General features: G+C 38.0%; 57 protein-coding genes, 1 tRNA gene and 11 pseudogenes (1 of these 69 only partly in view). 45 read left to right on the top strand and 24 right to left on the bottom strand.

Annotated features, from left to right (window positions below; all coding sequences use genetic code 11):
• The 4 genes and pseudogenes from OWR28_RS27440 to OWR28_RS25715 all read left to right on the top strand — a co-directional run.
• Positions 1 to 1408 (top strand): annotated as a pseudogene (locus OWR28_RS27440) (cation:proton antiporter domain-containing protein); it begins 85 nt to the left of the window's first position.
• A gap of 26 nt (positions 1409 to 1434) precedes the next feature.
• Entirely contained in the window at positions 1435 to 2193 is a 759-nt protein-coding gene (locus tag OWR28_RS27435; RefSeq protein ID WP_494168539.1) for a hypothetical protein, read from the top strand.
• A gap of 336 nt (positions 2194 to 2529) precedes the next feature.
• On the top strand, positions 2530 to 2784 hold the full coding sequence (locus tag OWR28_RS25720) for a hypothetical protein (protein WP_332389073.1): 255 nt from the start codon (positions 2530 to 2532) through the stop codon (positions 2782 to 2784).
• A 20-nt stretch (positions 2785 to 2804) separates the two neighbouring features.
• Complete coding sequence (locus OWR28_RS25715; protein WP_332389072.1) at positions 2805 to 3344, top strand: hypothetical protein; 540 nt, start codon at positions 2805 to 2807, stop codon at positions 3342 to 3344.
• A gap of 10 nt (positions 3345 to 3354) precedes the next feature.
• Here the strand turns inward: OWR28_RS25715 and OWR28_RS25710 are convergent, their stop codons facing one another.
• On the bottom strand, positions 3355 to 3774 hold the full coding sequence (locus tag OWR28_RS25710) for a hypothetical protein (protein WP_332389071.1): 420 nt from the start codon (positions 3772 to 3774) through the stop codon (positions 3355 to 3357).
• 671 nt (positions 3775 to 4445) lie between these two features.
• Here OWR28_RS25710 and OWR28_RS25705 point away from each other — a divergent pair.
• The 7 genes and pseudogenes from OWR28_RS25705 (at position 4446) to OWR28_RS25675 (ending at position 11143) form a co-directional block, all read left to right on the top strand.
• Positions 4446 to 5468 carry a LysM peptidoglycan-binding domain-containing protein gene (locus tag OWR28_RS25705; RefSeq protein ID WP_332389070.1) on the top strand — a complete coding sequence of 341 codons (1023 nt, stop codon included), beginning with the start codon at positions 4446 to 4448 and terminating at the stop codon, positions 5466 to 5468.
• A gap of 1 nt (position 5469) precedes the next feature.
• Entirely contained in the window at positions 5470 to 6321 is an 852-nt protein-coding gene (locus tag OWR28_RS25700) for a DUF4280 domain-containing protein (protein WP_332389069.1), read from the top strand.
• A 3-nt stretch (positions 6322 to 6324) separates the two neighbouring features.
• Entirely contained in the window at positions 6325 to 8226 is a 1902-nt protein-coding gene (locus OWR28_RS25695; RefSeq protein ID WP_332389068.1) for a glycoside hydrolase family 19 protein, read from the top strand.
• The gene (locus OWR28_RS25690; protein ID WP_332389067.1) at positions 8187 to 8822 is read left to right on the top strand and encodes a DUF5675 family protein; all 636 of its coding nucleotides are present in this window, start codon (positions 8187 to 8189) and stop codon (positions 8820 to 8822) included. The genes OWR28_RS25695 and OWR28_RS25690 overlap by 40 nt, the downstream gene beginning before the upstream one ends.
• Positions 8815 to 9498, top strand: coding sequence for a hypothetical protein (locus OWR28_RS25685; RefSeq protein WP_332389066.1), 684 nt, complete (start codon positions 8815 to 8817; stop codon positions 9496 to 9498). Before OWR28_RS25690 ends, OWR28_RS25685 begins: the two co-directional genes overlap by 8 nt.
• Positions 9482 to 10036 (top strand): SH3 domain-containing protein, encoded by a 555-nt coding sequence (locus OWR28_RS25680; RefSeq protein ID WP_332389065.1) that lies wholly within the window; start codon positions 9482 to 9484, stop codon positions 10034 to 10036. The genes OWR28_RS25685 and OWR28_RS25680 overlap by 17 nt, the downstream gene beginning before the upstream one ends.
• Before the next feature lie 267 nt (positions 10037 to 10303).
• Positions 10304 to 11143: pseudogene (locus OWR28_RS25675) on the top strand (prephenate dehydrogenase).
• 109 nt (positions 11144 to 11252) lie between these two features.
• Here OWR28_RS25675 and OWR28_RS25670 read toward each other — a convergent pair.
• From OWR28_RS25670 to OWR28_RS25630, 9 genes and pseudogenes are all read right to left on the bottom strand, one after another.
• A pseudogene (locus OWR28_RS25670) lies at positions 11253 to 12666 on the bottom strand (L-serine ammonia-lyase).
• Positions 12667 to 12766: 100 nt separating this feature from the next.
• A pseudogene (locus tag OWR28_RS25665) lies at positions 12767 to 14107 on the bottom strand (ammonium transporter).
• Positions 14108 to 14209: 102 nt separating this feature from the next.
• A pseudogene (locus OWR28_RS25660) lies at positions 14210 to 14855 on the bottom strand (alpha/beta hydrolase).
• Positions 14856 to 14962: 107 nt separating this feature from the next.
• Positions 14963 to 15385: pseudogene (locus OWR28_RS25655) on the bottom strand (YceI family protein); the annotation flags it as partial.
• A 44-nt stretch (positions 15386 to 15429) separates the two neighbouring features.
• Positions 15430 to 15588, bottom strand: coding sequence for a hypothetical protein (locus OWR28_RS25650; protein WP_332389064.1), 159 nt, complete (start codon positions 15586 to 15588; stop codon positions 15430 to 15432).
• Positions 15589 to 15666: 78 nt separating this feature from the next.
• A pseudogene (locus OWR28_RS25645) lies at positions 15667 to 16244 on the bottom strand (YceI family protein).
• A gap of 130 nt (positions 16245 to 16374) precedes the next feature.
• Entirely contained in the window at positions 16375 to 16680 is a 306-nt protein-coding gene (locus OWR28_RS25640) for a glucokinase (protein WP_332389063.1), read from the bottom strand.
• Positions 16673 to 17422: a glucokinase gene (locus OWR28_RS25635; protein WP_332389062.1), complete on the bottom strand. Its 750-nt coding sequence runs from the start codon at positions 17420 to 17422 to the stop codon at positions 16673 to 16675. Before OWR28_RS25635 ends, OWR28_RS25640 begins: the two co-directional genes overlap by 8 nt.
• A 116-nt stretch (positions 17423 to 17538) precedes the next feature.
• The gene (locus OWR28_RS25630; RefSeq protein WP_332389061.1) at positions 17539 to 18102 is read right to left on the bottom strand and encodes a hypothetical protein; all 564 of its coding nucleotides are present in this window, start codon (positions 18100 to 18102) and stop codon (positions 17539 to 17541) included.
• A gap of 363 nt (positions 18103 to 18465) precedes the next feature.
• Here OWR28_RS25630 and OWR28_RS25625 point away from each other — a divergent pair, with 363 nt between their 5' ends.
• The 4 genes from OWR28_RS25625 to OWR28_RS25610 all read left to right on the top strand — a co-directional run bounded on the left by OWR28_RS25625 (position 18466) and on the right by OWR28_RS25610 (position 21194).
• On the top strand, positions 18466 to 18846 hold the full coding sequence (locus OWR28_RS25625; RefSeq protein ID WP_332389060.1) for a DUF1800 family protein: 381 nt from the start codon (positions 18466 to 18468) through the stop codon (positions 18844 to 18846).
• A gap of 20 nt (positions 18847 to 18866) precedes the next feature.
• Positions 18867 to 19847, top strand: coding sequence for a DUF1800 domain-containing protein (locus OWR28_RS25620; protein WP_332389059.1), 981 nt, complete (start codon positions 18867 to 18869; stop codon positions 19845 to 19847).
• Positions 19848 to 20011: 164 nt separating this feature from the next.
• Complete coding sequence (locus tag OWR28_RS25615) at positions 20012 to 20248, top strand: hypothetical protein (protein ID WP_332389058.1); 237 nt, start codon at positions 20012 to 20014, stop codon at positions 20246 to 20248.
• A gap of 70 nt (positions 20249 to 20318) precedes the next feature.
• The gene (locus OWR28_RS25610; RefSeq protein ID WP_332389057.1) at positions 20319 to 21194 is read left to right on the top strand and encodes a DUF1501 domain-containing protein; all 876 of its coding nucleotides are present in this window, start codon (positions 20319 to 20321) and stop codon (positions 21192 to 21194) included.
• Positions 21195 to 21591: 397 nt separating this feature from the next.
• Here OWR28_RS25610 and OWR28_RS25605 read toward each other — a convergent pair whose 3' ends face one another.
• From OWR28_RS25605 to OWR28_RS25595, 3 genes are all read right to left on the bottom strand, one after another.
• Positions 21592 to 21729, bottom strand: coding sequence for a hypothetical protein (locus tag OWR28_RS25605; RefSeq protein WP_002980888.1), 138 nt, complete (start codon positions 21727 to 21729; stop codon positions 21592 to 21594).
• Positions 21730 to 21832: 103 nt separating this feature from the next.
• Positions 21833 to 22852 carry a WYL domain-containing protein gene (locus OWR28_RS25600; RefSeq protein WP_332389056.1) on the bottom strand — a complete coding sequence of 340 codons (1020 nt, stop codon included), beginning with the start codon at positions 22850 to 22852 and terminating at the stop codon, positions 21833 to 21835.
• 63 nt (positions 22853 to 22915) lie between these two features.
• Positions 22916 to 23251 (bottom strand): HopJ type III effector protein, encoded by a 336-nt coding sequence (locus OWR28_RS25595; RefSeq protein ID WP_332389055.1) that lies wholly within the window; start codon positions 23249 to 23251, stop codon positions 22916 to 22918.
• A 737-nt stretch (positions 23252 to 23988) separates the two neighbouring features.
• On the opposite strand from OWR28_RS25595, the gene OWR28_RS27430 reads away from it, so the two are divergent.
• The 3 genes from OWR28_RS27430 (at position 23989) to OWR28_RS25580 (ending at position 26835) form a co-directional block, all read left to right on the top strand.
• Positions 23989 to 24789, top strand: a complete 801-nt coding sequence (locus tag OWR28_RS27430) for an RtcB family protein (protein WP_494168544.1) — start codon at positions 23989 to 23991, stop codon at positions 24787 to 24789.
• Positions 24790 to 25081: 292 nt separating this feature from the next.
• Positions 25082 to 26059, top strand: coding sequence for a hypothetical protein (locus OWR28_RS25585; RefSeq protein WP_332389053.1), 978 nt, complete (start codon positions 25082 to 25084; stop codon positions 26057 to 26059).
• The gene (locus OWR28_RS25580; RefSeq protein WP_332389052.1) at positions 26056 to 26835 is read left to right on the top strand and encodes a hypothetical protein; all 780 of its coding nucleotides are present in this window, start codon (positions 26056 to 26058) and stop codon (positions 26833 to 26835) included. The genes OWR28_RS25585 and OWR28_RS25580 overlap by 4 nt, the downstream gene beginning before the upstream one ends.
• A gap of 364 nt (positions 26836 to 27199) precedes the next feature.
• Here the strand turns inward: OWR28_RS25580 and cobC are convergent, their stop codons facing one another.
• Positions 27200 to 27772, bottom strand: a complete 573-nt coding sequence (cobC, locus tag OWR28_RS25575; protein ID WP_332389051.1) for an alpha-ribazole phosphatase family protein — start codon at positions 27770 to 27772, stop codon at positions 27200 to 27202.
• On the bottom strand, positions 27757 to 28542 hold the full coding sequence (locus OWR28_RS25570; protein WP_332389050.1) for an adenosylcobinamide-GDP ribazoletransferase: 786 nt from the start codon (positions 28540 to 28542) through the stop codon (positions 27757 to 27759). The genes cobC and OWR28_RS25570 overlap by 16 nt, the downstream gene beginning before the upstream one ends.
• A 162-nt stretch (positions 28543 to 28704) precedes the next feature.
• Here OWR28_RS25570 and OWR28_RS25565 point away from each other — a divergent pair, with 162 nt between their 5' ends.
• The gene (locus tag OWR28_RS25565) at positions 28705 to 29709 is read left to right on the top strand and encodes a hypothetical protein (protein WP_332389049.1); all 1005 of its coding nucleotides are present in this window, start codon (positions 28705 to 28707) and stop codon (positions 29707 to 29709) included.
• 56 nt (positions 29710 to 29765) lie between these two features.
• Here the strand turns inward: OWR28_RS25565 and cobT are convergent, their stop codons facing one another.
• Positions 29766 to 30773, bottom strand: coding sequence for a nicotinate-nucleotide--dimethylbenzimidazole phosphoribosyltransferase (gene cobT / locus OWR28_RS25560; RefSeq protein WP_332389048.1), 1008 nt, complete (start codon positions 30771 to 30773; stop codon positions 29766 to 29768).
• 290 nt (positions 30774 to 31063) lie between these two features.
• On the opposite strand from cobT, the gene OWR28_RS25555 reads away from it, so the two are divergent.
• The 3 genes from OWR28_RS25555 (at position 31064) to OWR28_RS25545 (ending at position 33451) form a co-directional block, all read left to right on the top strand.
• Entirely contained in the window at positions 31064 to 31813 is a 750-nt protein-coding gene (locus OWR28_RS25555; RefSeq protein ID WP_332389047.1) for a nucleotidyltransferase domain-containing protein, read from the top strand.
• An 11-nt stretch (positions 31814 to 31824) separates the two neighbouring features.
• Positions 31825 to 32139 (top strand): hypothetical protein, encoded by a 315-nt coding sequence (locus OWR28_RS25550; protein ID WP_332389046.1) that lies wholly within the window; start codon positions 31825 to 31827, stop codon positions 32137 to 32139.
• Positions 32140 to 32353: 214 nt separating this feature from the next.
• Complete coding sequence (locus tag OWR28_RS25545) at positions 32354 to 33451, top strand: nucleotidyltransferase domain-containing protein (protein WP_332389045.1); 1098 nt, start codon at positions 32354 to 32356, stop codon at positions 33449 to 33451.
• Between the two features lie 98 nt (positions 33452 to 33549).
• Here the strand turns inward: OWR28_RS25545 and OWR28_RS25540 are convergent, their stop codons facing one another.
• On the bottom strand, positions 33550 to 33891 hold the full coding sequence (locus tag OWR28_RS25540) for a TfoX/Sxy family protein (RefSeq protein ID WP_332389044.1): 342 nt from the start codon (positions 33889 to 33891) through the stop codon (positions 33550 to 33552).
• A gap of 161 nt (positions 33892 to 34052) precedes the next feature.
• Between OWR28_RS25540 and OWR28_RS25535 the strand changes: the two genes are divergently transcribed.
• The 8 genes and pseudogenes from OWR28_RS25535 to OWR28_RS25500 all read left to right on the top strand — a co-directional run bounded on the left by OWR28_RS25535 (position 34053) and on the right by OWR28_RS25500 (position 42029).
• Entirely contained in the window at positions 34053 to 34568 is a 516-nt protein-coding gene (locus OWR28_RS25535; protein WP_332389043.1) for a DUF2975 domain-containing protein, read from the top strand.
• A 1-nt stretch (position 34569) separates the two neighbouring features.
• Entirely contained in the window at positions 34570 to 34773 is a 204-nt protein-coding gene (locus OWR28_RS25530) for a helix-turn-helix domain-containing protein (RefSeq protein WP_002980904.1), read from the top strand.
• Between the two features lie 176 nt (positions 34774 to 34949).
• Positions 34950 to 35820, top strand: a pseudogene (locus OWR28_RS25525) (ABC transporter ATP-binding protein).
• A gap of 2 nt (positions 35821 to 35822) precedes the next feature.
• On the top strand, positions 35823 to 36155 hold the full coding sequence (locus OWR28_RS25520; RefSeq protein WP_332389042.1) for a hypothetical protein: 333 nt from the start codon (positions 35823 to 35825) through the stop codon (positions 36153 to 36155).
• A 14-nt stretch (positions 36156 to 36169) separates the two neighbouring features.
• Positions 36170 to 38209, top strand: a complete 2040-nt coding sequence (locus OWR28_RS25515; RefSeq protein ID WP_332389041.1) for a hypothetical protein — start codon at positions 36170 to 36172, stop codon at positions 38207 to 38209.
• The gene (locus OWR28_RS25510; RefSeq protein ID WP_332389040.1) at positions 38115 to 39062 is read left to right on the top strand and encodes a M1 family aminopeptidase; all 948 of its coding nucleotides are present in this window, start codon (positions 38115 to 38117) and stop codon (positions 39060 to 39062) included. The genes OWR28_RS25515 and OWR28_RS25510 overlap by 95 nt, the downstream gene beginning before the upstream one ends.
• 102 nt (positions 39063 to 39164) lie before the next feature.
• Positions 39165 to 39605, top strand: coding sequence for a MarR family winged helix-turn-helix transcriptional regulator (locus tag OWR28_RS25505; RefSeq protein ID WP_332389039.1), 441 nt, complete (start codon positions 39165 to 39167; stop codon positions 39603 to 39605).
• 6 nt (positions 39606 to 39611) lie between these two features.
• Positions 39612 to 42029 (top strand): TonB-dependent receptor domain-containing protein, encoded by a 2418-nt coding sequence (locus OWR28_RS25500; protein WP_332389038.1) that lies wholly within the window; start codon positions 39612 to 39614, stop codon positions 42027 to 42029.
• A gap of 135 nt (positions 42030 to 42164) precedes the next feature.
• Here the strand turns inward: OWR28_RS25500 and OWR28_RS25495 are convergent, their stop codons facing one another.
• Complete coding sequence (locus tag OWR28_RS25495) at positions 42165 to 44420, bottom strand: polyribonucleotide nucleotidyltransferase (RefSeq protein ID WP_332389037.1); 2256 nt, start codon at positions 44418 to 44420, stop codon at positions 42165 to 42167.
• Between the two features lie 437 nt (positions 44421 to 44857).
• On the opposite strand from OWR28_RS25495, the gene OWR28_RS25490 reads away from it, so the two are divergent.
• The 4 genes and pseudogenes from OWR28_RS25490 (at position 44858) to OWR28_RS25475 (ending at position 46755) form a co-directional block, all read left to right on the top strand.
• Positions 44858 to 45487, top strand: coding sequence for an MFS transporter (locus OWR28_RS25490; RefSeq protein ID WP_332389036.1), 630 nt, complete (start codon positions 44858 to 44860; stop codon positions 45485 to 45487).
• A complete protein-coding gene (locus OWR28_RS25485; RefSeq protein ID WP_332389035.1) occupies positions 45456 to 45821 on the top strand; it encodes a hypothetical protein in 366 nt (121 codons plus the stop codon). Before OWR28_RS25490 ends, OWR28_RS25485 begins: the two co-directional genes overlap by 32 nt.
• The gene (locus OWR28_RS25480) at positions 45773 to 46276 is read left to right on the top strand and encodes a hypothetical protein (protein ID WP_332389034.1); all 504 of its coding nucleotides are present in this window, start codon (positions 45773 to 45775) and stop codon (positions 46274 to 46276) included. Before OWR28_RS25485 ends, OWR28_RS25480 begins: the two co-directional genes overlap by 49 nt.
• Positions 46277 to 46396: 120 nt before the next feature.
• A pseudogene (locus OWR28_RS25475) lies at positions 46397 to 46755 on the top strand (DUF4260 domain-containing protein).
• A 305-nt stretch (positions 46756 to 47060) separates the two neighbouring features.
• On the opposite strand, the gene rpsO reads toward OWR28_RS25475, so the two are convergent.
• Positions 47061 to 47330: a 30S ribosomal protein S15 gene (gene rpsO / locus OWR28_RS25470; protein WP_002980912.1), complete on the bottom strand. Its 270-nt coding sequence runs from the start codon at positions 47328 to 47330 to the stop codon at positions 47061 to 47063.
• Positions 47331 to 47503: 173 nt separating this feature from the next.
• Between rpsO and OWR28_RS25465 the strand changes: the two genes are divergently transcribed.
• The 9 genes and pseudogenes from OWR28_RS25465 (at position 47504) to OWR28_RS25425 (ending at position 51928) form a co-directional block, all read left to right on the top strand.
• Entirely contained in the window at positions 47504 to 47626 is a 123-nt protein-coding gene (locus tag OWR28_RS25465; protein ID WP_332389033.1) for a hypothetical protein, read from the top strand.
• 86 nt (positions 47627 to 47712) lie between these two features.
• Positions 47713 to 48051, top strand: a complete 339-nt coding sequence (locus OWR28_RS25460; protein ID WP_332389032.1) for a hypothetical protein — start codon at positions 47713 to 47715, stop codon at positions 48049 to 48051.
• A gap of 311 nt (positions 48052 to 48362) precedes the next feature.
• Positions 48363 to 48503, top strand: coding sequence for a bacteriocin-like protein (locus OWR28_RS25455; RefSeq protein ID WP_332389031.1), 141 nt, complete (start codon positions 48363 to 48365; stop codon positions 48501 to 48503).
• A 36-nt stretch (positions 48504 to 48539) separates the two neighbouring features.
• Positions 48540 to 48686 (top strand): bacteriocin-like protein, encoded by a 147-nt coding sequence (locus OWR28_RS25450; protein WP_332389030.1) that lies wholly within the window; start codon positions 48540 to 48542, stop codon positions 48684 to 48686.
• Positions 48687 to 48836: 150 nt separating this feature from the next.
• Entirely contained in the window at positions 48837 to 48986 is a 150-nt protein-coding gene (locus OWR28_RS25445; protein WP_002980915.1) for a bacteriocin-like protein, read from the top strand.
• A gap of 17 nt (positions 48987 to 49003) precedes the next feature.
• Positions 49004 to 49165 (top strand): hypothetical protein, encoded by a 162-nt coding sequence (locus OWR28_RS25440; RefSeq protein ID WP_002980916.1) that lies wholly within the window; start codon positions 49004 to 49006, stop codon positions 49163 to 49165.
• A 161-nt stretch (positions 49166 to 49326) separates the two neighbouring features.
• Positions 49327 to 50648: pseudogene (gene mgtE / locus OWR28_RS25435) on the top strand (magnesium transporter).
• Between the two features lie 26 nt (positions 50649 to 50674).
• Entirely contained in the window at positions 50675 to 51415 is a 741-nt protein-coding gene (locus OWR28_RS25430) for an ABC transporter substrate-binding protein (RefSeq protein WP_332389029.1), read from the top strand.
• A 45-nt stretch (positions 51416 to 51460) separates the two neighbouring features.
• A complete protein-coding gene (locus OWR28_RS25425; protein WP_332389028.1) occupies positions 51461 to 51928 on the top strand; it encodes a cupin domain-containing protein in 468 nt (155 codons plus the stop codon).
• Between the two features lie 51 nt (positions 51929 to 51979).
• Here the strand turns inward: OWR28_RS25425 and OWR28_RS25420 are convergent, their stop codons facing one another.
• Both OWR28_RS25420 and OWR28_RS25415 read right to left on the bottom strand, forming a co-directional pair.
• Positions 51980 to 52429, bottom strand: coding sequence for a GAF domain-containing protein (locus OWR28_RS25420; protein ID WP_002980921.1), 450 nt, complete (start codon positions 52427 to 52429; stop codon positions 51980 to 51982).
• Positions 52430 to 52441: 12 nt separating this feature from the next.
• Positions 52442 to 53869, bottom strand: a complete 1428-nt coding sequence (locus tag OWR28_RS25415; protein ID WP_332389027.1) for a TonB-dependent receptor — start codon at positions 53867 to 53869, stop codon at positions 52442 to 52444.
• Between the two features lie 54 nt (positions 53870 to 53923).
• On the opposite strand from OWR28_RS25415, the pseudogene OWR28_RS25410 reads away from it, so the two are divergent.
• Positions 53924 to 54690 (top strand): annotated as a pseudogene (locus OWR28_RS25410) (MBL fold metallo-hydrolase).
• Between the two features lie 91 nt (positions 54691 to 54781).
• Positions 54782 to 54861: transfer RNA gene (locus OWR28_RS25405), tRNA-Leu, on the top strand.
• Here OWR28_RS25405 and OWR28_RS25400 read toward each other — a convergent pair.
• The 3 genes from OWR28_RS25400 to OWR28_RS25390 are packed head-to-tail and all read right to left on the bottom strand — an operon-like array spanning position 54829 to position 56577.
• Positions 54829 to 56166, bottom strand: coding sequence for a recombinase family protein (locus OWR28_RS25400; protein ID WP_332389207.1), 1338 nt, complete (start codon positions 56164 to 56166; stop codon positions 54829 to 54831). The two genes, OWR28_RS25405 and OWR28_RS25400, sit on opposite strands and share 33 nt — an antisense overlap.
• Positions 56109 to 56387, bottom strand: a complete 279-nt coding sequence (locus OWR28_RS25395) for a recombinase family protein (RefSeq protein ID WP_332389026.1) — start codon at positions 56385 to 56387, stop codon at positions 56109 to 56111. Before OWR28_RS25395 ends, OWR28_RS25400 begins: the two co-directional genes overlap by 58 nt.
• Before the next feature lie 19 nt (positions 56388 to 56406).
• Positions 56407 to 56577 (bottom strand): hypothetical protein, encoded by a 171-nt coding sequence (locus tag OWR28_RS25390; RefSeq protein WP_332389025.1) that lies wholly within the window; start codon positions 56575 to 56577, stop codon positions 56407 to 56409.
• Positions 56578 to 56922 lie beyond the last annotated feature (345 nt).

Below are 56922 nucleotides of genomic sequence, written 5' to 3'. Positions count from 1 at the left end.
AAGGACAGACGCTGGAGGTAAAGGAAAATATCGTTGCCAGCACCAGCAGTGGCTCTACCTGGGAAAATTTCCTGGAATCATTTAAGACCAATCTCCACCATCCGCTTGCCTTATTACTGGCACAAATTGTCACGATTATTATGACCGCAAGGCTTTTTGGATGGATTTGTATGAAAATAAAACAGCCTACGGTAATCGGGGAAATGATTGCAGGGATTGTACTGGGGCCGTCGCTTGTCGGAATGTACTTTCCTGAATTTTCAGCATTTCTTTTCCCGAAAGAATCTTTAGGCAACCTGCAGTTTCTGAGTCAGATAGGTCTTATCCTTTTCATGTACATTGTAGGAATGGAACTGGATCTGAGCGTATTAAGAAAAAAGCTCATGATGCCGTGGTCATCAGCCATGCCAGTATTATTATTCCTTTTGCACTGGGAATAGGTCTTTCCTATTTTGTGTACCAGGAATTTGCCCCGGACGGTATTCAGTTTACTTCTTTTGCATTATTCATAGCCATTTCTATGAGTATTACTGCGTTTCCGGTACTCGCAAGAATCGTACAGGAAAGAAATCTTCAGAAAACCAAACTGGGAACCATTGTTATTACCTGCGCTGCCGCAGATGACATTACGGCATGGTGTATTCTTGCGGCCGTAATTGCGATTGTAAAAGCAGGGTCTTTTGCCAGCTCTATTTATGTGATTATCATGGCTATTGCCTATGTATTTCTGATGATTAAAATTGTAAGACCTTTCCTGAAAAGGGTTGGAGACCTTCAGGCAGGAAAAAATACCATCAGCAAACCAATGGTGGCTATTTTCTTCCTGACATTGATCTTATCCGCATATGCTACTGAGGTCATTGGTATTCACGCTTTATTCGGTGCTTTTATGGCGGGAGCTATTATGCCGGAAAATGCAAAGTTCCGTACTCTTTTTATTGATAAAGTAGAAGATGTGGCTTTAGTACTTCTGTTGCCGTTATTCTTTGTATTTACAGGTCTTCGTACACAGATCGGTCTGCTTAATGACAGCCATCTGTGGATGACCGCAGGATTTATTATTCTGACCGCCGTTCTGGGAAAATTTGCAGGAAGTGCCCTTACAGCAAGGTTTGTAGGTATCAACTGGAAAGAAAGCTTAACCATCGGAGCCCTGATGAATACTAGAGGGCTTATGGAACTTATTGTACTGAACATCGGGTATGACCTTGGTGTTTTAAGCCCCGAAATATTTGCTATGCTTGTGATCATGGCTCTTTTTACAACTTTTATGACCGGTCCTGCTCTTGACTTTATTAATTTCATTTTTAAATCTAAAAAAATCAGGACGATCCTATTCAGGATAATGATTCCAAGTACCGTGTTCTGCTCTCATTTGATAAGCCTGAATCAGGAAGTACCCTTTTAAAACTGGCCCACAACTTTACCCATAAAATGAATGGCAATAAAAGCATCACAGCCATGAACATTGCACCGGTAGATGAGATGCATGCCTATGATAGTAATGAATATGAAAATTCACAGTTTCAGAATGTAATTGAAACCTCCCAGGATCTTAATCTGGAAGTCACCACCCTCTTCAAAGCGTCTACTGATATTGAAAGTGACCTTACCAGTATTACCAATAAAGGACACTATGACCTTCTGCTGATCATGCTTGGTAAATCTATGTATGAAGGAAGTTTATTAGGAAGGTTATTAGGTTTTACAACCAAAATCATTAATCCTGAAAAACTGCTGAACACAGTAAAAGGTAAAGGAAATATATTCAATAATTCTCCTTTTGACGATTTTACCCTTCAGATTCTGGACAAAACGAATATTCCTGTGGGAGTTCTGGTGGAAAAGGATTTTAAAGCAGCAGACAAAGTATTTGTCCCGATCTTCAATCTGAGTGATTTTTATCTTCTGGAATATGCGAAAAGGCTGATCAATAACAATAACTCCCAGATTATCATTCTGGATGCTGCAGGACAGATCAGAAATAATATTGAAGTAAAAGAACTTATCAGAAGTATTGAACAGGTGGCTCCCAATCATATCACGTTGTACAATGAGAAAAAAATTGAGAAAGAATTCCTTAATGCTCAGGACCTGATGCTGATCAGCAGTAAAAGCTGGAAAAACCTGATCGATACAAAGAGTCTTTGGCTGTCTGATATCCCGTCTACATTAATAATTTCAAACCCTTAGACCAAAATAACACACCGATATTTCTATTTCTACCGGAAGCTGTAAATATTATCCGTTGTCTGTAAAGAAAAAACGGGTATATTTATGGCTTCAATTTTTGGGACATGCTGATTAACAGTGAAAATGGAGTTATAGAACTGGAAGCCTTTGCTACCAGTCTTTATAAGGAATGGGTCTTGACCGGCTGAAGCAGTCTGATTTTTATAAAGAAAAGTACTCTGATATGTGGGATGTAAAAACCGGGTATTTCTGGTATTATTTTAAGAATATAGAGGCACAGGGATACCAGTTATCTTTCAGTCTGTGTTTTTTAAAGATCAGCTGGACACTATCCATATGAACACATGGGAAAATGGTGATGCCAAAGACTGGAATGAATGGACGGAGGAAAAAGAAATGAATGTCTTTCACCGGAACAACACTTTTCTGACAAAGGTTTTGAACAGGTCTCCCACCCGAAAAAAGAAAACCCCTTATCCCAGCTGCACCTTCAGATTTTCCTGGGGAAATGTATGGTCGGTCTACGATCCGCGAAGTGCCGGCAGCTTTATGGGAATTAATTTTAATGAAGAAAAAACAAATAACTTATAACCAAAGATTAAGATTGTAATATGTGCCGATATGCCATGATGGTTTACAAAGGTCATTATGCCTGTTTCAACTGCCGGAAAACATTCAAACGCCGCCACCTTAAAGATGTGGACCGGGACGCTCTGGTTTCGGTGGAAGCCAAATGCCCCGAATGCGGAAATCTGATGGCTAATATGGGACTCGACTTCAAATCACCACCCAAAAATGATGATAAGCAATGGGCCCATATCCGGGATTTGTATACCGTCGGGATTACTTTTCATTCGTGTGGATGCTCCGGCCCCGGTTATATACCGCAAGACCGGAAAGCAATTATTGAATATCTGGAAAAAATCAGATCAGAATATATGAAATCTCTCGTATTCTGGAGATACCGTATTGAGCCTGAAACAAAAAAAGAAAGGGAACTGGATTATCAGAAGAACAGCTCGCATTTCTGGGCCGTCAACCGTAATGCGTTTAAGGAAACCGTCACGAATCAGGAAGGAATCAATTATTGGCTCAAAAGAATCAATGAGGTTGAGGAGAGACTGAATATCATTAAGGCTGATCAACCATAACGCTACTCCTCTACTTTACAAGCTTCAGAAGCTTTTTAAAATCTTCTTGGATCTCTTTCTCCTGCTCAGCCGGATAATCCGTACTGATACCTGATCCGTGTAAGTCATTATTGCTGATCAGAATGATATTTCCGTTTTCAAAATAATTGCGGGTCATTGTAATCTTTGATTTTTTCAAATCAAAGGCTTCCATGTCATTATTTTCTTTCATTGTTTTAGCATCATAGAAAAGCGGTCGGTTATACCTATACTCTTTCCCGAAAACAAAAGAAAGCTGTCCGTTAAGAAGATAATATTCTGTCAGCTTCTGCCCCATTTCGCCATAATGTTTCGCAATTACTTTTTGCAGACCTTTATCTGTGTAATAAAATGTGGCTTCCCCGCCTTCTGCAGATTCCCCTTCAATATCTTTCTTTTGACAGAAGCCCATTTTGTCACGGAATTGATACTTTTAAAATTAGCCTGAATAGGTTTTATCTTATTTTTTAAACTCTTGCTGCCCGTAGTATCTTTGTCGATCAATGTTTCTCCAATCTTTACAGTATCCTGCGCTTTGGTATTGAAAAAAACAGACGCCTGATCGCCGGACTTCTGAGGATATGCAAAACTCAAACTGATCAATATTATGAAAACTCCGTGCAAGAATCTATTCTTCATATTTTGTTTTTTATAGCTTTAAAATTAATAATAACTTTTGGTTGTACTGCATATAATGAAACCACAAAAGTCACAAAAGTTTTTTGGGGTTGTTTTAAGTCACAACTAACTGTTTTAGCTTTGAAACCCTTATAACAGCTTAGATTCCTGCGGAATGAAACAATCGGAGTGATTGTCTTACCATACAGTTTGTCATTCCGTAGCAATCATCCACATTAAACCGACAAGAAAAGCATCAACAAAAATTCCAATCCTGACCAGCATCAACTGAAGACGCAATATTCCCCTCGTCCTGAGGTGGCGAAAATTCAAAGAATTTTTGACGGGGTGGTTTTCTATGCTTCATCAATTCATGTCGTAATTCTACTACAATTTTTAAAATTTCACCCCAAAATTAATTTCAAATACAGTTTTTTAATAGCTTTATAGGATAATTCACTTTGGATGGAAATTGATTTCTTACAATATCAGGTACGGAATGGAGATACGCTGACCTCTATCGCTTCCCGGCTAGGCATGACCGGTGAGGAACTGAAGCTGTTTCATAATTCCCACTGCGAAAAAATGGACAGGGTTTGGTTTGAAAATCTTAATAAAGTGAAAACGATCTTTGTCCCTATACATCATAAAACAGAGGCACAAAAAGACCAGGAAAGGAAAAATACCCTTCCGTCACAATTCTCCCCTTCCTTTTTTGCCACAACATATACTGTTTATGAAAGTTTTGAAAGTCCGTTTGAAACTCCGGTTAACATCGGTTATACGATTGATCTTAATCTTCACAAAGAAAGAAAAACAGGACAATATATTGTAAGTTATGTCCAAAAAGATTTTACGTCTGATGGAAACGCGCCTGATGATAAAGTAAGCAGTCTTTCCATTGCCTGCATGAAAAGTATTATGCCCCTTGAATTTATTATGAATGAAAAAGGCAATATCACAGGGTTTGCAGATCATAAAAAAATCACTGACACTTTTATCCATCAGCGAAAAGATCTTGAAGAGTTCTATGTAGGCGAAGTCTCTCAAAATTATATGAACATTTTTGAAAGAAATATTAAAGATGAATCATTTTTATTACAGCAGTTTCAGAGCACACTCCTGTTTCAGACACTGTTTCCTGGAATAGACTGGTTTCAGAAGAAAGCAAAGTGGAAAGAACCTTTTTATTTTTTACAGAATTCTTTTCCGGTACAATGTGAAATCAATATAGAACAGGAAAATGGGGATGAAAACGCTGTATCAACCATTTTAAATGGCAAAATCAGGGAATTATGTACTTCACAGGAGATCCTGCGTGGGATTAAGCTTAAAGAAAAGACATCGGAACCTGCCTCAGGCAATATTGTATTAGAATACACCACCAACATAAAAAATAAAAATCTTCTACAGGCAAAAGCTTCGGTTTCACTGAGCCATGAAGGGGTATTGATACACCAACACCATATCAACATAACACAAGGATAATATGAAAAATTATGTCATACAAAAAGGCGATACGTTCAGTTCACTCGCCGGGCAGTTTAAGCTGAAAGATGAAGGTATTTTAAAAACCTACCACAATCTTCACTGCCCGCCGGAAGATGTTATGCAGGAACCTGTTCCCGGAAAAACGATTTTAATTCCGGAAGATCCACAGCTTATGACTGAAGAAACAGAACTTCAAAATACCGCTTCATCTTCTGGAGAAGAGTCTACAGAAAATACCGCTTCCGGGGAAGAAAATCCGGCAGGAGAACAGTCTCAGAATGAAGAACAGCCATCTGAAGAAGCTGAAAAATCCAATAAAGAACAAAAAAACGAAGAGCATAAGGAAGACAGTGGTTCTACTCCCCATGAAGGAAAATATTTCGTTGTACAGAAAGGAACCGTACAATGTAATCAGGGATTTAAATTTCCAAAATTTAAGGTAACAAGCCACAAGAAGCATTACTGGAATGATGAAGAAGGAAATGCTGATTATCTGGCTGTAACGGAAGATGATCTGCAGCTTGATCCGGCAGCACAACCGTTCGGACAATGTAAACTTAAACCGACTTCAGGAGGCTATCTTCCCTGCGCTTACGCTCCTGCCGGAAAATGGCAGAAAACCTATGAAAAGGTAAAAGTGATGGGAAAAAGCTGTCTTACTGAAATTTCAGAACTGATGTGCAGCACGGGAGGGAAAATTACCATTCTCAAGCACGGACAGCAAAGTGAAACGGGCAAAAGCCATGTAACCCAAGCCAATACGCAGGAACAGCAGGTTTATAACCCCGTTGTTGATTTTGATGAATTCAAGGAAGATACAAAAGGAACAGACGAACTTTATTACAGCTAAGCCATGACAGGAAATATTATCGGAAATCAGAATCCTTTGGCAGGAACAACTTATTCCTACGAAGTAAAACCTTCCCTCCTCTCATTCGGACTGAAAGGTGAATATGAATGGTATCTTTACAAGAAACAGAAAAACGGAACCTGGAAAGACATCACCGGAAAGCCTAAAACCGGTGAAAAGGTAACTTACCGGTTTGGAGAAATAGCCGTAGGAATAGAGTTTCAAATGAAAGTCTATGAGATTAAAAAAGGTATTTTACCAGGGCTTCCTGCCAGCAAGGAATTGGCTGGCACTCTTATCCTTATTCCAACCAGCAACAAAGTTTCAAAAATAGATAAAGTAGTTCTCTTCAACCGCGGAGCAGCTAACGTCAATAAAGCCAGTTATCGTGATACTCTTATTGCCCAGGCTCATTGTATTGGCATGTTTAATAAGGAGATCGAATTCCATCTCTGGGAAGATGATGCACCGGGAAAAGGCCACGACCCTGTTATTAATAAAAACAACCGTCATCCCCGCAGCTACAAAGCTCTGGTTAATGCAAAGGGTATTGCAGAAGTACAAATTCCCCTGATGTCTGATGAAAAAATCCTTCGCCAGATGGCCAATCAGTTTATGATGAAAGGTGACAAAAATGAAGGAGCCAATCATGAGTATTATGTTACAGCAAGTTATTCGGGTCAAATTCAGGGAGCAAGCCAGGTCAACGTAGATGTAGCTAATCCGGATTATAAGGGACAATCTCAAAATCAAACTAAACCGCAGCCTCAAGGAAATACTCCAAAGTTCACACCAGGACAAAAAGCTCCCAAACAGCCGGATCCTAAAGGCAATATTATAGAAGCTGTTTTCATTGATGATAAAGGAAATGAACTTTCCAAAGTTGCTGTAGGAGATAAAGTAAGGGTAAGAATCCACTCCAAAAATATGGTGGGAAAACATATTCAGTATGTGGTTTGGGAATATGATACCACCTCCAATGATGAAGTTTACAGAAGCGGAAACATTAAAATTCCTGCCGATGTATGTGACACATCAGGGTTTGTCATTACAAAAGCTATTTTTGAAAAAGGAATAGACTCTCCTGTTGGCGATCCGGATTCGGATAAACAAAACTATTTTATTGAAATTATTTCTAAGGATCTTTCTGCAGAATCTCAGAAATTCGGGGTAAATCCGGAAGGTCTGATGCAGGTGGAGAAATTGAAGAGTGCGGCGGTGGTGCAAAATCAGCCGGAACCTGCAGTTCCAAAAACCGGGAAATGTTTTTGTAATAGAGATTTCACACCAGAAGAGTTTGAGAAAATAATTCATGGGCTTCGTGATAGCGAAAAGCGAGTCAAACAAAGTAGCGGATATAATTTATTTAATGCTCCAAATTGCAATATTAAAGCAGAAGATAGAACCATCGAAAAACTGCGATCCCAAATAAATAATATTTTCAATAAATATGGTATCAATACCTGCCTTAGAAAATTACATTTCTTATCACAAATTTATCACGAAACTGATCGTCTAAGAACTGCAAAAGAATATGCTGATGGAATTAAGTATGACCCAGGTAAACATCCAGATGCAATAACAAGTGGAAATACAACAATAGGAGATGGTGAAAAATACAAAGGTAGAGGGTTAATGCAATTGACATGGAAAAACAACTATAAAATATATAAATATTATTCCGGAATTGATGTAGTAACAAATTACCAAAAGGTTTCCGACACTTTATCAATCGCCTGTGAATCAGCCGGCTGGTATTGGAAACAAGGAAAAATATTAAGTGTTGGTACAAGATGGAAAGGTCCCGCAGATGCACCATCCTATGTAAAAACCCACAAACCTGACTACCCTAAAGATACAATTATATGGGAAGAGAATGGCAAAAAAAGAAATACGGAACGGTAAATATGGGATTGATAGCTGATGATGATAAAGTAGATTTAATAAGCTACTTAGTAAATGGAGGAGCAAATGGATTACAAGAAAGGAGGAACTATGTAATTACATTAAAAGCTTTATTTGAATATCCACAAAAATGTGTAAATAAAACCCAAGTCTCACCACCTGTAAATAATGGATCAGCTAGTTCTGTAACGATAAGATTAGTTAGGAAATGGCAAACTAAAAAATCAACAATTGGAGAATTCACTATTGACAATACCCAGATCAAAGGTTTCATCCTTGAAGAAAAAGGGCCGGATACAACTGAGTCAGGTAAAGAGCAACGTGTTCCTATTGGGACATATAATCTAGAATGGCATTCGGGTACAAAAATTAAAAAAGGCCTCAAGCTATTCAATGATGTTGTATCTAAGGACAGAGCAATATTAATTCATTCTGGTAATACAGCAGATGATACTGAAGGATGTTTATTACCCGGAACAACCCGATCTACAGATTTTGTTGGTGGTAGTAAAGATAAATTAAAAGAAATATTTACCTATGTGGAAGAAATAGGAATTAAAAACGCTAAAATTATAATTACTCAGGCATATGAATAAATTACTTTTATTAATACTAGCTATATTAATATCGTGCAAGAGCCCTTCGCAAGAGGGTAAAAGCATTAATGTTACAAATCTTGAACAGTCATTTTCAAATAAAAATGAAAAGGAGTTCTTAGAAAATTTTCCAAAGGATTTTCAAACCTTTAAAAATACATTTGGCTGGAACGATGAAAAAGATTCAGCTGAAATCCTTTATAAACAAGCCATCCCATACATTGATTACTGGTTTTCTCTAATCCAAAAACCTCAATATAAAAAATATGAAAACTCAATAACAGAAATTTCAAAAAATGGAAAATGGGAAGCCGATGCTGTTAATTATTTTAAAATAAAGTCAATAGAATATATTAAAAAAAATAAAAAATATGATCTGATCAACTCTTTATCAAAAGATGATGCAAAATCAGTTTTAACATTTTTGCTTGATTCTCCTCATTCAAAACCTGATGATACATTATTAGCCAATTTAACAGCTGAAAAACAAAACTTAGCAAAAGAAATATTATCTGCGAATCCTTCAAGCGAAACTAAAAGAAGCTCGTTTGAAACCTATGTCAACAATGAAGATTATTTCATAAAAACCTTTGATGTCAATAAGGATGGCATCTCTGACAAAATTGTAAGTAACAAACCTTATCAAGGAGAAAATTTATTTGTTTTTAGGGGATAAACAGGGTAAATACATATTAGCACTGGAAACAAGAAACTTCTCTGAGGATGGAGGTAATATTATCAATGATATCATTCCAATCTCTGGAAACAAAGGATTCACTATAAAAACATCATTCCCAGATCGTGGATACTATGAAAAAGAATATAATATTGTCTTAGAGAATAATACCTGGCTTCTTAAAAATATTATCTATAAAACAATGTCAGATACTTCTCAGGATGCAGTAAAATATATTTGCGATGTTCCCCAAAATATTGATATCCAAAAATCCGGATGGACAGATAAAATAATACCCATTCCTGAAGAAAATGTAAGAGCCAAAAAATGCAGAGTAGAGAAAAGTCAAAATAAAACTGCTTTTTACATTCAGGACAGTGATGGTTTTACCAACCTCAGAAAGGAGAAAAACTCTTCTTCCCAAATCCTGCAAAAAATCAACACAGGTGAACAAGTTGAGGTTTTAGATCAAAACGGAGATTGGTGGTTAGTAGTTTCTAAAGAAGGTAAAAGGGATATGTTCATAAAAGCAGGATAAAACCTGAATAATAACCCTCTGATTGACACAAAAAAACAACTTGCTAAAATATGAAGCCTACCACCAACTATTAATCCCATGTATACAAATTTAAAAAAGAAAATTTCATTTCATTTAAAAAATATTTATACCTTTGCTCTGTGATTTTTAACAACGGAACATATTATTATAGAATTTTTACCTCAGCTCTGGGATAGGATTCTTATGAATATAATTTAAAACCTCGTCCTAGGGACGAGGTTTTTTTATTTTAAAAAATGTAAAAAGATGAAAATAAGTATTATTGGAGTGGGATTGATCGGAGGTTCGATGGCTTTGAAATTAAGAGAAAAACCTGGCCAGCTTCATCTACGGAATCGATAACAATACACAGCATATCAGTGAAGCATTGGATCTTAAGATCATTGATGCCGGAACAAACCTTGAAGAGGAATTAGAAATTCGGATCTGATTATTCTTGCTATTCCTGTAGATGCTGCCCGAAAACTGTTGCCTTCTGTTCTGGATCTTGTGTCTGATCAGCAGACGGTAATGGATGCAGGCTCTACTAAAGCAGGCATTGTACATGCGGTAAAAAACCACCCAAAACGTGCAAGATTTGTAGCGTTTCACCCGATGTGGGGAACAGAAAACAATGGTCCGAAATCCGCTATTGCAGAGAGTTTCTCGGGAAAAGCAGGCGTGATATGCAACAAAGAAGCATCGGCAGACGATGCTTTGGCTACCGTTGAAAAAGTAGTCAATGCTCTGGATATGCACATGATTTATATGAATGCAGAAGATCATGATGTTCACACTGCTTACATTTCTCATATCTCCCATATTACATCTTACGCTCTTGCCAATACCGTCTTAGAAAAAGAACGTGAAGAAGAAACGATTTTCCAGCTTGCCAGTTCCGGGTTTTCAAGTACTGTCCGTCTTGCCAAGTCGCATCCGGAAATGTGGGTTCCTATATTTAAACAAAACAAAGAAAATGTGCTGGACGTTCTGAACGAACATATCACTCAGCTCAGAAAATTCAAATCTGCGCTTGAAAAAGAAAACTATGAATATCTGGAAGAATTGATTTCCAATGCCAACAGAATCAGAGGAATTTTAAGATAGGTATTATTTAAGATACTAAAAGCCTCAACAGCTTTTACTTTTATTTTATTAAGAAACCCTTAGTCAGTAATGCCTAAGGGTTTTATATTTTGAAATAAAATGATTTCTATTAACATTCCGGAACATTGACTGCAATGGCCAGGCCTCCTTCCGAAGTTTCTTTAAAACGGTCACTCATCGACTGAGCGGTCTCCCACATGGTCAGAATCACTTCATCCAATGTTACTTTTGCTTTCGTAGGATCACTTTCCAGTGCAATATTGGCTGCCGTAATGGCTTTCATAGCACCCATCGTATTTCTTTCAATACATGGAATCTGCACCAGCCCTTTAATTGGATCGCAGGTTAAGCCAAGATGATGCTCCATCGCAATTTCTGCCGCCATCAATACCTGCCCTACACTTCCCCTAAGATTTCTGTAAGTCCGGCAGCTGCCATTGCAGAAGATACTCCGATTTCCGCCTGACAGCCTCCCATCGCTGCAGAAATAGTCGCGTTTTTCTTGAATAACGTCCCGATTTCTCCAGCTACAAGCAGGAATCTTACAATATCCTCCTCACTCGTAAATGGTGTAAATGCCTGAGAGTACATCAGTACCGCCGGAATAACTCCACTCGCACCATTGGTAGGTGCGGTAATAATCCTTCCGAAACTTGCATTCTCCTCATTTACTGCCAGGGCAAAGCAGGCAATCCATTTGTTGATATTCGTGAAGTTCTCTTCAGCATCTACCACCTGCTGAAACCATTCATCTTTATTTTTATAGATTTTATCTCCCAGAAGCTTTCTGTTGATTCCTGCAGCTCTCCGGGAAACATTCAGTCCGCCCGGAAGAACCCCTTCCTTATTCACCCCTTTATAAATACATTCTTTAATCTGCTGCCAGATATAAAGTGCTTCTTTCCTCGTTTCTTCCTGAGTTCTCCAGCTTTCTTCGTTGATCAGAATCAGGTCAGACATTTTATTAAGCCCAAGTTTCTCACAGTATTTTGCGATATCAGAAGCTTTATGGCAAGGATACAAGGTTCGTACACACTGCTTTTGGATAAATTTTTTCCTGGCTGGCTATGAAACCGCCTCCTACAGAATAAAATCCTGCACAAGCTCTGTTCCATCCTCAAAAACGGCTCTGAAGATCATCCCGTTCGGATGAAAATCAAGGCTTTTTTTCATGTTTAAAACCAAATGGTGCCCGTAGATAAACGGAATTACCTTTTCACCGCCAAGGTTAATAGTTTGAGTGCTTTTAATGTAGTTTATTTTCTCATCAATTTTTGAAGTATTGATCGTTTTAAAATCCTCTCCGTTCAAACCAAGCATTCCGCAATATCAGTTCCGTGCCCAATCCCCGTTTTTGCGAGTGAGCCAAAAAATTCAAGAAAAACCTCTTTTACTTCTTCTATTGATCTTTCTCTTTTTATAATCCTGATAAATGCAGCAGCGGCATTCCAGGGTCCCATTGTGTGCGAACTGGACGGGCCAATTCCTACTTTAATAATTTCAAAAACCGATATTGATTCCATAAATGATTCGTCATTTTCCTCAAAAACAAAGATACATGATAAATCCCAAAATCAATCTTCAAATCTTTAACGAAATTGACATCTGAATAGAATATAAAAGCTACTGCAGGCATTCCTCATGCTGGGAAAGATCAAGGCCTTTATTTTCAGACTCTTCGGAAACCCTTAGAGTGATCATAGCGTTCGTAATTTTATACAAAAGCAGCGAACCAAAGAAAGTGAAAACAGAAACAAGAACCAGGGCAGCCATATGATGGAGAAAGACCTCAATTCCGCCATGAAGCAGACTTGCCTTTTCACCATGGGCAAAAACAGCAGTAAGGATCATCCCCATAATTCCTCCTACTCCATGGCAGGCAAAGACATCCAGTGTATCATCTACTTTCTTTAAAGCCTTCCAGTTAACCATTATATTGGAAACAATTGCTGTAATAAATCCGATAAAAGACTTTCCTGAATACTTACAAAACCACATCCGGGAGTAATCGCCACGAGCCCTACTACAGCACCGATACAGGCTCCCAAAGCAGAAACACTTCTCCCGTTGATTCTGTCGAAAAAAATCCATGTCATCATTGCTGAAGCAGAGGCAATAGTAGTTGTACCAAAAGCTGTTGCGGCAGCAGCAGAAGCACTTAATGCTGAACCTGCATTAAATCCGAACCATCCAAACCATAACATTCCGGTTCCCAGCAGCACGTAGGGAATATTGGAAGGCTCATGGTGAGGATTTTTCTGTTTCCAACTACCATAGCCCCTGCAAGGGCTGCAAAGCCTGCGCTCATATGCACTACTGTTCCACCGGCAAAATCTTTCACCCCGAAATATTTGTTTAAAAGACCATCAGGATGCCATACCATATGGCAAAGCGGTGTATAAATAAAAATACTGAAAAGAACAATAAATAATAAATAGGAAATAAAACGAACCCTTTCTGCAAAAGATCCTGTGATGATCGCAGGAGTAATCACTGCAAATTTCATCTGAAACAGGGCAAAGAGAATAAAAGGTATGGTGGGAGCCATTATTTTATGCGGCAGATTCCCTACTCCACAGAAAAACGGATAGCTTAACGGATTTCCGATAATACCGTAATGTTTTCCGCCAATGGTAATCCCCAGTGAATTTCCAAAAGATAAGGAAAAGCCTACAACTACCCATACCAAAGAGATAACACCCAGGGCAATAAAGCTCTGCAGCATGGTAGAAATCACGTTTTTCCTGCCAACCATTCCTCCATAAAAGAAGGACAACCCCGGTGTCATCAGCAGAACAAGGCCTGCCGCCGCCAGAATCCAGGCAACATCCGCACCTACAATTTTATCTTCACTTAAAATTCTCCTGTATCAGGAATATCGGCAACCGGATTCCAGAATAAACCTCCGATTGCAACCAGTGTGATGACAGAAAATGAAACGATCCATTTTAATCCTACTTTCATAAAATTTATATTTAACCCTATCAAATTTAAACATAAATTTCATAAAAATAACATTTTTCAAACAGCACCCCTATAAAAAATACTATTTACAAGATAATATTTCTAATTTTCACAAAATACTTCCTTCAGTATTTTGGATACTTCTTTAGATTTGGTAGCAGGAAAAAGATGGGTTCCTCCCTTTACTACATAATCAGGCTTGGAATAACGGATGGGAAAAACGATATCTTTATCTCCTAATATCTGAATTACATTGGGATTTTCTTCAAACTTCCATTCAGCAACTTTTTCTACAGACCATTTCAGGTAATAAGGATCCCTTACTTTAAAATATTGCAGAAGTTTTGGATTTTTAGGATCAAAAGTTTCCTGATAACAGCATATACATTGGCAGCCCTGTCATTGAATAATCCTACAGGTAATATTCTCGGGATTTTGGTAACCTCTCCTGTCCTTATAAATCTTGATTTTCTTTGTCAGATTTGATACTTCCAAGAATTACTACCTTCTCCGCAGGTTTCAATTGATTGATCTCCTGCACAATAATTCCTCCGAAAGAATAACCCAGGAGACAGAATGGCTCTGAATCATCTATTTTCTCCGCCATTCTTTTAACGTAAGCATCGAAGGGCTCATTTTTTTCGGGGATGAGCCAGTCTATAAAAATCAGTTCACAGTGTTTGGGAAATTCTATTCTTTCAAGAACCTTGAAGTCTGCTCCCAGACCGCTTACGATATAAATTTTCATACCACTAATTTATAAAAAATACGAAAATAAAGAAATGCCCTCCTGATTTAACAGCCCTAAAAAGAGCAGCTCCTGAGAACTGCTCTTCTGTATCAATAGAATATATTTTACTTTTTCTTTTTCGGAACTCTGTTCTCGTTATCCAGCATTTCTGTAGAAACTTTGAACTGAATATCCATTTCGTTCTTGATGAAATAGTCTTTCAGTGAAGACTGATAGAATACTTTAAAGTCTCTTCTGTTCAGAGAGAACTTGGCAGATTCAATAGATGTGGTGAACTGAGTAACATATACATTCGCAGGGAATGAGATTGTTTTTCTTACACCTTTAAGGGTAAGATCACCATATACTGTAGAATTGTATTCACTGTTTGCTAAAGGAATGATTTTAGTCAAATGGAACTTTGCAATAGGGAATTTTTTCACTTCAAAAAAGTTCGAGCTTTTCAGATCATTAGTAAGCTTGATCTGATCTTCATCTGAAACATCTCCTGCCATCAGGCTTCTCATATCAATTATAAATTCTCCGTCTACAAGAACCGTATGGTCAAAGTTGAATTTTCCGCTTTTTAGCTTTACTGTTCCTGAGTGGGAAGTTTCTGGGTTTTTACCACCTTATACCCCCACCATCTGATCTCTGATGAAGTCACCTTTGAAACCTTATCAAATTTCTTTTGGGCAGAAACAAATGATATGCTTGCGCACACCATAGCAAACAATAGTAATCTTTTCATTCTTTTTTATTTACAATTCAACAAAAATAAAAAAAAGTGTAGAACTTCTACACTTTTAATAATCTTTTTTTGATTAATTTATTGAGCAGTTACCTTTACAAGCATATCAATATCATCTTTCACAAAAACATCCTGCATGGTAGACTTGTAAGCAACATCAAACTTCTGTCTGTCGAAAGAGAATTTGTTGGAAACTAAACTTACTACTCCTTTGCTGTAAGAAATTTTGGCAGGGAAAGAAATAGGATTTGTTTTTCCTTTTACAGTAAGGTTTCCTGTTACAAGAGAGTTGTAGATCTTATCGTTGTTTTTCTTTACTCCTGTAATTTTGAAAGTTGCCGTAGGGAATTTTTCAACTTCAAAGAAGTCACCATTCTTAAGGTGTCCGTTTAATTTTTGCTGATATTCTCCTGTAAGGTCAGTAGAGCTGATGGAAGTCATGTCCAATACGAAGCTTCCACCTACCAGTTGGTTTCCTTTCATTACCATATCACCAGACTTTACTTTTACAGTACCGTCATGAGAGCTGGCCTCAGATTTTGCTACTTTGTATCCCCACCAGTGTACATCAGACGCTACTACTTTTTTGACTGTCCGAAAGCTAGACCACCAGCTAAAACTGCTAATAAAAATATTTTTTCATTGAATAGAGTTATTTACTTATTTAACGATACAAATGTAGGTATCTTCTTCAATAGATTTCATTGATGTATATCAATAAATTTTATTATTTTCATGAATAATATCATCCCATAAAAAAACTCCGAATTTCTTCGGAGCCTTTATTTATACCTGATAGTACGCTGTATAAAGCGCTATACCATTTAGTGCCGTATGATTTTGCTTGACCAGATAAATAGGAATATTTTTAAGCATTTCTTCCATTTTGTCACTGATCTTGAATTTTTCGTAGAATTTTCCTTTGTCGATATACTCTCTTACAGTCTGTGCAATATCTCCGGCAATCAGCAATCCTCCGGTAGCTTTGAGCTTTAGTGTAAGGTTGTTCGCTTCTCTTGCCAGGAATTCAAGGAAAGTATCCAAAGCTATTCTGCAGATAAGTACATTTTCTTCCACAGCTGCTTTATACAATTCTTCTACGAAGTTTCTGTGCAAGGCGTTCTCCCAGCCATTCCGGCTCAGGATGCCTTTTCACATCTCTCAGGAATCTGTAAATATTGAATAATCCTGACTTTGAAAGTACGTTTTCCCAGCTTACAATACCATAGATATTATTCAGAAACTGGTAAAACTCAACTTCTACATTGGTTCTTGGTGAAAACTCTGAGTGTCCGCCTTCTGTTGCGAAAGGTCTCAGGTATTTTCCGTCAAAGAAATATCCGGCCTCACCCAATCCGTTTCCGGGAGCAAGAACGGCTACATTTCCTTTTTCAAGGTGTCCGCTGGTGTAGATCGCTTCAAGATCATTATCTTCCAACAGAGACATTCCGTAAGCGGAAGCTTCAAGATCATTCAGCATGTCTACTTTTTCAAACCCGAAATCGCGGGCATATTCAGCAACATCTAAGTGCCATCCCAATCTTGCAGGGCTGCTCTTCCCGTCCAGTACAGGACCTGGTACAGCCATTCCCAGACGTTTTACATTCTGCAATTGATTATCCTGGATAAACTTCTTCAGAATATCTGAAAAAGAAGAATATTCCTTGGTTGCATATGTATTTTCTAATTTTATCTCAAGACCTCCGTTCCCGGAAACGAAATAGCCTAAGATTGTTATATCTTCACGGAGGCTTGCTCCAATGATAGAAACATTATCATTATTACTGTTCTCTACTCCTGGTAAATAAAGTGGAAATTTTGGATTCAGAATCATAACCTCAAATTTTACCAAATATAATAATTGTTTTTGTAAATCCTGCACAGAACAAAAAAACCTTTCCACTTTCGTGAAAAGGTTTTGGTTAATAATTGTTTATATATTAAATCTAACTACTTTCCTAATGGAATATTGTAACCGAATCCTACCCCGATATTCCCCACATTATAATCCTGACCTGGCAAATCTCCTTTTGTTCCTACAAAAACCTTTTGGTATTGTACAAAGAAGTTCCAGTCTCTGTTGTGGTATCCGATCTCCGGTTTAAGGTAAAAACCTCCGTCTGCTCTTTCAACATTGGTATTTGATGCCACTGCTTTATCCCCAACCAGGAAACCATATCCTAAGTCTGTTCCGAAATAGAACCCGGTTTGTTTTGGATAAATTCTGATTAAAGCAGCTACAGGAATTACTCCCACATCATTATTTTTATATCCGTTATTGTCTTTTCCAAAATAGTGAGTATATCCTGATGCGATACCTAGCCCAAACCCTGGTGTAATCAGGTTCTGATAAGAGACATCCACTCCTACTGCAGCGGAAAGATTATCTGCGGGAACTGCTAAACCAACATTCGCACCTACTTTGATCATATTGTTCATTTGAGCACTTTGGGCGCTTGCTATACCTGCTGTTAAAATACCAGCCAGTACTATTGCTTGTTTAAACATTTTCATAACTCTAATTTTTAAATTTTACTAAACAAAAGGATGTAAAAATCATGCCAAGCAAGGCTTTCTCTTTGATTTTAACAGTCAAACAAAACATAAAACAATGAATATCAACTCATTAATTTTAACAAAATTTAAATGTTTGTTTAACAAAAATTATCAAAAAATGATCCCGAAAAGTGAATTAAAGAAAGGAAGCCAGAAGATGGAGGCTGGAAGCAATATTCGAAAACCAATTCAATTTTATCTCCTTTAATAACTCCCAACTTCATTCTTCCGGCTTCCAGCCCACATAACAATATTAACAATCCTTAACCCGTTACTATTTTAACCTTCTTCTTTGAAATACATCAAAAAAATAAATTCTCCATGATGGCTGATTCATTAATAAAAAACAAACATCTTCTCTGGCGTGCGGGTTTTGGTGTGGGTATTAATCAAATTGATGATTTGAAAAATAAAAACATTAAAACGATAATGAATGAATTATTTAAAGAAGACAGCTTTAGTGAGATTACCTATGATACTCCTGATCCTGATTTGGCAGCAGACTACATGAACAGCACAGCTCCTGCTGAAAAGAAAAAAGAAATGCAGCGTATCAGCAGGGAACAAAACAATGAGCTGAACCTGAATTTTTTGAATACCATCGTCAACAGCAAAGAGCAGATGAGGGAAAAGATGGCATTTTTCTGGCATGGGCATTTCGCTTCAAGAGTGATCAACCCGAAGTTCAACAGACAGCTTTAAATACTATCAGGAAGAATGCATTGGGAAATTTCAAAGATCTGCTCTTTGAGGTAAGTCAGTCACCGGCCATGCTTAATTTTCTTAACAATCAACAGAATAAAAAGGATCATCCTAATGAGAATTTCGCCCGCGAAGTCATGGAGCTTTTTACCATGGGAAGAGGCAATTATACTGAACATGACGTGAGAGAAGGCGCCAGGGCATTCACAGGATGGAGTTATGATAAGGAAGGCAATTTCAAAGAAAGAAAAAATCTTCATGATGAAGGCAGCAAAACTTTTCTGGGAAAAACAGGCAACTTTGATGGAAATGACATCCTCAATATTATTCTGGAACAGAAGGCTACTGCACAGTTCATTACCACAAAGATTTATAAATTCTTTGTTAATGAAAAGCCAGATCAGGATATTGTAAACAGACTCAGCACAAATTTCTACAATTCAGGATATGATATTAAAAAACTGATGACTGAGATATTTTCCAGCACATGGTTTTATGATCAGAAGAATATCGGCAACCGGATAAAATCTCCGATAGAACTGATGGCTGGTATGATGAGGATCCTTCCGATGCATATTCAGAATCCCGAAAACCTTATCGTGTACCAGAAATTACTGGGTCAGATGCTCCTTTATCCTCCTAATGTTGCAGGATGGCCCAATGGAAAATCCTGGATCGACAGTTCCACGCTTATGCTGAGACTCCAGGTTCCGCAGATCTGGTCCGGGCTCCGCCCTTTAGAATACAGCCCCCGCCAGGATGATGATATCGATATGGGAATGAAATCCCGGGAAACTGCTTTGAACAAAAGCTTTAAAAATCCTAATATTACCATCGACTGGGACCGGATCGAGAAAATTTTTACCAATAAAAACTGTGAAGATTATCTTTTACAGAATACTCAGAGCCTTGATATGAACTCCGTAAAGAATTTTTCTGACAAGAGTATCAAAATGAATGTCATCAACCTGATGTCTACTCCGGAATACCAGCTAATGTAGGGAGAAGGTTTTAGGTTGCAGGTAGCAGGTAAGCTGTCGCAGTATAACTTGCCTATCCATGATTTATTTTTACTGCTATAAAAATAAAATGCAGCCAGCCCTATAACTTACAACCTTCTGCCTGCAACCTATCATCTGCCACCTTAAACCCTAAAAACGAAATTATGCTAATCAAAAGAAGAGAATTTCTCAAAATAAGTTCACTGGCTACAGCCTCTATGCTGATGCCTAATTTCTTAAAAGCTATGACGCTGGATGAAGCTTTGAATCCCAGTCAGAATATCCTGGTCGTTCTTCAGTTTACGGGTGGAAATGACGGGCTGAATACTATTATTCCGGCTAAAAATGACATTTATTTCAGGAAAGGAAAACACTGGCTGTTCAGGATTCAATACCTTTAACAGATGAGGCGGGATCAATCCGTCTCTCTCCTATTTTAAAGAGCTTTTTGATAATGGAGAGCTTTCTGTGATGAATAATGTAGGATATCCCAATCCGGACAAATCTCATTTCCGAAGCATGGATATCTGGCAGTCAGCCAGCAGAAGTGATCAGTTTCTGGAAACAGGATGGCTGGGACGTTTCCTGGACGAAGAATGCTACCGGTGCGACCATCCTACCCAGGCACTTGAGGTGGATGATATGCTCAGTCTTGCCCTGAAAGGGCAAAATAACAAAGCTTTCGCATTTAAAGATCCTAAAAGGCTCTACCAGACGAGTCAGGAAAAATATTTCAAGTCTCTTTATGACCACCATCATGATGATGAAACAGTGTCCTATCTTTATCAGACTTTAGGCTCCACCATCAATAATGCCGATTATATTTTTGAAAAAAGCAAAGCTAAAAAGACAGAGCAGACTTATCCGAATTCCCAGTTGGGAAAAGACTTTAAGACTGTAGCTTCTTTAATAAAGTCAGATATCAATACTCAGGTTTACTATCTTTCAATAGGAAGTTTTGATACTCACGTGAATCAGAATGACCGGCAGAAAAAATTGTTCAATGATATCAATGAGGCGGTAAAATCTTTCGTTGCCGATATGAAAAGCAATGGACTCTTCAAGAATATTTTACTGATGACATTTTCTGAATTCGGACGCCGTGTGGCTCAGAATGCCAGCAACGGAACTGATCACGGAACAGCCAACCAGATGTTCTTTATCGGCGGAAGCCTTAAGAAGAAGGGACTGTTAAACACCCTTCCCGATCTGCAGAATCTGAATGAAGGCGATCTGATCTACAAAGAAGACTTCAGGAAAGTATATGCTACGATTCTAAAAAACTGGCTAAACGCAGACTCCTCCAAAGTATTGGGATGGAAAGACGGGATTTATGATTTTGTGTAAACAAACCGCAAAGTCACAAAAGCTTTTAAACGCTTAAGTTGTTTCAGATACTATTAAATGCTTGAGAAGTGCACTTAAGCTTTTGAAACCTTACATTCACATAATTAATAAACAATTTGGATTCCTATGGAATGACATACTGTGTGAATAGGCCATCATTACAATTGTGTCATTCCGTAGGAATCCAGCCACAATCTCGCAAAAAATTACACTTCTGACCAATAACTCAACTGAAACATAAGAATTCCCATCCTCTGGAGGGGTGGCAAAAATTCATAGAATTTTTGACGGGGTGGTTCTCAGCGTTCATCAAAAAAGTCCATTAACAAAAAAAAAGAGACTGTACCTAGTTATGACAGTCTCTTTTCAATAATTTTAAATTTTAACTACTTTACGTTTAAGCCGTAATCTGCTTTGGTTCTTTTTCTTTCTGATCTTCTTTTTTATCAAGTTTCTCAGATATTTTTTTAACAATATATTCTATTGCTATGGGTGCTATGATTGCAATTAATGCTTTAAATATTCTTGATTTCATACATATAATTTTGTGATTATAAATAATGCAATTTCCAAGCCAAGATGGAATAAAGAAACAAACACATCTTTATAACCTGATGATAATAAAGCATTTAAATCAATCAGATTTCTTCAGGGATGATCAGGTTCTGATAATTTTTATATCCGGCACTGAACTTTTCCTCCATTTTCAGCCTTAATTTCTTTGGCTTATGCACAATCAGAGAATCTCCGAACCCTAATAACAGTCTTTCCAGCTCAAAATTGATCTGGACACAGATTTTAAAAAGTGTACCCTCATGGTCTTCTCTGATAACCTCCTGACTTTTATGCAGCGGCTTGGTTTTCACATACGGTGCATTTCCTGCATCTACCCAGAAGATCACGTTTCTCGGATCCATTGATTCTGATACGGTAACTCCTACAATATCTTTGAAATATTCATCCCCATCCAGGCTTTTATCAATATACCGGAGATTGTCATCCACTTCAATACTTTCCATTCTGTCCAGTGCCAGATTGTACATTTTCTGTTTGTAAAGACAGATCAGGAACCAACGATTGTTAAATTCCTTCAGCAGCTGAGGATGGACGGTATATATACTGGATTCCCTTGCCGTAAAACTTTTATAAAGAATCTTCAAAACCTTTTTATTAGCAATACTGTCGTACAGAATATCAATATGTTCCAAGCCTTTCAGCTGTTCATTTTTATCCAGATGAATAATTGATTTCTGGCTGGTTGCATGAATAGAGTCTTCCAGCTTCTGAATGACCCCGTTCATCTCTTTGAACATGGAGAAGTCCTTGAACTGTTTCAGGATCTGAACTGCATTATTCATCGCTTTCAGATCACTTTCATTCACCGAAATATTGTGAATACTGTATTCAGGATCACTGTAACGGTAGTATTTTCTTTCGTAAACCTCAATAGGAGCCTCATATCCGAATTTTTCACTCCGCATATTCTGAAGATCCAGCTGAACTGTACGTTTACTTACATAGGATTCTTTCCCTTCAAATTCAAACAATGCTTCCGAACATTCATCAATGAGATCCTCCAGCGTATATTTCCTGTATTTGTTTTTAAGACATTTATCTAATGTTTTATACCGGATCAGAGCATTTTTATTGGATGACATACCTTAGTGTTTAATGATTGGGTGTTTTAAATGAAATTTGCTTTTTTCTGCTCTTTCTTAAAATTATTTTTCTTTTAAAGCATTGTCATCAAAGGTAATTCCATCCCAGCCGAATTTCATAAAGTTCCGGATATTCTGATGGTCAGTTCCTTCGGGATTTTTCAAAACATCTTCTCTGTAAAACTCACCAAACAGCCAAAGAGTTTCTTCTTTTGTAAGATCCTGCATGCTGGCAAAGCTGAAAACCTTGCATGAACCATTGTTTTGCCCGGCCTGATTGGTAGTATCTCCGTTTTGAAAAGCAGTAGGTGTAAACTCATAATGTTCGTCAATATAAGCGACAACATCACTAAACTGAATGGTTTCAGGGAAATGTTTTAATTGTTCTAATAGTACCATAGATATCGGTTTTATTATTTTTTATTTATTTCATACAGATTTCCACCCTGGATGATCTGATTTTTAATTTTTGTAAAAATAATTAAAATTTCTTTATCTACGCAAAACTATTGCGTAATAAGGTTATTACTTTGCATCATCAAAATGAAACAACAATGGAATTTAATGGAAATCATTTAATCGAATTAGGATATAGACCTGGAAAATGGTTTAAAGATGCCATTAGCTATATCAATGAAAATAAACTGAATGAACAGCAGATCACAGAATATCTGGCTCAGTTCACCCAGCCGGCGCTTATTCCGCTTCACGAGACAGCTAAAGATTTTATGATCAACATCCGGGCTGAGCATGAAAGTGAGAATGATAATGTAGATAAAGTAATCAAAACAATGGGTGTTCTGATGAAAACCCCTACTCTGATTGGCGGAGCTTTAATGCCGGATGCCTGCCCTACCGGTCCTGAAGGTCAGATTCCGGTAGGTGGCGTAGTGATTGCGCAAAATGCTATTCACCCGGGATTCCATAGCGCTGATATCTGCTGTTCTGTGATGCTGACGGATTTTGGAAAAGCCAATCCAAAAGATATTCTGGATGCTGCGCATTCTGTAACACACTTCGGGTATGGAGGAAGACCAAGAGGAGAACAGATGCCGATGTCCCAGGAACTGATGGAGGCTTTCAGAGAAAATGAATTCTTAAATGATGAAAAGCTGATCAGCATTGCCCGTTCTCATATGGGAACCCAGGGAGACGGAAACCACTTCCTTTTTGTCGGAATTTCTAAAAATACAGGAAATACCATGATGGTAACCCATCACGGATCAAGAGCCCCGGGAGTTGCTTTATATGATAAAGGAATGAAGGTGGCCAACCGTTTCAGACAGGAAATTTCTCCCGAAACATTGAGAGAAAATGCCTGGATTCCTTATGATACGGAAGAAGGTAAATCCTATTGGGAAGCGCTTCAGCTGATCAGACAATGGACTAAAGAAAACCATACTTCCATCCATGATGCTGTTCTGAACAAGCTTGAAATGGAAAAGGAAAACAGATACTGGAACGAACATAATTTCGTTTTCAAGGATGGAGACCTGTTCTACCATGCCAAAGGAGCAACTCCGCTGGATGATAAATTTATGCCTGATATTACGGGACCAAGACTGATTCCATTGAATATGGCTGAACCGGTACTGATTGTTCAGGGAACAACTAACGAAAGAAACTTAGGTTTTGCACCGCATGGAGCAGGAAGAAACTTCAGCAGAAGCCAGCATAAAAAGTCTCTGGCTCATAAAACGACTGAGGAAATCTTCAATGAGGAAACCGCCGGATTGGATATCCGTTTCTATTCCAATGAAATTGATATTTCTGAACTTCCAAGCGCTTATAAAAGTGCCAAGAATGTAAGAGCGCAGATTGAAGAGTACGGACTTTGTGAAGTTCTGGATGAAGTAATGCCTTACGGATGTATCATGGCCGGAGATGTGCAGAAAAATGCACCATGGAAGAAAAAGAAGAAATATAGAAAAGCATAATTTTTAAAAGTGTACTCAAACCTTACGGGTTTTAGAAACCCGTAAGGTTTAAATAAAAACAACCCAAGTTTCTCAGCACTAAAAAATTATTTTAAAGAAAAAACTCAGGCACAGAAAGTTCCTATAAGGTTAAAATTACTTTCCGCCTTTTTATACATTATAAGGCAAAGGGAGTTCCTATATTTTTTGGATAAATTACTCCCCGCTTTTTATAAACTATAGGTAAAAAGGAGTTCCTATACCCTTCACTTTTAATGAAATTACTCCTCACTTATTTTTTAAACTTAAAACAATGAAAACACTACAATTATTCAATGCTGTACTGGCTAAAGAATCGAATGCAAAGCCATTTATTTCCAATGACGGTTTTATCATTGAACCTGATGCTGTTTGGGCAAAAAATGAAATCATATCCTTCTATGCCAAGGAAAAACTGAACGGAAATGACCTGAATAAAACCTTCCATAAATCATGGGAGAAAATAAAGAATACCTCCAGATATGATTTATTAATTGAACAGATCACCCATTATGTTTCAACCTATGGAAGTGATTTTCAGAACGAAATTTATATTCCTGCTGAAATACTGAATGTCCCGGATATGAAGATGGTTTTTAAAGTCATCAAAGCGTATACTGTGGAAGAAATGCAGGAAAAATGTCTTTCTCTTTTAAAATCAGGAATGGCTTTAAAGGAAGAAACCATTGATGATTTGCTTGATATTCTGCATAACGAACTGGAATATGATTTTACAGGAAAAGAAAATATCAGAAATAAGGAAGCCATTATAAAAATAGCCGACCAGTACGATATTTACCCTGAAAATCCTGTTGAGTTTTTCCGTTATATTATTTATAAAACAACCAACACGACGCTTTTAATCAAAAATAATGATCTGATTAACCTGATCAAACAGAGTAATTTCAATCCAACCTATTTGTTTGAAAGCTTCGGTCTGGAAAAAATGGCAGAAATTTTCAATAGGTTCAAACCTTTATTCCTGGCTTACAAAAGCAGAGCTCCGAAAGCCGTCAATAAAATATCAAAGCTGTCTAAAGTGCATCATAAACCACTGATCACAAATCCGTTGAATAATGCCACCAATACATTGCTGGAAAACAGCGACTGGCACTGGCTGGAAAATGCGACACCGTTTGCATTGTTCAAAGCATTGTCAGCATGCTATTCAAGAATGTATGGGCAGGATACCTTTGTGTACAGAGTGCGAAACGGAAAATCATGGACTAAAAAGGGAAGGAAACTTACGTGAATCAGTTCAATTATGATTTTATTCTGGATTTTCTGAAACTGAAGTATGAAAACCTATCCGGAAAGAAATTCTATTTCCCTGAGCATGTAGAATTTGCATTACCAACTTCTGAAAAGATGTTTGTAGGAAATATTCCTGCCGGAACCCGTTTTTATGCTGAAAGACTTGCTGTAGGGGTCTATTGGGAAGATCGTTGGGGTGCCCGTGACCTTGACCTTTCAGGATTGAATATTGCAGGAAAAATAGGCTGGAATGCTGCTTATAATCACGAAAACGGACAGCTGATGTACTCCGGAGATATGACTTCTGCACCCAATGGTGCCGTTGAATATCTTTACGCCAATAAAGGACATTGTGCACCAACACTTGTGATGAACAACGTTTTCAGTGGGAATGCGGATTCCGGATATAAAATCATTATCGGAAAAGGAGATAATATCTCTTATGACTATATGATGAATCCTAATAATCTGTTTGCTGAAGCCAGATGTAACGCTGTCCAGAAGCAAATGATTCTGGGAATGCTGGCCACAAAAAACGAAAAACAATGTTTCGTACTATTGAATTTCGGAGCAGGTCATTCTCATGTTTCAGGAAATAATCAGGTTTCTACGATGGCAACAACGGCATTATACCAGCAATGGTATGAAGCAATGTCCTTCAATGAGCTTGTAAAAGAGCTTGGGGCTGAGATCACCACAGAAAAAGCGGAAGCTGATTTTGATTTCTCGCTGGAAAGCCTGGAAAAAGATAGTTTTATCAGGATTTTTAAATAAATTCTAAGACGTCATCTGGTTGCATCAGGTGGCGTTTTTGTGAAATTTTGCTGGTAAACGCTGAAAACTACCCGTCAAAAATTCTTTGAATTTCCGCCACCCCTCCGAGGGAGGAGAATTTTCATGTTTCAGTTCAAATAGTATTCAGAATTGCAATTCCCAATTAATTTTACCTGATAACACCAACTGGATTTCTATGGAATGACACAATTGCAATGATAGTTTATCCATACAGTTTGTCATTCCGTAGAAATCCAGCCTCCAAAAATCAGAATTACCTAAATGTATTCTATTACAAACAGCTTAAGTTTCGGCTAAAGCCGTTTGAAAACTGTAATCTTATTAAACGGACTAAAGTCCGTTCCTATTGAATAAGAACAGCTATTATACATTCACCTTTTTTACGAAAAATCCCTTCATTCACATGAATAATCACTTTCTTTCCATAATCAATCTGAATAGTAAACATATTCTCCAGCGGAAACTGAAGCACAGTCTGAAGGATCAGACGAATGACTCCGGCATGAGTAATAATGAGTACTTTCTCCTTACTTTTTCTACCAATTAAATCCCGCCAGAAGCTGAGAACTCTGTTTTGCATTTCAAGAAGATTTTCTCCGCCGGCAGTTTTAATATTGACGAAATCTTTGTACCACGGAGTGATTTCTTCTTCCGGAATATCGGTCCATTTTTTCAGTTCCCAATTCCCGAAATTCATTTCACGGAGTCTTTCATCGGTGTGATAATTAAATTTAAAATAATCCGCTAACAAACGGCAGCGCTCAGAAGGACTGGAAATAATGACATCAAAACGACAATCAATATCCAGCGATTTAAAATCATCAATATAATTTTTCTTTAAAGGCATCTCTGCAAAACCATAACACAGATTTTCAGGATTTTCTACAGCGGTATGACGGATCAGATGAATTTCCATACGATGATTGTTCCTAGATAAAATAAAACTTCACAAACCTGCTGAACAGATCCCAGACAGTCTCCTGTGTAACCGCCGATATGTTTTTTAAAATACCAGCCCATATATATTTTACCAGCATAAGCCAAAGCAAAAGCGAAAATCAATCTCCAGTCCGGGATCAGGGCAAAAGCCACCAGAACACTAATAAATCCTACCAGCAAAGCTGTTCCATCCAGAGGCTTATTGGCCAGAGGCTTTGATTTACTGACATCGATATCCGTAACATATTGGTGGGTATAGATCATCGTTCCTGAAATAAACCGGCTCACCGTATGGGCCAGAATAATGATTCCCAGTACTCTGACCGGTTGATCACCGACACTACCCAACGCCTGAATACTGTAAAACTTTAAAGCAAAAAGCAGAATAATGCCTATGGTACCATATGCTCCTACCCGGCTGTCCTTCATAATGGTCAGGATTTTTTCTTTTCCGTATCCGCCCCCGAAACTGTCACACATATCTGTAAAACCATCTTCATGGAAAGCTCCTGTCAGCAAAACACCGGCAATCATCATTAAAACGATCCCAACCTCAAGGTTAAACAACATGGTAGAAAAAAGCACCACTGCATTGATCAATCCTACCAAAAGACCTACCCACGCAAAATATTTCTGAGATTTATTCATAATCTCACTGGAATACGGAACAGTAAACGGAACCGGAATTCTGGTGAAGAACATGAGTGCTGTAGCAAAATAGATCAGTTCATTTTTGAGGATTTTCATTTTCTTTTTAGTCTAAAAATTACTTAGTCAGTTCCTGTAAAATTAGGAAAGCTTTTAACAACGGTAAAGGGATCAGTTAAAAAAATAAGAAACATGAATCTTATCACCTTAAGATTTACCTTTTGCATTCAGCATATTTTTTACTTTGCCCCATTAATAACCATGAAAAAAGAACAAATGAAAAAAGCGTATTTCGTTGGATTATGTCTTATATCCATCGTAAGCTGTTCAGCTCCCGGTGATGAGCTGGACAATGTAAATGAAGCACAAGCCTTAAATGCATCCGGTAGTAACATGTTAGCAAAAGGAGGCTTCAGAGATACTCCGGACACCCCAACCTCCCCTGCAGGAATCTGGTCAAAATCTTTTTATTTAACGAATCCTATTTACGGTTTCTACAGTAATCTGACCAAAAAGCACCTGTACAATACCTCTCCGTTACCGTCCGAACTTCCTAAATCCTATCCAGGACTGGACTATTACTTTCAGGAAAGTTTATTAGGTTCTGCAGACGGACCCGGCCCTGTCATTACAAGATGGTTTCACACAGGAACCAATGATCTGGTATTAACGACTAATCCTAATGAATTGGTGGGACAAAGCAATTGGGAGAAAAGAAATCTCGGCACCAGCTATAATGGTGATGAGCCTGGAAGTTTTCCTATTTACAGGTATTTCAACGGTGATAAAAAGACGCACTTTTACACCAGAGACAAAAATGAGCTGGGAGACGGAAAAGACGGCTATGAATATGAAGGAATCGCTTTCTACCTGAAAGATTCTGAACCCAAAGCATACCGTGTTCATGACGGACAGTTTTTCCAGGATAATGCGACAGGAACCCTTTATATCGTATTTGAAAGTACCCTGAGACGTATTGAATCTTTTGCAGTGATCAATAATCTGTTTGCTGTTCAGGGTAAAGCCTATCTGGTTTTTAAGGTAAATATAGAAGATTACACAGGAGAAAGAGGACCGGACATCACTTCAGGAACCCAGCTGGTACGAAACACCAATACCGGAAAACTTTATCTTGTAGATGATGGTTTATACAGGTATATCCCTACGATGCAGATATTTAATATCTATAAATTCAATGAGGGTGCTATTCAAAATAAACCTGTAAGAATGATGTTTACAGGTAAAGATGTTGCACACACTTATTAATTATAATTGATTTTAAGATAAAAAGGGGCTTCATTGCCCCTTTCTTATGTATGAAGTTAAGATGATTTATTAGAAATCTGAGCATCTTCAAAGCTGGACATTTCATTCAGGAAATTAACGGCACTTTGAATAATCGGATAGGCTAAAGCACAGCCTGTTCCTTCTCCGAGGCGCAGATTCAGATTGAGAATAGCCTGTTCTCTCATCAGTCCCAATAACTGAGGATGGGCATTTTCATTGCTTACATGGCAGAAGATACAATTGTTCAGAATCTCAGGATTCTTTTTCCAGACCGTTGCTACTGCTACTGTGGCAATAAATCCATCCACCATAATCAGCATATTGTGATGATACGCTTCTTCTATGGCTCCGATCATTTGGGCAATTTCCAATCCGCCAAAGGTTTGGGCTATTTCATCTTCGGTCATTTCGGAAGGATATTTTTCAACCGCTTCCGTTAAGATATGGATCTTATTCTGCAGCTGATGGTCATTCAATCCGGTTCCACGTCCTACACAATGGGTGACCGGGATATCAAAGAGCTTGCTCATCATCAAAGAAGAAGCAGATGTATTTCCTATTCCCATTTCTCCAAAACCTATAATATTGCAGCCTTTTTTCGCAATATCATTCACCACAGATTTTCCATTTTTAAGAGCCTGCCGGTATTCTTCAGGCGTCATGGCAGGTTCCTCCAGGATATTACGGCTGGATTTTCTTACCTTTTTATCAATCAGATTCAGTCCTTCCGGAAAATCGAAATTCACTCCGGCATCTACAATTTTGATTGTAATACCATTCTGTCTGCAAAAAACATTGATGGCGGCACCTCCTCCTAAGAAATTCATCACCATCTGATAGGTGACTTCCTGTGGATAGGCACTTACGCCTGCAGTGGCAATTCCATGATCGGCAGCAAAAACTACCATATGAGGATTCAGTAACTGTGGTGAAGTGGTTTTTTGTACCATTCCTATTTTATGGGCCAGATGTTCCAAATGCCCTAATGCGCCTAAAGGTTTTGTTTTAAAATCAATTTTATGCTGTAATTCTGATGATAACATGGATCTTTATAGTGATGTTAAATGGAAAAATGCAATATTAGTGAAATAGAGAGTATTTTGTATGGTTTGTCTGGAGTTTTTATAAGCTGGAAGCCAGAAGCCGGGAGCTGGAAGCTAAATATCCCTCAATTTCAAACTCTCTGACCTTATAACGCTCCCACTCTCAAACACTCTCACTCTCCTACTCTCAAACCCGAAACCCGAAACCCGGATCCCGGATCCCGCAACAAAAAAACAACGTAAGAACATTGCGCACTTAGCTCTTTACTTTGCAGTATAAATCAAAAACAATGACACCCAAAATACTTGAAAAAATAAAAGAAATAGAAGCAGCACGGGGCGTGGAAGTCCTTCTTGCAGTAGAATCAGGAAGCAGAGCCTGGGGTTTTGCATCTCCTGACAGTGATTATGATATCCGTTTTATATACCGTCATGAAAAAGACTGGTACCTTTCTCCCTGGGATAAAGATGAAACAATAGAATTTATGACAGAAGATGATCTGGACGGCTCCGGTTGGGACCTGCGAAAGACGTTTCATCTCTTGTTAAAGTCGAATGCGGCTTTATTGAGCTGGTTCTATTCCCCTATCGTTTATAAAGCGGATGAAAAGTTTGTAGAACTGTTCAAACCTTTGGCAGATGCCTGTTTTTCTCCGGTTGCCGTTTCTTACCATTATCTGAGCATGAGCAAGAAATACCTGGAAGCTTGCAGAAGTGATGAAGTCAAATTAAAAAGTTACTTTTATTGCTTACGAACCACGTTAACAGGAAAATGGATCATAGAAAAGGGAACAGTTCCTCCTGTATTATTCAGTGACCTGCTTGTTTTAACAGATGAAACCACCAGACGGAAAATAGAAGATCTTGTTGCCTTAAAAGCAACCAAAGGAGAATCCTATTACCACCCGAACGATTGGGAACTGTTTGATTTTCTGGAGAGAACAATCGCTGAAAATGAGGAAAAATCGAAAAGCTTATCGGGAGGAAAGGCGGATAAAGGGGAGATGGAGAGGGTTTTTAGGGAGGTATTAAAACATTAAAATTTAAATCCATGAAGAAAAAGAATTCTTTCATTGAACACTGCAGTACAATACAGTCAAAATACGGAATAATAATACCGGAAAACATCCGGAATTATTTTGCCACATTTCCTGAACAATCTGAAAATTTTTATTATCAGGCGCTCAAAAATGCTGATGATTACAAAATATTTTATACTAAGGAGTTTGTAGAGTTTGTTGTCACTAAATATATGGATGCCGATACAAATTTTGAATTTCTTCAAAATATCCTTGATGAAGGAAATTATGAGTATTCATTACTCGAAAAAAATTTATTTCTGAAAGTATTGATTTTTCATTTTTGAATGAATGCCTTCAGAAATTTAAAACTACTGCTTTTTATATTGGGGTTTATACATTTGAAACGTGCGGAGGTGAAGAATTTCTGATTATAAATGGTGATAAAAAAGGATATATTGCAGGACGTTCCCATTATGGATTTGAAAAAAATGAGATTAACAATCTCATGATTAAATATCAAAAAATTGATTTTATCAAGAAATTACAATTTAAATAAAAATGACCATCCAAGACCTAAAAAACAAAAACCTCCTCCTCTTCGAAGCCATTTCCGGAAGCAGAGCTTTCGGGTTGGCGACGGAAAATTCTGATACGGATATCCGCGGGGTGTATTATCTGCCGAAGGAAGATTTCTTTGGGCTGAACTATATTCCGCAGATTTCCAATGAGACGAATGATATTACCTATTATGAAATCGGGAGGTTTATAGAACTGCTGCAGAAAAACAATCCTAATATCCTGGAAATTCTGGCCAGTCCGGAGGATTGTATGCTGTACAGACATCCGTTGATGGATCTGCTGAAAACGGAGGATTTCCTATCCAGACTCTGTAAAGGTACCTTTGCAGGTTATGCGGTTTCACAGATTAAAAAGGCCAAAGGACTCAATAAAAAAATTGTAAACCCTGTTGATAAAGAAAGGAAATCGATTCTGGATTTCTGCTTTATCCTTGACGGACAAGGTTCTGTTTCATTGAAAAACTGGCTGAATGAATTCCGATCCTCTGGAGGGGTGTCCGTAGGACGGGGTGGTCTCTCACAGGAAAATTGCGGATTGGTGAGCATTGATCATACAAAAGGAATGTATGCTTTATTTTACGATGAGTCGGGAATATTGGGATATAAAGGAATTATTCAGAATGAAGAGGCTAATCAGGTTTGCGTATCGTCCGTTCCTAAAAATGAAAAACCGGTCGCTTATATGTTCTGCAATCTTGATGCGTACTCTGTTTACTGTAAAGACTACAGGGAATACTGGAAATGGGTGGCTGAGCGTAATGAAGACCGTTACAATGTTAATCAGACCCACGGACAGAACTATGACAGCAAAAATATGATGCACACCATCCGGCTGCTGCAGTCATGTGAACAGATTTTTAAAACCGGTTCACTGACGATTCGTGTAGAAAACCGTGACGAACTTCTAGATATCAAAGCGGGCAACCAGTCGTATGAAAGCGTCATGCAAAAGGCTGAAAACCTGATACAATCCATAGAAGATCATTATTCTACTACCACTCTGCCCGACTTTCCGGATCTGGATAAAACAACAAAAATATTAATTCAGATCAGAGAAAAACTGTATAATAATGAGTGATGAATGGTGGGACTGTTGAATTGCCAATGCTCCCACTCTCAAACTCTTTCACCCTTAAACTCAACCACCCGCACCCCGAATCCCGAATCCCGCACCACTCACTTCTTCGAGACCTTCGCCATCGGATTATAATCAAGGCAGATTTTGATCCAGTATTCAAAATCATCAGGCTTTTTGAAACCTGAAGGTTCTACGTAACAATATCCTTTAAGCTGCTTTCCTTTCATAATCATCGGCAAAAAGCCTTTCTTCTCCGAAACCTCATCTTCCAGTTCAGGATCGTAACGGCACATCAGATTTTCATGGCTGATGTTGATACACATCTTCCCGTTCACCAGAAAAGACAGTCCGCTGAACATTTTCTTTTCTTCAATCTCTATATTATTTTCCAGAGAAAGCCGTTCGCGTACCCGGTCGGCAAGTTCAGTACTGTAAGCCATTATTTTAATTTTTAGTTATTTAAAATTAACAAAAAACAGTGATGATCACGCTATTTCTTCTTTTTAGAAATGGATTCTAATTTCAAAGGATAAAATTTTATTTAAATTAATTATTGTTTTACGATAATTAATTATACATTTGCAATATCAATATGCGTATCATGAATCAGACTAAAATTATTGCAAGAATTCTATTTTATATCTGTTCCGTATTATCGGTGGGATATTTAATCACTGTGCTGTACTCTCTGATCTGCCTTATAACAGATTTTTCTGTTATGCCTTATGGAGACGGGAAATACCTTCATATCAATTATCCGTTTACAGAAAAACCTTTCCTGAATATTGACAACAGCTATCCGTATATCATCTTTTCATTTCTGTCTGTGCTTATCACATACGGAATCTTTTTCTGGTTGGCCGCCAGGGTTTTCAGAGTATTTTTTCAGCAGAAACTTTTTACACAGGATAATATACGGCAGCTGACGAGATTTTACCTGTATAATATTTTCATTCCTCTTCCGCTGGTGATTATCGCGAGTTTCTTTGTGGAAGTAGAAAGTATCATCTGGGGACTGGTGTTTATTCACTTTATGCTTGGAATTTTCTGCCTGTTTCTTGCGAATATCTTTAAGCAAGGACTACATTTGCAAAACGAACAAGACCTATTTATTTAACATGCCAATTATAGTCAACTTAGATGTGATGCTTGCCAAACGAAAAATGCAGAGTAAAGAATTGGCAGAAAAACTGGGTATCACACCCGTTAACCTTTCTATCCTGAAGACCGGTAAAGCCAAAGGCGTCCGTTTCGATACCCTTGAAGCGATCTGTAAAATCCTGGAATGCCAGCCGGGAGATATTCTTGAATTTAAAGAGTAGTTGGGATTCAGGATGCGTGTTGCGAGGTTTGAGAGTCAGAGTGTTTGAGAGTGGAGTATAAAGTTCACTTCTAACTTCTAGCATCCAGCTTCCAGCCATAAACTTAAACTTTAAACTTTAAACCCAAAATTGCTGCCGAAAGGCCGCCTGTCCTTCTATTGCCCAAACACAACGCTATGAACACATTAACCATCAACAACCTTAGTCTTACCTATAAAAATGGTTTTCAAGCCATTAAGAACATTTCTCTTGATATCAAAAACGGAATGTTCGGGCTGCTTGGTCCGAACGGAGCCGGTAAATCCTCTCTGATGAAAACCATTGTCGGACTTCAGAAACCCACTTCCGGAACGCTGCTTTTCAATGATGTGGATATCGTTAAAAACCCTGATTATATTAAACAGAATCTGGGATTTCTTCCCAGGATTTTGGCGTGTATCCGAAAGTGTCCGCGTATGATTTGTTAGAACATATTGCCATTCTGAAAGGCATTAACAATAAGAATCAACGTAAAACCCAAATTCTGGGTCTGCTTGAAAAAGTCAATCTTTCTGATTTTGCAAAAAAGAAGTCCATACTTTTTCAGGCGGAATGAAACAGCGTTTTGGGGTGGCACAGGCCCTGTTAGGTGATCCGGAAATTATCATTGTCGATGAGCCTACTGCAGGACTGGATCCTGAAGAACGCAACCGTTTCAATACTTTGCTCAACGATATCAGTCAGGAAGTGATTGTTATTTTGTCTACCCATCTCGTGGAAGATGTCAGAAATCTCTGTTCGGAAATGGCAGTGATGAATCATGGACAGATCCTTAGAAAAGGAAACCCGGGAACATTGATGGCTGAACTGGAAAACAAAATATGGTCAAAACCTATCTACAAAAACGAGCTGGAAACTTATGGTTCCAATTATGAGATCATCAGCAGACAATTGCTGGAAAGAGAACTTCACATCACCGTATTTTCTGAAGAGTCCCCGAAAGACTTTATCTCCGTAACCCCTTTACTGGAACACGTTTATTTCCATACGCTTATTCAAAAACCTTAACCATGAACACTTTATTTATATTCGAAGCCAGACGTAGCACCTACCACTGGCCTGCCTATCTTGTGGCTTTACTTTTAACAGGAATAGGTATCTTCTGCGGCAGCCAGTTCAATCTTTCAGCCGGGGAAGGAATTTATCTGAACTCACCTTACACTATCGGTTTTATGACCGGAATGCTAAGCCTTGCCGTTATTTTTTTTGCTATCATTTATGCGTTACAACTGTTGTTCAGGGATCAGGATTCAAAATTTGACAGCATTCTGTTTTCTTTTCCTTTTTCAAAATACACTTATCTGAAAGGGAAATTTTATGCGTATTTCCTTCAGACTTTTTAAGTTTTACATTTTTAATGACGGGCTTCCTCCTCGGGCAGCTGATGCGTACAGGAAGTGAAATGCAGGAGTATTTTAATATCCTGTATTACCTGTACCCATTATTGATCTTCGGGTTAATCAACAGTTTCTTTGTCTGCAGCTTTCTGTTCCTTATTTCATTTACAGTAAAGAAAAAACTGATGGTGGTAGCGGGCGGGCTGCTTCTGTATGTATTGTATATGATCATTTTACTGTTTTCCAATTCCCCGTTTATGGCAGGAAGTCTCCCTCAGTCATTGGAAACACAGCAGCTTTCGGCTTTGATCGATCCGTTTGGATTATCGGCTTATTTTTTGCAGGCCGGCGATCTTACAGTTCATCAGAAAAATATCCAGCTGGTCCCTTTCACGGGCTATATTCTGTTCAACAGAATCTTATTTTTACTGCTTTCTTTTGGATTTTTATTGCTATCCTTTACATTATTTTCTTTCTCCAATACATCAGGACAGAAAGTAAAAACACAGGGAAACCTTCAATCATTCTCTGAAATAGGTACATTGGAATATTCTATTGTTGCTCCAGACTTTAACTGGTGGTGTTCAATCCGGTCCGTATTTTCTTTCGTAAAAACAGACCTTACCTATCTGTTCAAGAGCATTGCTGTTCCTGCGGTTTCTATTCTGCTGCTATTCTCAGTCGGAATGGAAATGTATGCTGAAATTGAAAAAGGAATCCGCCTTCCGCAGAAGTATGCAAGCTCCGGACTGATGGCAGCAACCATCTCAGAGAATTTTCATCTGCTTGGCCTGCTGATTACGGCTTATTTTCTGAATGATATTTACTGGAGAAGCCAATCTTCCGGATTCAACCTGATTGAAAACAGTACTTTCTTTGCAAAAAACCGGTTAACTGGTCATTTTGTTTCGGTCAGTTTACTGCTGTTCTTCTTTACCGGGATTTTAATGGTTCAGGGAATTATTTTCCAGGCAGCTTATCAGTATTTTCATATTGATTGGAACGCCTATCTCGGTGTTTTTCTTTTCAATACTTTTCCTTTGATCTTATTTTCAGGATTTATCCTGTTGATAAATGACAGAATTCCCAATAAATTTATAGGGCTGGGAATTTCCATTCTTGCTGTTTTCATGTTGTCAGGACCGGTTTCCGGGAAAATCATTTCTTACCCTCTTCTCAGAATATTTTCAGATTTCAAAGGGTCTTACAGTGATTTTAACGGGTATGGAATTTATGAAAAAGCTTTTGCAGAAAGACTTATATTCGGAGCAGGGATCATCAGTATGCTGTGGTTATTCAACAGTATTGTAAAGATTAAAAAAATACGTGTTTCCGCTTTGATTTTCACTATCTTTCTGCTGATCTCAGGGATCATTGCCGGAATATTCTTTATGGAAGGATACGTTCCTAAAAATGAACAGCAGAACATCTTAAGTTCCGTAGAATATGAAAAGAATTACCGGAAATATGAACATATTCCACAGCCTGATATCACCGGTATTACTACAGAAATTAAGCTGTATCCTTCGGAAAATACTTATCAGATCACCGGAAAATATATACTTACCAACCTAACCAATCAACCCATTAATAAGATCCTTATCAATTTTAATAAAGACTTACAGCTTGAATCTGCTGTAATGACATCAGGAAATGAAAAAACAGAGATTCTTCAAAACATCACGGAAGTTATAGTAAAACAACCTCTTCTGCCGGGAAAAACTGCTTTTCTTGATTTTACATTATCATATCAATGGTTTGCTGTAAACGGACATCAGCCTTTTAATGCTGTCATAAAAAACGGATCATTTATGAGAATCAGCAGGTATTATCCTGTGATTGGTTATCAAAAAGATTATGAAATCCACGATCAGAAACAGCGCGATCATTTCAAACTGGGAAAGCGCACAGGATTGAAAGAACCAGAAGCTCCTGAAGTGGAAAAAAGATTTTATCGACCTCAATATGATTGTTTCCACCGAGAGGGATCAAACAGCCATAGGTACCGGAGATCTGATAAAAAAATGGACAAAATCCGGACGAAATTATTTCGAATATAAAGCAGAGCAGATTCCTTTCCGGTTTGCTGTTTCTTCTGCAGAATATAAAGTAAAAAGCATGAATTATAAAGGGATAGCCGTTACTATCTTTTATCATCAAAAACATTCTGAAAACGTCAGCCATCTTCTTGAAAATGCTAAGCTTACCTTGGATTATTGTCAGCAGAATTTTGGGCCATATCCTTTTAAAACCATCAGTTTTGCTGAAATTTCTTCTTTTACCCGGGGCTTTGCCGCCACTGCCTATCCTTCTGTGGTCTTTATGCCGGAAGATATGATTTTTCATGCCAATATACAGGCAGATAAGAAGCAGGATGTCATCAATGAACTGGCCGGGCATGAGCTTTCCCATCTCTGGTGGGGAAACAGCCGGATTGATCCGGATGACCGGAAAGGCTCTGTAATGCTTACTGAAACGTTAGCGATGTATACGGAAATGATGCTGTATAAAAAAATGCATGGCAAAGAAAAAATGATGGAAAGAATCAAGGTACACCAGCAGATCTACGATAATGAAAAAGGACTGTCTGAGAATGTACCTATTTATAAAGCTACGGGAAATGTTCCTCACATTTCTTATTCCAAAGGCGCGATTGCCATGGTACAGTTGAGCAACCTGATAGGTGAAGATCATGTGAATACAGCCTTAAAAAACTTTCTCAACAATAACCGGTATCCAAAGAAACCCGCTTCATCAGACCTGATCCGTGAGTTTTACAAAGTTGCTCCTGACGCCTCAACCCGAAAACAGATTGACAGGTTATTTAAAACTACAGAAGATATCATTTTTACTTCCGGTCCTGATACGGCTTCCACAGAGGCAAAACTAAAGGAACCGATTGACGGGTTTTAATTTTTTCTGAAAATATTTTTCAGGAACTGTAACAAAATAAAATGATGATTTACTAATTAATTGACATATCAATAATTGATTTATCATTTTAAAACCGAAAATATGGAAAAATTAAATTCAATCATATTCTACAACATAGACAAAGCGATCAGAGCCTACAGAAACTATGCTCAGCGACAGCTTAAAGCGCATGGTTTCACGATTACGATCGATCAGTGGCTTATCATCAAAGCAATTCTGGAAAACCCGGGAATTACCCAGAATGAAATTGGTGATCTTGTTTTTAAGGATAATGCTTCTGTCACAAGAATTATTGATTTAATGGTAAAATCCGGATACATAATCAGAAACGTTCATCCTGAAGACCGCCGAAAAACCAATCTGGAAGTGACAGATTCCGGGATAAAGGTAATTAAGGAGGTTCAGAATATCGTAGAAAAGAACCGTAAAACGGCTTTGAAGGGTATCAGTAATAAAGAACTTGAAATCATGTATTCGGCTTTATTGAAAATTTCAGGAAACTGTCTTACCCCTAAAAAGTAAAACGCTATGACCAGAATACTCTCACTTATGATCGCCTGCATGCTGATATTGTTCAGCAGCAGAATTTCCGCCCAGCAGACAATGCAGAGCTTGTCTTTGTCTGGAAATATAAACTCCGGCAAAACAGAGCAGATGGAGATCAACCTTTTTGATGCAGATAATAAATTAATCAAAACAGAAATTGCCGATGCCAATGGTAAGTTTAGTTTCAATGATCTGAAAGGAGGAACTTATATGGTAAAAATCAACAGAAATGGTTCTGAAATATATCATTCGGAAAAAATCTCTCTGACTGAAAATACTACCCTTCCGTCTATTGACCTGAATGTAAAATCTATTGAAGCTGTTACGATTACCAAAACCAAACCTCTTATCGAAAGACAGGATGGAAAAATGATTATGAATGTTGAAAACAGTATCGCCAGCACGGGAAATTCTGCTTTTGAAGTACTGGAGAAAGCTCCGGGAGTGAATATTGACAGTAATGACAATATCAGTCTTCGCGGAAAGGGAAATCTCTTGGTTCAGATTGACGGAAAGAATACTCCTATGACAGGAAGCGATCTTGCCAATTACCTTAAAGGAATTCCCTCTTCTACCATTGAAAAGATAGAGTTTATCACGAATCCTTCTTCCAAATATGATGCAGCAGGATCTGCAATCATCAATATTAAGCTTAAAAAGGAACAGAGAAAAGGGACTAACGGAAGTATTTCCACATCTTTAGGAACGGGTAAGTATGTAAAAAACAACAACAGTTTCAGTATTAACCACCGGAATAAAAAAATCAATATTTTTGGTAACTACAGCTTCGCCTACAGGGAAGCTTATAACGGCCTTGTACTGGACAGGAACTTCTATGAAGAAAATAATTTTAAAAAAGCATATGTGCAGGACAACTATCTGAAATTTAAATTCAACAGCCATGTTGCCAAAGCAGGAATGGATTATTATCTGAATGACAAGAACATACTGGGCTTTTCTGCAGGTTTGGTTTCCAACAAATTCAATGTAAACGGAGATAACTCCAATGTAACGTTAGGCAGTAACTATCTTCCGGAAAGTACATTTACAACAGTCAACAGATCGAATGACCGCTGGACCAATCTTTCATTTAACCTTAATCATAAATACACGATAGATTCCCTGGGATCTGAAATTTCTACCGATTTCGACTATATCAATTATGCCAATTCATCTTTACAGAGTTTTGATACCAGTACCCATGATATTTCCAGTGGTACAGATAACCTTGATATTATTAAAGGAGATATGGATGGCAAGTTAAATATTTATTCTTTAAAGTCTGATCTTACGAAAAATTTCAGTAACGACTGGAAGCTTGAAAGCGGAGTGAAAACCAGTTTTGTAAAAACAGATAATGATCTGAAATTCTTCAACGCAAGCTCTGGTATTCCTGTTCCGGATCTAAGTAAAACCAATCATTTCATTTATGAGGAAAACATCAATGCCGTTTACGGAAATGTGTCTAAAAAATGGGAAAAATTTAAAGCCACGGCAGGGTTAAGGCTTGAAAATACGAATGTAAAAGGAACTCAGATTACAACCAATCAGATCAACAAGAGAAATTATACCCAGCTGTTTCCAAGCGCTGTTTTCAGCTATGACCTGACGGATAAAAGTAATCTTGAAATCAATCTCAGCAGAAGGATTACAAGACCAAGCTATAACCAGCTGAATCCCTTTAAATTCTATCTTGATCCTACCACCCTGAAGGCCGGAAACCCGGATCTTAATCCACAGATTACGATGAATTATGAACTGACCTACAGTCTGAGCAATAAATATTTTGCCACATTAAGCTACAGCAAAACTTCTGACAACATTACAGATATTTTAAAGCCTGTAACTGAAAATGGACAGGTGGTAACGGTACAAACGATTGAAAACCTGAGCTCTGCCTCTTATTTCGGATTAAACCTGATTGCCCCTGTAAAAGTGACGAAATGGTGGGAGATGAATAACAGTGCCAATTTCTATTATGGTTCATACACAGGAAATGTTTCAGGAACGCAGATCAATAACCAGGGAAATTTTACATTCAGCATCAACAGTATTAATTCTTTTAAACTGGGGAACGGTTTTACGGCAGAACTTACCGGAAATTACAAAGCAAGAGAAGTGTATGCTTACCTGAATATGAGACCGAACTGGTACCTGAATATCGGGGCACAAAAGAAGTTTAACAATAACAGTGTTCTGAAACTTTCTTTCACCGATGTATTCTTTACGAGTAATCTCAAAGGGCAGACCGTTTATAATGATTACCTCGAAAACTTCGCAGTAAAAAGAGATACGCGTGTAGCCACAATCTCCTATACCTACAATTTCGGTTCTTCTAAGAACGGACAGCCCAGAAAAACGGGAGGTGCTGAGGATCTGAAGGAAAGAGTGGGAAGTTAATAACTACAGCCATTGCGAGACGAAGCAATCTTACCTTTGAAAATTTAATTAATGAAATTATTCCAATGCTTTGCAATGACATAAAAGCAAAAATCCCTCAGTTTGAGGGATTTTTTATATTAGGAATGAATCTTATTATGCTTCGTTAGAAGGAGTCTGATTTTCCACCGGCTTTTCGCTTTGTGGTCTCTCACCTTGCGGCTTTTGTCCTTCAGGTCTTCTCTGTCCTTCCGGTCTGCCCTGTCCTTCGTGTCTTGGTTTTCCTTCAGGCTTCGGAGGTCTTGGTAAAAGCACTTTGCGGGAAAGCTTCATTTTCTTACGGTCATCATATCCCATGAACTTCACCTCTACCTCATCACCTTCTGCATATGGAACTTTGTCAAGACGGGCCCACTCGATTTCAGAAATGTGAAGAAGCCCTTCTGTTCCTTTAGCAATCGCTACAAATGCTCCGAAATCCATTACTTTTACTACTTTACCTTTGTAAACTTCGCCTACAACCGGTACGAAAGTAATTTCATTGATCTTGGCAATAGCAGCATTGATTTTTTCTCTGTCTGTTCCTGCAATTTCGATACGTCCGATTTCTCCGATTTCCTCAATTGCAATAACAGTATCTGTATCTTTCTGTAACTGCTGAATAATTTTTCCACCAGGCCCGATAACAGCACCGATAAAGTCTTTCGGAATTTCCATTACCACCATTTTCGGAGCGTGAGGCTTCACGTCTGCTCTTGGCTGGGAAATCGTTTCCGTGATTTTATTCAGGATGTGTAATCTTCCGTCTTTAGCCTGCATCAAAGCTTTTTCCATGATGTCCATAGAAAGTCCCTGGATTTTGATATCCATCTGGCAAGCTGTGATACCGTCTGCAGTACCTGTTACTTTGAAGTCCATATCTCCAAGGTGGTCCTCATCTCCTAAAATGTCAGAAAGCACCGTCCATTTTCCTGATTTTTTATCAGTGATAAGCCCCATTGCAATTCCTGAAACAGGTTTTGTAATCTGAACCCCTGCATCCATCAATGCCAATGTACCTGCACAAACAGTCGCCATTGAAGAAGATCCGTTAGATTCCAGAATATCGGAAACAATTCTGATTGTATATGGATTTTCTGCAGGAATTACTGCTGTTAAAGCTCTCTGAGCTAAGTTCCCGTGTCCTACTTCTCTTCTTGAAGTACCTCTTAAAGGTCTTGCTTCACCGGTTGAGAACGGAGGGAAGTTATAGTGTAAGAAGAATCTTTCATCATGCTGCGTGATTACGCTGTCGATCATGTTGGCATCTTTTACCGAACCTAGAGTTACTGCTGTCAACGACTGAGTTTCACCTCTTGTAAAGATCGCAGAACCGTGAGCTCCCGGAAGATAATCAATTTCTGACCAGATCGGACGGATCGTCTGTGGGTCACGGCCATCAAGACGGATATTGTCTTCAAGGATCATCTGACGCATCGCTTCTTTCTCTACATCATGATAATATACTTTTACGAAAGGAGTTACTCTTGCCAGTTCTTCTTCGTTATCAGCGTACTGAGCTAAGAACTCTTCAAGAACCGCTTTGAATTTTTCTCCTCTTTCTTCTTTATTGGATGGAGTTTTCGCTACTTCATATACTTTATCATAGCACTCTTTCCATACTTTTTCACGAATTTCTTCATCGTGTTCTTCGTGATTGTATTCTCTTTTAGGGAAAGCTTTTCCAACTTTAGCGGCCAATCTCTCCTGTGCTTCGATCTGCTTTTTGATCTCCACGTGAGCGAAATTGATTGCTTCAATCATTTCCTGCTCAGAAATCTCCTTCATTTCCCCTTCTACCATTACGATGGAGTCTTTAGTAGCTCCAACCATAATGTCGATATCAGCTTTCAGTAAGTTTTCATAGCTTGGATTAACTGATAATTCTCCGTCAATTCTTACTACTCTTGCTTCAGACATTGGCCCGTTAAAAGGAATATCTGTAATCGCAATGGCTGCAGAAGCTGCCAGACCTGCCAATGCTTCAGGCATTACTGCTTTGTCGTAAGAAATCAATGAGATCATCACCTGTACTTCCGCGTGGAAATCTTCAGGAAAAAGAGGACGTAATACTCTGTCCACCAATCTCATGGTAAGCACTTCATCATCAGATGGCTTTGCTTCTCTACGGAAGAAATTCCCTGGAATTCTTCCACCTGCATAGAACTTTTCTCTGTAATCTACCGTTAATGGTAAAAAATCTACACCAGGATTTGCTTCTTTGTTGGCTACAACTGTTGCTAAAAGCATTGTTCCGCCGCATTTCACCACTACAGATCCGTCAGCCTGCTTAGCCAGCTTTCCCGTTTCGATAGTGATTTCCCTGCCGTCTGCAAGGGTAATCGTTTCTGTAAACGCTTGAGGTATACTCATAAATTTGCTTCTTTATACTCCGTATTGAGTATGATTAATATTTAAACTTTTTAAATTTTCGTCTGCAAAGGTACTATATAATAATGAAATATTAAATTTTTCGATTGCATAAATAGGCTCTTAAAATACAAAAAATTGGCTATCAATGATTGAAGATTTTACTATTTATATCTGAAATCCCGTCTTATTCATGATTTATGAAAATAAAAATCAGTTTTTTTGAAGATAATGTATTGAAAAACCCTGCTGTTTTTGTATTATTGTCTCAAAAAATGAAAATAAGGATCCGGATTTAAAAAAATCCGTTTTATTATAAAAACCAGTAAAAATTATTGCAAAGACATAGGCTGATGCCTATATTTGCCCTACTTCACGAATTACAATGCTGTAGGCTAAAAAAGTTAAGGAATTATCCTTATACAGATAAATACATGTTTATGATTAATAAAGAAGTACAATCCAAAGGCAGGAATTATACGGTTCCATTGATTACCATCACCCTGCTGTTTTTTATGTGGGGGTTCATCACTTGTATGAATGACATCCTGATCCCCTATCTGAAGCAACTTTTCAGTCTTACCTTTTTCGAATCCATGCTGGTACAGTTCTGTTTCTTCGGGGCTTACTTTATCGGATCTCTGATTTATTTTCTGATCTCGATCACGAAAGGAGATCCCATCAATAAATTGGGGTATAAAAAAGGGATTCTTTTCGGAATTTTCCTGGCGGCGCTGGGCTGTGTACTGTTCTATCCGGCAGCTACATTTTCGTATTATCCGCTGTTTCTGGGAGCCTTGTTTATTTTAGGACTGGGCTTTACCGTACTGCAGATTACTGCCAACGCATATGTTTCACTATTAGGAAGTGAAGAATCTGCCTCAAGCCGGCTGAATATGACACAGGCATTCAATGCATTCGGGACAACCATTGCACCGGTGCTTGGGGGCATCTTATTTTTGAATTTTCTCTTCTCCGGATGGGTCCTTCAGTGCGGTAGCCACAAGAATTCCTTACCTTATTTTCGCAGGAATCCTTTTGCTGGTAGCTTTATTGATTTCAAGGGTTAAGCTGCCTTCATTCCAGATGGGTGAAGAAGAAGTGGTAAAAGGCTGGGGAGCACTTGAGTTCAGTCACCTGAAATTCGGGGTATTTGCAATGTTCTGCTATGTGGGCGGAGAAGTTGCTGTGGGAAGTTTTATCATCAGTTTCCTGGAACAGCCACAGATTATGGGCTTTAATGAAATCATCAGTAAAAATTATCTTTCTCTATATTGGGGAGGTGCTATGATCGGGCGTTTTCTTGGCGCCATCTCTTTGAATCAATCTTTAAGCCAGCAAAAAAGGCAGTTTATATGCTTGGGGCAGCAGGAGCTGTTTTCCTTGTCATCTTCAGTATTGTGAACCTTACTTTTTCCCAGATCAGCTTTTTCCTGGTATTCATCGTTCTTAATTTCATTGCATTTTTTGTGGGTAAAGCGGCTCCTGCAAGAACGTTATCCATTTTTGCAGCGGTCAATGTTGCTTTATTGATTTCCGCGATGATGAATCATGGTGAACTGGCCATGTACAGTATTCTGGGAATCGGAATTTTCAACTCCATTATGTTTTCCAATATTTATACACTGGCTATTTCAGGATTGGGTAAATATACCAGTCAGGGATCTTCATTAGTGGTGATGGCCATTTTAGGAGGAGCTATTGTCCCTATTTTCCAGGGATATCTCGCAGACCAGTTTGGGGTACAGCATTCATTTATTATTCCTGTATTCTGCTATCTGGTTATTCTGATCTTCGGAGCATATTGTACCAAATATCTTGGTCATGTGGAAAGTACTGAAGCCAAAGCAGGTCATTAAAATCAACTGTATTAAAATATATAAGCGGAATATCTCAAAAGTATTCCGCTTTATTTTTTCATACTCCGCAATGTAACTTTCCCATCAGAAAAATGACTCATCTTACAGAACAGTATTATAATGAAAACACAATTACAGCTTGAATACGCAGCATTTCTATTGTTAGGAATCTATGCTTTTGCCCAGACAGGATATTCCTGGTGGTGGTTTGCCGGATTATTCCTTGCACCGGACATTTCCATGTTGGGTTATACGGTCAATAATAAAACGGGTGCTTTCTTTTACAATCTGTTCCATCATTTTGGAGCTGCCATTATCATTTACCTTGCAGGTACAGCGCTATCCTCTCCTATATACAAGTGGCTGGGGCCATCTTGTTTTCCCATTCTGCTTTTGACAGAATTTTAGGATACGGTTTGAAATATCCGGACAGCTTTCAGAATACGCATTTGGGAAAAATTGGTAAGAAGGCTGAGTAGTTTAGGGTATAAAATCACCCCGTCAAAAATTCTTTGAATTTTTGACACCCCTCCGGAAGAGAGAATTATTCCCCCTTCAGTTGGAATATTTGATCTGTATTTAATACTCTAACTATTTCGACTGGATTCTACGGAATGACAAACTGCATGGATAGATCACGTTACAATTCAATTGTGAAAATCAAAGATTTTAAGAAACTTAAGTGGTTGGTTTTCTCAACCATTCAGGAAAAATCCCTTGTCGTATAAAAACAAAAAAGCAACCTCTTTCGAAGTTGCTTTTTGTTTTTGAAAATCTTTATAGATTATTTTCTTAAACCTAGTTCAGCGATGATCGCTCTGTATCTTGCGATATCTTTATTTTTAAGGTAATCTAGTAATCTTTTTCTTTTACCTACCAATTTAACCAAAGATTTTTCAGTGTTGAAATCTTTGTGATTGCTCTTTAAGTGAGCAGAAAGGTGGTTAATTCTGAAAGTGAAAAGTGCAATCTGTCCTTCAGCACTTCCTGTGTCCTGTGCAGATTTTCCGTGTTTTGCGAAAATTTCCTGCTTTTTGTCTGTTGTTAAGTACATTCCAATATTGTTTAATGATTATTATGTAACGGGTGCAAAATTACGACTATTTTTTGATTCTGCAAACATTATTGATTTCATGAATCAAATTTGATAGAAAAAAATGTTAAAAAAATCTTAATAAATTGTATGCAATCCAACGAAAAGGCAGTAATTTTGCATTCGAATTACAAATGAAAAAAATTATATTCTTTGCAGCGGTCACTACTTTTTTATTCATCGGATTTACTTCGGTAAAAGCCCAGAAAAATGCTGATGACAAAATTAAAAAGTTCTTTACTTCAATCCCGAAGTAGAGCCGGATATTGATGAAATAAAAGATCCCACCAACAATGCATTCTTTGATGCTGTTACCGATAATTTCAGCGGCAGAAAAAATAAGATGCTTCGTGCCGAAGTTCAGATTCCCTTTGACAGCATAGACAAACAGACTATTGTAGACTACTGCCTCAATAATGATGCTGATTTTGCCATTGTTTCCAAAGTAAGATATTTCAAAGTAGGTTTTGGCAAATATGTTTTTTCCAATCAGGTAGTGGTAAGCATGAAATTATTTGGCGCTGATGGCAACCTGGTCGCTGAAACGGATCACGATACCTACCGGAAAAATATGCGTCTTCTCGGCTCTACCGTGAATTCAGTTAAAATAGGAACTGAAGGCGCTATAAAAGGAATCATCAAAAAACTGAGAAAACTGAAACCTACGGAAGCCGGGCTTTAAGGTTTAAGGTTGGAATATACAGCCTTTCATCATCCATGGTGAATTTTGTTAGGGGGATTCATGGACTTACCGGACAAATTTATCATTTATCATCATCCTTATATTCTCATTTATATCTTCCTAAAGTAGTTTCCCTTACCCTGAATTATAAAAATTTTCACATTATATAAAAGCGCTTATTCACACTTACGGATAAGTGTTTTTCATTTAAAATACACCATAAATTACTGATTAACAATTAAATATTTTCACTAAATAAGGAATTATTAAATATTTTTTACTATTTTAGTTCAACATTAAACTAAAATCATATGAAAAATCTAAAGAAACTCAGTAGAGAAAAAGCAAAACAAATCAACGGAGGATCAATGGAAAGATGCAATGACACTAATCCATGTACTGTAGGATGGTGCTGTTTTGGTGTTTGCTCACCATTCATCTGCCTGGAGTAAAAAAACTTTTAACGAACTCACTTAAAATCAAATCACATGAAAAATCTTAAAAAGCTCAACAGACAAGAGCAAAAGGAAATCAAAGGCAGCGGGCCTTTCAAAAGATGTACAGAACATTTCGAATGTCCGGGCGGATCATGTTGCCACAACATCTGTGTTGTCAATCCATGTCCTCTGGAATAATATATGATCATTACAGACACCTGCATTTGTAGGTGTTTTTATTTACATCATCAATAAAACATTGGTTTACAATAAAATATTTTCACCCACAATTGAATAATATAGAAATATTTATTATTTTAGTCTGACATAAATCTAAACTATAACTATATGAAAAATCTAAAAAAACTAAGCAGAAATGCTGCCAAAGAAATCAATGGCGGCCTCGGACCGTTCAGATGCAGCATAACAAGACCCTGCTCTGTTGGATATTGCTGTAACGGGGAATGTCTGGATCATGACTGCATGATAGAGCCTTAACTAATCTCTCCATCATTATGAAAAAATCACATCTTAAAAGACTCAACAGGCAGGAACAAAAAGGAATCATCGGAGGCGCAATAAAAAAATGTGGCGACGATTCGGATTGCGGGCCTTACAATTGCTGTGTAAACAGCGTCTGCACCTTCATTCCTACTTCAGAATGCGGACCAATTTAAAAGAATATTGGACTTTAAATTTAATTTTTGAACATCTGCCCAGGCAGATGTTTTTTGTCTTATACAGAAGCATTAAAGTTTAATTAATCCTTAATTTTGCCACTTTATTGCTTAGTCTTAAAAATTTGAATTATTTTTGCATATCCAAAAAATTTCACGTTTTGAATTCTAGAGACGAACTTATCTTCAACCCTGCCGATATTGCCGAAACTCTCAGCGAACTTCCTGCTGATGAGAGGCTGCTCGCGTTCCTGAAGGTTCCGAAAGAGTACAAAGCAGAAGTTTTTTCACACCTTGATCCTGATTTCCAGGAAGATACCATAAGAAGTATCGGAAGCGATGAAGTTTCTGAAATCCTGAATGCAATGACTCCGGATGACAGAACGGCTCTTTTCGAGGATTTTCCGGATGAGCTGATCAAGTATTCCATCAACCATCTTAACCCGCAGGAAAGAAGAATTGCTTTAAAGCTTCTTGGGTATAACTCAGATTCTATTGCCCGTCTGATGACTCCTTATTATATTCAGATCCGTAAGGAATGGACGGTAAAAAGATGCCTGCAGCAGATCAAAAAGGTAGGAAAAAGAGTGGAAACCATGAACTACCTGTATGTGGTAGATGAAAGAAACCGCTTAATTGATGACCTTGCCATCGGAACTTTACTACTGGAAGAAGAAGACACCCTGGTTTCTGATATTACAGACAATCATTTCGTAGCGATTACCACTACAACTTCAAAAGAAGATGCGGTAACGTATTTCGAAAAGTATGACCGCGGTGCCCTTCCTATTATTACGGAAGCCGGTGTTCTTGTAGGAATTGTAACGATTGACGACATTCTCGATCAGATTGAGCAGCAGAACACGGAAGATATCCAGAAGTTCGGGGATTGGAAGCACTGGACCTTCCCTATACGCAGACATCATGGACCGAAATGATTAAAAAGAGAGCAACCTGGCTGATCATTCTGTTTGTTTCTGAAATGCTGACCGCTTCTGCGATGGGATATTTTGATAAAGAAATTGAGAAAGCTGTTGTGCTGGCTTTATTTGTTCCGTTGATCATTTCCAGCGGAGGAAATTCCGGATCACAGGCTGCAACGTTGATCATCCGTGCCATGGCGCTTCAGGAAATCAATCTGAAGGACTGGTGGTACGTCATGAGAAAGGAGATCATTTCCGGATTATGCCTGGGGGCAATTCTGGGAGTTATCGGATTTATACGAATCATGCTCTGGCAGCAGATTGGTCTTTTTGATTACGGCCAATACTGGGTATATGTAGGATTAAGTGTCTCTGTTTCCCTGATTGCCATTGTTTTATGGGGTACATTATCAGGTTCTATGATCCCGTTTGTCTTAAAGAAATTAAATCTTGACCCTGCCACTTCTTCTGCTCCGTTCGTAGCGACATTGGTGGATGTTACAGGACTTATCATCTATTTTACGGTAGCCGGACTTTTCTTAACCGGAAAACTTTTGTAATTTTAGGCATCATCTAACATGCCAATATGAAAATCGTTTCACTTGTACCTTCTATTACGGAGGCATTATTTGACCTCGGACTTACCGAAAATGAAGTGGTAGGAAGAACAAAATTCTGTATTCATCCTCAGGAAAAAATAAAAAATGTATCGGTAATCGGCGGGACAAAAAACATCAATATTGAGAAAATTAAAGCCCTGCAGCCGGACCTTATCATTGCCAATAAGGAGGAAAACGTAAAAGACCAGGTGGAAGCTTTAATGGATGATTATAAAGTAATGGTGACTACTATTGACACCATTGAAGACAATTATTACCTTCTTAAAAATCTTGGAAAACTTTTTGGGAAAGAGGAAAAAGCCCAGCTTTACAATCTTAAAATTTATGACGTCCTGAATCAGGCCAAGCTTGACAGTCCTGTTAAAACAGCATATCTTATATGGAAAAATCCCTACATGACGATTGGTTCTGATACTTTTATTCATAGGATCTTATCGGAAATAGGTTTTCAGAATATTTTCAGGGACAAAACCCGTTATCCTCAGATCACTACTGAAGATCTGGCGGATGCTGATGTCATTATGCTTTCCTCTGAACCTTTTCCCTTTAAAGAAAAACATATTGAGGAACTGAAGGCTTCCTACCCTGATAAGAAGATCATGATTGTAGACGGAGAGGCATTTTCCTGGTATGGAACCCATATCGCAAAATGTGAGCAGTATTTTAAAGAATTACTGGCAGAAATTCATATGATGCAGCAAAGCTGATTATTTTTAACCTTAAACACAGAACTTTAAATTTTAACCCCGCATATGTCTGATACCATTATATTATCTGAAGGAGCAGAATTTGATCACGTTATAGAGGAAGTTTCCAAATACATACACCTGTATGTGATGGCTTTTGAAAAAGAAGAAAGAACCGTCACGCGGGTAGATAAGCGCGAAAATATGTATGGCGGAAAAGGAACGGTATATATGATCCAGATGTTTGATCAGAAAGAACTGGCCAATAACCGTCTGGCCGCCTATATGGTTTTGTTGAACAAAGGAGATGAATCCGGGTTTCATACCCATAATCTAAGAAATGAACAGGAGCTGTATGTAGTTGTTCATGGAACCGGAGAATATCGTGAAAGGACCGGAACAGAAGGACCCATCCGAAAGAAAATTCTTCACAAAGGAGATATTACGGCTATCAGTTCGATAGGATACCATTCTATAGAAAACACAGGAGATGAACCTTTAATTATGTTTGTGATTACGACCAACAATCCATAAAAAACTCCGGCTCTCAAGCCGGAGTTTATCTTATATCATTTTGAAACTGAATTACAAAATTTTGGCGACTTCGCCACACAGCCATTCCAGCAATTCACGGTCTTCGTTGGTGAACGGATCAATGGTATGGGAATCAATATCGATCTGACCGATATTTTTTCCATCCTTAAAAATAGGAACTACAATTTCCGCCTTTGTATCGATAGAGCAGCTTAAATAATTGCTTTCTTCATGCACATCCGGAACCACAAAAGTCTCATTGGAAACCGCAACCTGGCCGCAAATTCCTTTTCCGTAAGGGATGATGGTATGATCTGTAGGTGCGCCTACGTAAGGGCCTAAAATCAACTCGTCCTTATCTCCGTTTTTGAAATAGAAACCTGTCCAGTTGAAGTAGGAAATCTCCTGATCCAACAGGTGGCATACCTTTTCAAGCTTTTCTTCTGTATTATGTTTAGGACTTTCAAGAATTGAGGAAAGTCTTTTCTTTAATTCTGACATTGTATATATATTTTAAGAGAATTGTTTTAGGGAAAGCTCTTCTTTGTATCCGAACATTCCACGCTCTTTAATCATTTCTGCTACGCCTTCCGGAACCTGAGTTTCCCAGCCTTTCACACAACATGCAATTTTTCTCAGTATCTCCCTGGAATAAATTTCCAGAAACTCCGGATTATAGTTGGTGATATCCACAATACGGTTGTTGTGTTTGAAATATTTGTATAATTCTTTCAGGTTCTCTTCTACTTTCAGGTTTGAAGAATCCAGCAGCTGATGTGTTTCCGGATCTTTATAAGGATACAGGTAAACCCTCATCCCGTTTCTGAAAAATTTCCCGAATGCTTCCAGAATTCCTCCTGACAGATTTTTATAATATTTCTCATCGAATACCATCAGCAGGTTATTTACTCCCATTGCTACCCCGATATCCCCGCTTGTATAAGAAGCGAAATAATCAATCAGTCTGTAGTATTCAGAGAAGTTTGAAATAATAACGGTATATCCCAGTTTGCCTAAAATATCCACTCTGTCAAGGAAATCCCTTTCATCAATATCTCCATCTGCCCTCAGGTTGGAAATCGTGATTTCGATAAGGACTTCTGTTTCTTCATGGGTACAGGTAGCATCTTTGAAGAACATATCCATACCGTTTTTAAGCATGTCAATGTTTACTTTCGTTACCGGCCTGAAACTTCCTCTTACCGCGAAAATATTTTTCTTGTACAGTACGTCTGCCGGCAGCATATTATTCCCCTGTGAATTGAAAATTACAGCATCAGTCATTCCGTTTTTCACCAGCTGAAGAGACATCAGCCTGTTATCTACATAAGCAAAAGCAGGCCCGCTGAAATCGATCATATCAATCTCCAGGTTATCTTTTGCGATATCGTCGTATAGAGATTCTACTAAAGTTCTTGGGTTATCAAAGTAATTGAAAGCTCCGAAAATAAGGTTTACACCAAGGTTTCCTAAAGTTTCCTGCTGAAGAGTAGCATCATTTTCCTTAAATTTTACATGGATAACGATCTCATTGTAATCTTCATTTTCTTTGGTCTGAAAACGGATTCCTACCCAGCCGTGGCCTTTTACAGTTTTATCAAAGTTGATGGTTGTTACTGTATTGGCGTAAGAAAAGAATTTTCTATCCGGATTATTATCCCTTGAAATTCTCTCTTCAATCAAAGCGACTTCATACCGAAGCATTTTACGAAGTCTGTTCTGGGTAACGTACCTGTTTTTTACTTCTTTTCCGTAGATGGCATCACTAAAATCTTTGTCATAAGCAGACATTGCCTTAGCAATCGTACCGGAAGCTCCCCCTGCTCTAAAAAAGTGGCGAACAGTCTCCTGCCCTGCTCCAATTTCTGCGAAAGTACCATAAATAGTAGGATCTAGATTAATTGTTAATGCTTTTTGTTTAGGAGTTAGTTTCTGATACATTAGGACATGAAATTTTTTGTAAATTTACCAAAATTAAACCAACCTCAAAACAAAATGAAGTTGAAATTTTTAGGAACTGGTACTTCTCAAGGTGTACCTGTTATAGGCTGCACATGTGAAGTGTGTACTTCAGAAAATCCCAAAGATAAACGTTTACGTTCTTCCGTGATGGTTACTACGGAGGAAAATAAAAAAATACTGATCGACTGCGGTCCGGATTTCAGGCAGCAAATGCTTACCAACCACGAACACACTGTAGACATTGCATTGATTACCCACGAGCACAATGATCACGTCATCGGACTGGATGATATGCGGCCACTGATTTTTAAAAGCGGAAAAGATGTCCCGCTCTACTGCTATTCCAGGGTGGCTCACGAAATAAAAACAGATTTCCATACGCTTTTGCTGATGTGAGGTATCCCGGCGCACCCGCCTTTGAACTTCACGATATTGAAAATAAGCCTTTTGAAGTATTGGATACGGAAATCACTCCTGTAGAAGTGATCCATTATAAAATTACCGTCTTTGGGTATAAGTTTAAAAAACTGGCTTACATTACGGATGCCGGTTTTATTTCTGAAACAGAGAAAGAAAAACTGAAAGATCTGGATGTTCTGATCTTAAACTGTATCAGAAAATTTGATCCCCACCCCGCCCATTTTATTCTTCCGGATGTTATTCAATTGTTTGAAGAGCTAAAACCTAAAAAATTATTTCTAACCCACATCAGCCATCACCTGGGACTGCATGACATTGAAGATAAGGAGCTTCCGGCCGGAATACAGCTTGCCTACGATGGTCTGGAACTCAATTTTTAAAATTTTTCTTCAAAAACCTTTTGAACATTGAAAAAGTTCCTATATTTGCACACCAATTTGAAACAAACATTACGTTTGAAATCAACATCAAGCCCAGGTGGCGGAATTGGTAGACGCGCTGGTCTCAAACACCAGTTCTTAGGAGTACCGGTTCGATCCCGGTCCTGGGTACAAGACCGGAAAGAGGTGATAATTCACTTTCTTTCCGGTTTTTTTAATGCCTAACTCATTGTTTATCTGGTATATATAAGAGATCAAAACATTGGGTCGGGTGGTTCGATAATGATTTTCTGAAAATTGCAATTTTTCAGGAAATATCGAACCAATTATTTTACGTTTTACCTCGATATCCCCATCAGTATAGACCTTCGCAAGGTCTACCAGGTTCGATAATGCTTGGTCTAGTAGTTTTTGAAAATCTATTTTCTTATTATCTTTTCCTTTAGTTAATTTAGCCTCGAGATTTTCGATTTGCCTTTTACAATCGGTCTTGATTTCAAGATAATCGTCATCATCAATTATTTCCTCCATCAGTTTATTTCTTGCCTGTTTCAATTTACTGTTTAAACGATCTATTTCTAATAGAATTGCTTTCCTTTCTCTTTGGGGATTATTGATTAATTTTTCAAAATTTTGCCTCAACACTTTTTTCAAATAATTTTTTATAGATGCGCGCATTTCCAATGACTGCAATATTTCTAAAAATTTAGAATTAATAACCTCAGATTTGTAACGGTATGAACACGGGGACTGGCAATGATAGTAATAATATTTATTTCCAGAACGTCCCGTAGAGGCACTGCCTGTAATCAAATGACCACATTCCGGACACACAAGGAAACCTCTTAATGGCAAATTATCGTCAGACAGTACTTTTACATTAGGTCTGGCTGGATTCACATTTCCATCCATTATACATTGAACTTTTTCGAATAGTTCTTCACTGATCAAAGGTTCATGAATACTTTTAACAAAATGAGCCTCCTCTTCATTGAATTGCTCCACGTAAATTTTCCCGCAATATGCGGTATTGCGCAAACTTGCAAGAAAGGCACTTATCTTAACTGACTTTCCTTCTTTTCTGTTCATCATATCCATGATTTGGCTCGCTGAATAAACGCCTTTGGACATTTCATTAAATGCCCATTTCATATTGGAAGCTTCCGGTTCCTTCGGAATTACATACTTTTTCCCGTTTTCCGTTATTCTGTTAGCGTAGCCATAAGGTGCCCTTCCCATTAATCTGCCTTCTTTTTTAGCACGGCGCATTCCATAATAAGTATTCAGAGCGCGCCTGTCGTTTTCAACTTCCGGTGCAGCAAGATATATAGCCAGCATCATTTTATTTTCAGGAATTGAAAGATCTAAAGGTTGCTCAATGGCCTGCGGTTCAACGTTAATTTTCCTAAGTATGTTAATCATTTGATACGCATCGCCAGCGTTCCTGCTGAAGCGATCCCATTTTGTAAAAAGCAGCAGATCCGTTTTTGAGCTTTTTTCTTTAGCGTATCCAGTAATTTAATCCACTCTGGCCTGATAAAAGTCTTGGCTGAGTAATCTTCATAAATGATTTGACCTACATTAATGTTATTGTTTTCACAATAACGTTTTAATCGTTCCTCCTGATCTCTTTGCGAGTATCCCTTATCTGCCTGCTCATCAGTTGACACACGGATATATAAATCGGCTTTTTTCATATATAAATCTTAGAAAATATTATTGTTCTAAAAAGCTCTTAATGGTAATTTTTAAGAGCATCGTCAGAAAGCTTAAAATATCTTTCGCCTCCTCAATGCTTAATTCAATTCCCTCCTCTTCTTTAAAAATCTTGATAATCTCCTCTATGGTAATGTTACTAATTTCAACTTTTTCTCCATACCAATACATTTTTAATAAAAGTATTGGACAACTGTTCTGAAATTAAACCCAGACACTTATGCGATGTATTTGGCTTTTAAATATAAATGTTTAACACTTGAAACATGTAAAATCGAACGAAACACTTAACATCAACCATCAGGCGGAAAAAATTTTTATTTATAAAAGATGTGATTACGTTTAAATTTATTTTTTAGGTGCATCAAGAGAAAATTGATGCAAAGAAATTCATCATTCTTAGATTCAACTAAAATACAAATAAAATCAACATTGTTAATTTAAACATTCATTTCATATACTAAAACAGGTTATTGACTGTTATTACACGAAACATTTTCCATAATAAACCGGTAA

It is taken from the genome of Chryseobacterium sp. 1B4, from assembly GCF_036631475.1.
Lineage (GTDB): Bacteria > Bacteroidota > Bacteroidia > Flavobacteriales > Weeksellaceae > Chryseobacterium.
This window is presented reverse-complemented; position numbering and strand designations above follow the sequence as displayed.

Coding starts and splice junctions, on each gene's coding strand:
- cobT (WP_332389048.1), bottom strand. CDS start 30,773: ATGTTATCATCAGAATTACAGCATAAAATTGATTTTAAAACAAAACCT.
- OWR28_RS25460 (WP_332389032.1), top strand. CDS start 47,713: ATGCTTCGTGCCGAAGTTCAGATTCCCTTTGACAGCATAGACAAACAG.
- OWR28_RS25685 (WP_332389066.1), top strand. CDS start 8,815: ATGAATAAATTACTTTTATTAATACTAGCTATATTAATATCGTGCAAG.
- OWR28_RS25625 (WP_332389060.1), top strand. CDS start 18,466: ATGATGGCTGATTCATTAATAAAAAACAAACATCTTCTCTGGCGTGCG.
- OWR28_RS25445 (WP_002980915.1), top strand. CDS start 48,837: ATGAAAAATCTAAAAAAACTAAGCAGAAATGCTGCCAAAGAAATCAAT.
- OWR28_RS25500 (WP_332389038.1), top strand. CDS start 39,612: ATGACCAGAATACTCTCACTTATGATCGCCTGCATGCTGATATTGTTC.
- OWR28_RS25530 (WP_002980904.1), top strand. CDS start 34,570: ATGCCAATTATAGTCAACTTAGATGTGATGCTTGCCAAACGAAAAATG.
- OWR28_RS25395 (WP_332389026.1), bottom strand. CDS start 56,387: ATGAAAAAAGCCGATTTATATATCCGTGTGTCAACTGATGAGCAGGCA.
- OWR28_RS25615 (WP_332389058.1), top strand. CDS start 20,012: ATGCTAATCAAAAGAAGAGAATTTCTCAAAATAAGTTCACTGGCTACA.
- OWR28_RS25535 (WP_332389043.1), top strand. CDS start 34,053: ATGAATCAGACTAAAATTATTGCAAGAATTCTATTTTATATCTGTTCC.
- OWR28_RS25490 (WP_332389036.1), top strand. CDS start 44,858: ATGATTAATAAAGAAGTACAATCCAAAGGCAGGAATTATACGGTTCCA.
- OWR28_RS25720 (WP_332389073.1), top strand. CDS start 2,530: ATGAACACATGGGAAAATGGTGATGCCAAAGACTGGAATGAATGGACG.
- OWR28_RS25630 (WP_332389061.1), bottom strand. CDS start 18,102: ATGAAAATGTTTAAACAAGCAATAGTACTGGCTGGTATTTTAACAGCA.
- OWR28_RS25635 (WP_332389062.1), bottom strand. CDS start 17,422: ATGATTCTGAATCCAAAATTTCCACTTTATTTACCAGGAGTAGAGAAC.
- cobC (WP_332389051.1), bottom strand. CDS start 27,772: ATGGAAATTCATCTGATCCGTCATACCGCTGTAGAAAATCCTGAAAAT.
- OWR28_RS25605 (WP_002980888.1), bottom strand. CDS start 21,729: ATGAAATCAAGAATATTTAAAGCATTAATTGCAATCATAGCACCCATA.
- OWR28_RS25585 (WP_332389053.1), top strand. CDS start 25,082: ATGAAAACACTACAATTATTCAATGCTGTACTGGCTAAAGAATCGAAT.
- OWR28_RS25515 (WP_332389041.1), top strand. CDS start 36,170: ATGACGGGCTTCCTCCTCGGGCAGCTGATGCGTACAGGAAGTGAAATG.
- OWR28_RS25710 (WP_332389071.1), bottom strand. CDS start 3,774: ATGGGCTTCTGTCAAAAGAAAGATATTGAAGGGGAATCTGCAGAAGGC.
- OWR28_RS25570 (WP_332389050.1), bottom strand. CDS start 28,542: ATGAAAATCCTCAAAAATGAACTGATCTATTTTGCTACAGCACTCATG.
- OWR28_RS25520 (WP_332389042.1), top strand. CDS start 35,823: ATGAACACTTTATTTATATTCGAAGCCAGACGTAGCACCTACCACTGG.
- OWR28_RS25505 (WP_332389039.1), top strand. CDS start 39,165: ATGGAAAAATTAAATTCAATCATATTCTACAACATAGACAAAGCGATC.
- OWR28_RS25550 (WP_332389046.1), top strand. CDS start 31,825: ATGAAGAAAAAGAATTCTTTCATTGAACACTGCAGTACAATACAGTCA.
- OWR28_RS25480 (WP_332389034.1), top strand. CDS start 45,773: ATGCTTGGGGCAGCAGGAGCTGTTTTCCTTGTCATCTTCAGTATTGTG.
- OWR28_RS25650 (WP_332389064.1), bottom strand. CDS start 15,588: ATGAAAAGATTACTATTGTTTGCTATGGTGTGCGCAAGCATATCATTT.
- OWR28_RS25545 (WP_332389045.1), top strand. CDS start 32,354: ATGACCATCCAAGACCTAAAAAACAAAAACCTCCTCCTCTTCGAAGCC.
- OWR28_RS25425 (WP_332389028.1), top strand. CDS start 51,461: ATGTCTGATACCATTATATTATCTGAAGGAGCAGAATTTGATCACGTT.
- OWR28_RS27435 (WP_494168539.1), top strand. CDS start 1,435: ATGAATGGCAATAAAAGCATCACAGCCATGAACATTGCACCGGTAGAT.
- OWR28_RS25495 (WP_332389037.1), bottom strand. CDS start 44,420: ATGAGTATACCTCAAGCGTTTACAGAAACGATTACCCTTGCAGACGGC.
- OWR28_RS25600 (WP_332389056.1), bottom strand. CDS start 22,852: ATGTCATCCAATAAAAATGCTCTGATCCGGTATAAAACATTAGATAAA.
- OWR28_RS27430 (WP_494168544.1), top strand. CDS start 23,989: ATGGGAACCCAGGGAGACGGAAACCACTTCCTTTTTGTCGGAATTTCT.
- OWR28_RS25555 (WP_332389047.1), top strand. CDS start 31,064: ATGACACCCAAAATACTTGAAAAAATAAAAGAAATAGAAGCAGCACGG.
- OWR28_RS25455 (WP_332389031.1), top strand. CDS start 48,363: ATGAAAAATCTAAAGAAACTCAGTAGAGAAAAAGCAAAACAAATCAAC.
- OWR28_RS25715 (WP_332389072.1), top strand. CDS start 2,805: ATGTGCCGATATGCCATGATGGTTTACAAAGGTCATTATGCCTGTTTC.
- OWR28_RS25415 (WP_332389027.1), bottom strand. CDS start 53,869: ATGTATCAGAAACTAACTCCTAAACAAAAAGCATTAACAATTAATCTA.
- OWR28_RS25510 (WP_332389040.1), top strand. CDS start 38,115: ATGATTGTTTCCACCGAGAGGGATCAAACAGCCATAGGTACCGGAGAT.
- OWR28_RS25540 (WP_332389044.1), bottom strand. CDS start 33,891: ATGGCTTACAGTACTGAACTTGCCGACCGGGTACGCGAACGGCTTTCT.
- OWR28_RS25390 (WP_332389025.1), bottom strand. CDS start 56,577: ATGTATTGGTATGGAGAAAAAGTTGAAATTAGTAACATTACCATAGAG.
- OWR28_RS25565 (WP_332389049.1), top strand. CDS start 28,705: ATGAAAAAAGAACAAATGAAAAAAGCGTATTTCGTTGGATTATGTCTT.
- OWR28_RS25595 (WP_332389055.1), bottom strand. CDS start 23,251: ATGGTACTATTAGAACAATTAAAACATTTCCCTGAAACCATTCAGTTT.
- rpsO (WP_002980912.1), bottom strand. CDS start 47,330: ATGTACTTAACAACAGACAAAAAGCAGGAAATTTTCGCAAAACACGGA.
- OWR28_RS25700 (WP_332389069.1), top strand. CDS start 5,470: ATGAAAAATTATGTCATACAAAAAGGCGATACGTTCAGTTCACTCGCC.
- OWR28_RS25430 (WP_332389029.1), top strand. CDS start 50,675: ATGAAAATCGTTTCACTTGTACCTTCTATTACGGAGGCATTATTTGAC.
- OWR28_RS25450 (WP_332389030.1), top strand. CDS start 48,540: ATGAAAAATCTTAAAAAGCTCAACAGACAAGAGCAAAAGGAAATCAAA.
- OWR28_RS25440 (WP_002980916.1), top strand. CDS start 49,004: ATGAAAAAATCACATCTTAAAAGACTCAACAGGCAGGAACAAAAAGGA.
- OWR28_RS25610 (WP_332389057.1), top strand. CDS start 20,319: ATGAATAATGTAGGATATCCCAATCCGGACAAATCTCATTTCCGAAGC.
- OWR28_RS25420 (WP_002980921.1), bottom strand. CDS start 52,429: ATGTCAGAATTAAAGAAAAGACTTTCCTCAATTCTTGAAAGTCCTAAA.
- OWR28_RS25465 (WP_332389033.1), top strand. CDS start 47,504: ATGAAAAAAATTATATTCTTTGCAGCGGTCACTACTTTTTTATTCATC.
- OWR28_RS25690 (WP_332389067.1), top strand. CDS start 8,187: ATGGGAAGAGAATGGCAAAAAAAGAAATACGGAACGGTAAATATGGGA.
- OWR28_RS25705 (WP_332389070.1), top strand. CDS start 4,446: ATGGAAATTGATTTCTTACAATATCAGGTACGGAATGGAGATACGCTG.
- OWR28_RS25695 (WP_332389068.1), top strand. CDS start 6,325: ATGACAGGAAATATTATCGGAAATCAGAATCCTTTGGCAGGAACAACT.